Source organism: Candidatus Phytoplasma melaleucae, assembly GCF_030588185.1.
Classification (GTDB): domain Bacteria; phylum Bacillota_I; class Bacilli_A; order Acholeplasmatales; family Acholeplasmataceae; genus Phytoplasma; species Phytoplasma melaleucae.
The window spans coordinates 1-57,671 of record NZ_JAOSID010000003.1; the positions used below are offsets into that span (position 1 = coordinate 1).

The window sequence follows — 57,671 nt, forward strand, 5'->3', positions numbered from 1 at the left end:
GGCTTTGGTGAAAACAAGTCGAAAAAAAGAGACCTGAGTTAAATGAGCCAGAATAGCCGTTAACGAGTATAAACGTTTAACTTTCATCAACAATCTCCTTCAAGATACAATAAATAAAAACTTTTAACTGTGGTAAAACTAAAAACAGCCCTAAGGCTATTTTAACTTTAAAACCCCATTTCTTTTAAAAAAGTGAGCGGTTTTAAACGAGCAGGCTGGGTCAAACTAGGACGACGACGGACACTTGTCAAAAAAAGCTGGTCTTGGGCCCGGGTGACCGCTACATACGCTAAGCGACGTTCTTCCGCGAGATTGACGACCGCTAAAAGGGGATTGAGCCAGGTGGTTTGTTCACACCCCAGGAGAAAGACCACTTTAAATTCTAAGCCTTTCACTTGGTGAATAGAAGCTAAGACTAACAACTTAGCAGGCGCCACTTGCTGAGCTAAATAAAGTAAGCGCTCAATCAGGGTCTTAGTTTTACCAGTGCCAGCCCCCGCTCGCAAATAAAGGGCTTGGTGAGCCGGAGCATGGGCGGCTTGTAATTGGGCTGAATTTAAACGACACATCGCAATAATTAACTACTCTTAGCAGCAGTAGTCGGAGCTTTAATCCAAGGGACTTTCGTTTCGGAAGGAACAATTATTTCCAATTTATATAAAATAAAAATCAAAATGAAACAAACGCCTAAGTAAGTCAAAATTTTTAACAAGCTCATGAATGAAGACCTTCTCTTTCTGGTAAATGATAATTAAAAAAGTTATTGAGGTAAATAAATATAACCTTTATGAGCTAATAGGACTAAGATAAGACCTAAAATCCCAATAATCGGCAAAATCAATCTTGATAAAGATAAGCGACGTCTACCAACGGTTCTCACCACTACCGAACGAAAGCGTCTAAATTTACTGAATCTAGCCATGAACATAAACTCCTTTACTTAATTTAAACATAAAAAAAAAGGTGATACTTATCACCTATTCTATTCAAGTTAAATACTGTGTCATGAGTATAATATTTAGAACACAATCGACTATAAACAACCCAACAAAAAGAGAAAAGAAGTATTCTTTCAAGATATTACCTCCATTTAAACTTCAAATGAAATATCAACAAACAAAAAAGACTGATGCTAACAAAATACTTTAGAGTAGCAAACACTTCGTTCGAATAAATTAAGACCTAATTTAATACGGCAATATTTAACTACTAATATTATCTTCTTTCTTAAATTTAAAATATAAAAAAAAGTAGGATCCCTACTTATCATCTTTTTATTCTTTTGAATCTTTGCAAAATAGTCTATTTTTTTATTTATTACTATTATTTAAACGGTTTAATATTAATTTAGCTTCGTTAAAAAGTTTATAAAACGAATAACATTCCAAACACATTTTTTCAATAAACAAAGAATCTTTTTTAATTTCTTTCACTTTAACGTTTTGATATGTTTGATATACTAAAAAAAAAGCTTTTTCCGAATCAGAACAATAAAGTTGAGCTTGAACTTGAGCATAATAAAAAACTGGAACTTTATCATTAATAAAAAAATTACTCCAAGAATTAGTATTACAAGAAATAGGACATTTTATTTCTAAGACACTTTTTGATTCACGGTGCCAACCATCTAAAGACGCTGACATAAAATACTTTGTAAAAACTATAGGAATAAAATTTACTTTATAAACTTCATTAAAAAAATTTCTTGCTTCTGGTTCTAATTTTCTCCCATGACGCATAGCAATATTATCTTCTATTTTTTCTTGAAACAGTTTTCGTTTAAATAACAACTTTCTACTTTCGAAAGGGTTTAACCCCATAATAGCAGCTACTTCAGAAGCGTTAATATAATTACTTCTATGCTTATGCCAAGCCTCAGAATTTTGTTTTAAATTTAAAAACTTGTTAGATTCTAATTTCGCGAAATGCATATAAAATTAATTTTCTTTCTACATCTAATATCTTTGTTTTTAGAATATTTAATTTACTATTACTAAAATTATAATAAATCAGTTAAAAAAATCTTTTTAACATTATGTGAGGTTTGTAAGGCTACTTTTTCCAAACTAATATTTTTGATCATAGCTACCTTTTCAGCTATTATATGCAAAAAAGAAGGTTCATTTCTCTTATTTCTTGGTAATGGAGAAGGGGTTAAAAAAGGAGAATCTGTTTCCAAAAGAATCTTATCCAGAGGAATTTTAGATAATACCTTATGTGATTCTTCGAATTTCTGATAAGTAATAATACCTCCGACTCCTATATAAAAACCTAATTCTAAAGCTTTTTCAACCTCTTCTAAACTAGTGGTTAAACAATGAAAAACACCCCTAATTTTATTTTTATAAGGTAGTAACATTTTATATATTTCTTGAAAAGATTCTCTAGCGTGTAAAATAACAGGAAGGTTATATTTTATTGATAATTCTAATTGAATGTACAAATTTTGTTTCTGTATATGCAAAAATTTCTTATCATGATATAAATCTAACCCAATTTCTCCTATAGCTACTACTTGGGAATATTTTAATTTTAAATATTTTTCAATACTAGAAGGATCTTCGTTCTTCCAATAACAAGGATGAATTCCAATAGCAGCTTTAATACAAGGATATTTAAGCGATAAAGCAATAGCTTTTGAATTGGTCTTATCATCTAATCCTGGAACGATAAAGTAAGAAATACCATTATTTAAAGCTCTCTCTATAACAATTGGTAAATCTCTCGAGTAATCATCTAAATTAAGATGAGTATGAGTGTCAATTAACATATTTTTCTTCCTATTCCAATTAATTATCTTCTAAATTAAATTACATATGAATAGGTTTATCAATAACACCTAAAAAAGTTTCCAGATTTAATTCTGCTAAGGTAGGGTGTGGATGAATTACGTTAACTACATCGTGCGCTGTTCCTTCAAATTCCATGGCTACTCCTGTTTCGGTAATTAATTCAGTAGCATTATATGCATATATATGCATTCCTAAAATTTTCATATTTTTACGATCAACAATTATTTTTGCAAAACCATCACTTTCTCCATCAGCTAAAGCTTTTCCTATCGCTTTAACAGGAAATTTAGATACTTTACAATCGAAACCTTTGCTTTTAGCTTGATCTTCGGTAAATCCTATAGTAGCTATTTCAGGAAAACCATAAACACAGGATGGGACACGATCATAATTCATAGGTTTATGACAAGCCTGTTTGCCTAAAGCATGATAAACAGCTGTAACGCCTTCATGACTAGCAACGTGTGCCAACATAAATTTACCGTTTACATCGCCAACTGCATAAACACCTTCTATCGAAGTATTTAAAAAATTATCTGTTACTATACCCGTTCTATCTATTTCTAAATTAAGTTTTTCTAATCCTTTTAGATTTGGTTTAGTGCCAACAGCCATTAAAACAATGTCAGCTTGTTCAATTTTCTCTTTATTATCATGTATATAATGAACAATATTGTCTTGAATTTGGATAACTGAAGCTTCAGTAACAATTTGGATATTGGATTTTTCTAAATGTTTACTATAAGCAGCAATAATATCTTGGTCCAAAGTGTTTAAAATAGAAGTTTGTTTTTCCAAAATCATTACTTCAGATCCAAATTTATTGAAAATAGTAGCAAATTCAACTCCAATTATACCTCCCCCAATAATAATAATTTTATTCGGGAATTTATCTAATTGTACTAATTCTTTACTTGTAAATAAATAATTATCATTATAAGCTTCTTTAGCACCAGGAATAGAAGGAATAAAAGCACTTGACCCTGTAGCTATAATAAGCTTTCGAGTTTCTAAAAACTTATCTCCAACTTGGACTTGCTTAGAAGTTAAAACCTTAGCAAACCCATAATAAACATCAACATTATTTTTTTTTAACAAAAAACCAACACCATTTGTTAATTGTTGTACTATCTTATTTTTACGTTGTAACACAGAAAGCCAATTAAATCGAATATCTCCACTGCAACTTATTCCAAAATTATTAGCCTCTTTTAAAAAACCAAAAATTTTTGCGCTTTTTAAATAAGCTTTAGTAGGGATGCAACCATAATTTAGACAGATCCCACCTAATTTATGATCTTCGACCAAAGCCACTTGTGCTCCTAATTGAGAGGCTTTGATAGCGGCAACATATCCTCCTGGCCCTCCGCCTATAATTAAAATATCATATTTTTTCATATTTGATCTCTTTATTATTCATTAAAAATAAATGAATATGGTTCGCTAAAATTAAAAACCCGAATAATTTACTCCTAATAGTTAAGAAGAATAGCTAAAATTCTTATTATTTTGACGTCATTAATAAATATGGTTCTCCAGTATTGATATATCACTTAATAATAACTTAATAGTTTGTAAAAACCTTCCCGCATCGGCTCCATCTATAAAGCGGTGGTCAAATGTTAAGGATAAAGGTAACATATTACCAATCGAGATAACATCATCTTTAACAAATGGTTTTTTTATCATAGTTCCAATTCCAAGAATGGCTACCTCTGGGAAATTAATAATAGGATTAGCATAAGAAATATCAAAAACACCATAATTACTTATAGTAAAAGTACCATCTCGAAGATTATCTAATGTAATTTTTCTATTTATAGCATTTTCCGCTAATGTTTTTATTTCCTTGGCTAACGTTAAAACACCTAAATTTTGTGCATTTTTAATATTAACCACTATCAAACCATTTTTAGTATCAACTGCGATACCTAAATTAATAAACTTTTTAATAATCAATACATTATTTTTATCATCAAAACTAGAATTAAAACGGGGGAATTGTTCCAAGGCAATTGTAACTGCTTTAGCAATAAAAGGCATATAAGTTAATTTAATGTTTCCGTTCTTAAATTGTTCTTGCGATTTGATTTTTTCTCTTAAAGTAACTAAATTATCAACATTGAATTCTTGCATTATGGTTGTATCTGGGATTAGAGTTTTAGCCGTTGTTACTTTCTCAGCAATAGCTTTTCGTAAACTTGAAATTGATTCTATTTGCACATCTTTATCCGTTATATCTTTTATTTTTGTATCTAAATGTTTATCATTTTTTTTCATTATTTAATTAAATCTCTTTTCTATGTCGATAACAATTACTTCAAAATATTTTATTTGCTGTCTTTTAAATCACATGTTTCTTCGATATGCACTAAAACATCTCCAACAACAATATCATCTCCTAAAGATGGAAACATTTCTGTAACAACACCATTTACTGGGGAAGATATTTCGGCAACCATCTTATCAGTTTCAACTTCAAGCAAAACATCACCTTCTTTTACTTGGTCTCCCACTTTGCAATGCCATGCATGAATACGCCCATTATTAATGCCTTCTCCCAGATCATGAAATTTTAATTTAAACATTTTCAATAATTCCTTCCTTTTTCTTCATATAAACTAGTTAATCAAATCAAACTTTTTTTAATATTAAAATAAAAACAACCTTATAAATATCATTTCTGAGAAGCAAAAACATTGCGAATCCCATGAACAATTTTATGTACATTTAAACACTGATGATATTCACCTCTTGCTAAAGGCATAATAATGTCGAAACCTGTAATGCGGGCTGGCGCAGTCTTTAAATAATGAAAAGCGTATTCATTTACTAAAGTAATTATTTCACCTGCTGGTCCATAAGTTTTAGTAGCTTCGTGAGCCACCGCTAATCTTCCAGTTTTTTTAACAGAATTAATAATAGTATCTCTATCAATGGGGTTAATACTTCTTAAATCTATTAATTCAACAGAAATTCCCTCTTTAGCTAAAATATCAATAGCTAACTTAGATATAGGCACAGCAGATGCCCAAGCTACTAAAGTTAAATCTTTGCCTTCTTGAACTATTTTAGCTTTACCAATTTCTACTTCATATTCGTCTAACGGAACTTCTTGTTTCTCACCTCGATATAAAACTTTAGGCTCTAAAAAAATTACAGGATTAAGACTCTTAATAGAAGATATTAATAATCCTTTGGCATCATAAGGATTGGAAGGAACCACTATATGTAACCCTGGGAAAGAACCTAGCATTCCTTCAATAGATTCTGAATGATGTTCTAACGCTTTAATGGAGCCGTGCATTGGAAGTCTCAAAACCATCGGGCAATAAAAAGCCCCCCTAGAACGGTTTCGTATTCTAGCTGCATGGGAAAATAAATCTTGTAATCCAGTAAAAACAAACCCTTCAAATTGAATTTCTGCTATAGGTTTTAAACCACCTAAAGCCATTCCAATAGCGCTGCCAATAATAGCAGATTCTGCTATAGGAGTATTAAAAACACGTTTTTCCCCATACTTTAAATGTAAATCTTTAAGAACTCTAAAAACTCCACCTAATTTGCCAACATCTTGACCAAACAAAACTAACTCAGGAATCTTCCCTAACTGAAGATCTAAGGTATGATTAATAGATTCCAATAAATTCATTTGAGGCATGTTTTATTTCCTTTCTTCCGTAGATTTTAAAAATAATTCATATTGTTCATATTGTTCTTTTAATTGTGGCGTCATTTCATCATAGATATGTTCAAAAATTTCAATAGGTTTTACTATATGACCATAAGTGGTAATGCGTTGATGTACTTCTGAGACATATTTGACAGTAGTTTGTTCAATTTCGCCAATTAATTCTTGTGTTAAAATTTTTCTATTTAATAAATATTTCTGAAAACGTTTAATAGGATCTTTTAATTTCCATTCCTCTTCTTCTTCTGAAGAACGATATAATTTAACATTATCATTTGTTGTGTGTCCTAACATACGGTATGTAATTAGTTCTAACAAACCAGCACCATTCCCTTGTCGTGATGACTCAACAAATTCTTTCACTGCTACATGTACAGCTAAAACATCATTACCATCTACTCTCATACCAGGAATGCCAAAGGCAATAGCCTTTTGTGATAAAGTTTCAGAATTAGAGGCTGTTTTTCTTGGAGTAGAAATAGCATATTGATTATTTTGAATCGCAACCACTAAAGGCGCTTTGTAAACAGATGCATAGTTTAATCCTGCGTAAAATTCTTCATGAGCACTGCCACCATCGCCAATAGTTGCTAAAACAACTTCTTTTTTATTTAATAATTTGCTAGACAAAGCTAAACCAGCACCTATATTAATAGATGATCCAATAATGATGTTTATTGGTAAAATATGTTTCAAAGGATCCATGTAAGATCCTCTTTCGTTGCCATACCAATAGAGCAAAAAACTTTCTAAAGGTATTTTACGATATAAAAAAATACCTATATCGCGAAAATAAGGAGAAACCCAGTCATGATCTTGCAGAGCAGATGCTGCTCCTACTTGACAAGCTTCATGTCCTGTATTCAAAACATATGAAAGCATGCGACCTTGTCTTTGGTATTGAAAAGCCTTCGTATCCGTTATGCGAGACAAAATCATAACTTTATATATTTCTAATAACTCTGCTTGAGACATTTTCGGTTCAAATTCAGGGTTAATTACATTTCCTTCAGGATCTAAAATTTGAAAAATAGGTTTTTGATCAACTTTATATAAGTAATTACTTAATTTCATTTTAAAAATAAACTCCTTTACTTGTTTACTTCTTTTATTAATTCTCATTACCCCTACAAGGTAGCACTTACATAACTTTATGTTAAATAAAGTAAATTACAAGGAGTTAGAAATGAATCTGTAATCCAATTTTATATTATGCAGTATTTTAGAATTAACAAAAACGGGTGATGTTATAAACTAAAACTATCTGAATATGATTTGATTAGATTTAATCAAGAGTAATTGATTTTTCTCAACTTGCAAAATATTTAATTTTTTATCTAACTCTTTTTGATTGAGCAAAGACACTACACCAAAACACAAAGATAACAAAGCAGCTTCTTTTTTGTTTTTTATTAAAGCCAATATAACAACAGGCGGATGAAATTTAGAAATATTATAAGCATCTGCAAAATTATCCACTATAATAGCCTTAATAGGTAAATTGAAAGCAGATTCCACAGCGCTTAATAAAATCTTTTCTCGAAAAGTTTGTGGTTCATAAACACGTGAAAAAAAATAATAATCTAATATTTTTTCTGCTTGCCCATTAATTCTATGCATATACCTGACAGATTCTACAGGGTAATTACCTGAAGCTGACTCGCCTGATAGCATAGTAGCAGTTGTGCCTTCTCGCACCGCATTAAACACATCAGAAATTTCAGCTTTAGTAGGACGCGGATTTTTTTGCATTGATTCCAACATTTGAGTAGCTACAATAACAATTTTCCCTTTTGTTAAACATTTATCGATTATTTGACTTTGATATAAAGGAACTAATTCGCCCGCTACTTCAATTCCTAAATCGCCCCTTGCCACCATAATACCATCTGATAAATCTATAATAGAATCTATATTATCGACAGCTTCTTGATTTTCAATTTTGGAAATAATTTGAATTTGATCATTTTTATACTTTTGCAAAATATCCTTTATATCTTGGACATCTTGAGCATTTCTAACGAAAGAAGCAGCAATATAATCATAATTTTCTTTTATCGCAAAAATAATATCTTGACGATCTTTTTCGGAAATAAAAGGTATTTTTAAACTAATGCCAGGAACATTTACACCACGACGAGATTTAACTATATGACTATTTTGAGCCTTGGTAACGAGTTCTCTATTTGTAGCATCTTTGTCAATAACTTCTAAAGATAAATAACCATCGTCAATATTAACTAAATCACCTATACTTAATTCATCATAAAATTTATCATAAGTAACAGAAAAAACAGAATTATTGCCCAAAATTTCTTTAGAAGATATTCGGACTAAAGAATCTTTTTCAATCATTGTTGCGTCATCAAATTCATGCGTTCTGATTTCCGGACCTTTAGTATCTAACATAATAGATACATTAGTATTTAATTCTTCGTTTAATTTTTCAATAACTTGGATTAACTTCTTACTTGTATCATGATTCGCATGAGAAAAATTAAATCTAGCTACATTCATACCAGCAATAATTAATTGTTTTAAAATTTCTGGATTATAAGACGCTGGACCTAAAGTGCAAATAATCTTTGTTTTATTCATAAAAACACACTTTTCACCTTTTTATTATATTAATACAAACTTTTTATTTCTGACCCAAATTATTATTTCATTTACGTATACGCAAAAAATTCAATACAATAAATAAAATAAATTATAATCACTTCTATATTATAAAATTTTTTTTAATTTTATAACGAATAAATAAAGTCTAAACATAAAATTCCCTTATGTTAAATAAAAAGTTAGTATCGAAAAAATAAAAATAAAAAACGGGGGCCTTGGCAAAAAGGATTCATACTAAGAACATTCGTTTATTTAACTAGCTCTAATTAAACTAAGATAATCTCAACTTTTAAAAAAAAAGTTTTTTATCGCAAAATGATATTATACATACGATAGTTAAATAAACAAGTATTGTAACTTTCTTTCATAGAATTAATCTTTGCTTTATCTCTTGCCAAATAAATATAATTCTAGTAGGTTCGTTAATTTCAAAGCCAAATTCTAAAAACCTAGGAAATTTAAAACAAAAACGTATGAATCTGATAGGTATCGGTTAGAAAATATTTTATAATCTTGATAATTAACAAAACTAAAAGTTTTATAATTTAAGTAAACTAAATTATGAGAAAACAAAAAAAAGATAAACTTATCCACAACCAAAGTACTAATGTGAAAAAACACGAAAAAATAAGTTTAAATAATTAACAATAAATAAGCAGATATTAAACGTTTCCAGAAAAAATAGTATTTAGTTTAACTATAATAACTAATTAGCCAAAAATAGCCAGCCTCACTAAATTTAACTATATGATTTATTTTGAAAAGGTAATATGTATAATCCGAATAGCATTTAGCTTGAATTTCTTTTAAAAACAAAAATTTTTTATTTTTCTAAAAATAAAAACGATAAAAGAAGATTAATAAAAATTTAACCACTACTACCTAAAATTATTACTTAGGGGGAGTTGACTTGATTATAGCAATTCCTCCTTACTTTAAATAAATAATAAAGTAAAATACGTATCTGATAAAAAATTACTGATTTCTTAAAGTAAATTTTTTAAATCACTAAAAACATTTTATTTTATAATGTAAAAATATAATGTTCATATAAGGTATCAACACATATGAGAAAATTCAGAGGTTAAAATAACTTATATTATTACAAACGATCCTAATCTTATAACAATTTAGCAATTAAATTAATGGCAATCAAAAAAGTAATAATAGAAAAAAAATATTTATTTATAATATTCATTTTTTTATCAATTTTACGGAAGAAATCAATGAAAAAAGAAATCAAAATCATTAATCCATCAGTTAAGATTAAAATTCTTTTTAAATCGATGTTCAATCGTTGTTCTAAATATAAAAAAATAACATCAGTACCTCCTGTAGAAGAACTACTAGAAAAAATTAAACCACACCCTATACCAACACAAAGCCCGATTATTAAAGAAGAAAAAAACAATCTTAAAAAGCTATTTTTTTTAATAAAATCCGGCAATATATTAAGAAAAAAATTTCTGTCAATATGAAAATAATCTAAATTTTTAATTATGAAAGCAAAAACAAAATTTAATAAAAGAGTAGAAATAAAGAAAAAAAGTGTGTCTTTTAAGAAAAAACCAAATAATAAAATTATCAAAATTCGAGCAATAATAATGTTATGATTTGTACTAAAAAAATAATTCTGTTGTTTAGTTTTTTTGTCATAAAAAAAGATTTTGTCTAAAAACAACAAACTACTTTCTAATCCGCCTATAATAAATTCTTCAGGCAAAATAAAAAAATAAATACTAAAAATTAATAAAAGAGACCCTAAAAAAATTTTTATTAATTTAAAATGCAACTTAACATCGTTTGTATAAAAATACAATAGCGGCGAAAGCAAAGGATAGAAACAAATCATTAATGAAAATATAAAAATTAAAAATATAGAAACTATTATAGATATTTTGAAAAAATTTTTCACTTCATACCCCCTTTTAACACATAAATTAAACAAAAAATAAAACTAAAAATGACAGAAAAAATTTCCCCAGGTTAAAATAAAAAAGTAATTTACAACAGTGATTAAAAACAAAAGAAATAAATAAAAAGAAATAAAAAAACTGACAAAAATTTGAAAATAATTTTTGTTAAATCAAAAGCAATTCTATCTCCAAAACAAGAAATAATTCAATTGTGTAAAAATAAAAAAAACAAAAAAGGTTTAATAACTTTTTTTTGATACATTTTCTTGTGTAAAATTTTCTACCATAACATGATAATCATCTTTGACAATAATTAAATTAGTTGTTACATGAGGAGTAATATCAGCAATTCTCTGAGGCGGAATAGCAATCAAAAATTGAATTTTTAAATCATTAAAAAAATTCATCATTGATTCTATTCTATTCTCGTCCATATTATTAAAAGCTTCATCAAATAAAACTAGACATCCTTTATCATGATATTCTTCTGATAACAATTGTTCAAAACAAATTGCCATTATAACATAAAAAGGTACTTGAGTTTCGCCGCCTGATTTTTCTCGAAAAATTTTAGAAAACAAAGAAATATCACCATTTAAATCATTTATCTGAATATCATAAGTCATATAATTACGATAGTCTAAAAATGAGTTAACTATTAGTTCATATCCTTCATCAAAAGAAATTATTTTCTGAAACAACTCATCTAATAAAATACTATTATAAGACAAACTTTTTTCCTTTGATTTTTCATTTGGAGAATGATCGTTTGCATCAATAATCATAGAATAGTATCTTTTATATTCAGGATTTTCCGAAGGCTTTATCAGAAGTTGGTAACGATCATTGCCAAATGGTCTATTATAAAGAATAGTGTTTAGCCTTCTAATTTGTTGTTGAGCATTCGCTATACTATCTCTCAACTTATTAATAAATTCTTCTTTAAAAATAATTTCAGTTTTTCGTGTTAATTCTTTAGATTCTTGTTCATAAATTATTAAATTTTGAGTAACAATAGAATTATATTCTTGCAAAAAATAATCAAGATATTCTAATTTAGCTTCTACATCGGAAATATGATGAGTTGTGATGTACACATGCATTAATTGAATCAAATCCATTTTTTGAGTATTTTTTTGTTGTTCTATCATTTGAATATTAGCTTTTATTTGCTTAATGATAATGTCATAAGCATAGTTATATTTTTGTAAATAATTTTGTAACTGAGTAAGAGATTTTTCCGCCAAACTAACCTCTTTTTGTTCGATATCATATAGTTTTTGTTTCATTTCTGATAATTCTTTTTGTAGTAAAATAATTTTTTTTTCATAAATATTAAAATTATTTTTACTTTCGGCAATATTTAATAAAATTGTATCTAACTCGTGACTTTTTTCGTTTTTTTCGCGTTGGATTTGGCTTAATTTATTTTCTACTTCCGAAAAAAATAGTTGAGATTGATCTAATTTAGCGATGTTTTCCTTAATTGATTTAATTTCTTTATTTTTATTGCTTAGCTTCGTGCATAAAGACAAATAATCTATTGTAATAACATGTGATATTTGACTACTTTGAATAAGTTTAAGAATACTTTCATTTTTAGAAAAATTTTTTTGTTTTTCTGATAAGTCATGTTGTAATTTATCAATTTCTAACAAAGTCATTTTTTGACGTATATGGCCAGAATTAACACCAATGTAAGGAATTTGATAAGTTTTAGGATTCAATTTCTTTACAGTATAATTGCTATAAATCATACCTTGAGGAGTAATAGATTTTTTATGTTTTTGCAAATTTGCCACATATATTTCGCATATTACATTAGATAACAAAAGCTTAGCATATTTTAAAGCATTTTTATGAGGAGTAGTTATCTTAGTTGCTAAACTATTATGATTATCAGATATATAAGGAATTTTATCGACATTTACTAGTCCTATATCAAAAAATTGTTCGTTTAATTGAATTTTTTCATATATTTTTAGAGCCTGATGGAAATAATCAGAATCTATAATCAAATTAAATTTTCTATTCCCTAAAAAACCTTCTATAGCGTTACGCCATAATTCGTCATTAATATCTATTAATTCACACAAAGGACTAACAATAACTTTTTTATTATAAAAATTACTTAATTCCATCTTTAAAAGAGAAATTATCTTTTGAAGATAGAAAGGATATGATTTTGTCTTATCTAAAATACAATTCAAACAGTTATTTTTATCAAGTATCTTTTTTGTCAAATCATTAATACTTTTTTGTAGTTCATTCTGTTTAATACTAAGTAAAAGCATTTCACGAGATAAGTAATCTGATAATTTCATCAAATCCTGCTGCAAAGATAAATAATCTACTACTTTTTCTTTGTTATCGATAAATTCATTTGCATTCTGCAAAATCAAATTTAAATCTTTTGTTATATCAGGAATTAAATGAAATAAATTTTGTAAAATCTGAATTTCTTTTTTTAATTTTTGAACAAAAACGTCTATTTGTTCTTTTAAATCTTGGTAAATAAACTGATGATAAGCTAAATCTTTTTGTAAAGAATTAAATAAAAAGAAAGAATCACTATTTTTTTTAGTTTCCAATTGGAAAAAATCATTATTTAAATTTTCTATATACAAATAAAACTTCTTTTTTTGCTCTAAATATATCTTTATATTAGATTCTTCTTGAATTTTCCGGCTCAATAACTCTTTCAAACTATTATTATATATCTCAATAGAAATTTTTCGTTCTAATAAATTATTAATTTTAATTTGATTATCTAGCAATTCTAATGTTTTATGAATATCCATAATTTTTGTTAAATGCTTTAATTTGTTTTGTTCTAATTCAATTTGTGATTCGATTTGTTTTAATTGTTTCACACTATTTTTAAGACTAGAAACATTAACAGGATTCGCTTCTAATAAAAAATCAAATACAAAATTCTGTAAATTAAGAGGTTTAAAAGCTAGAGCTTTGGGTAATATTTGAATATACTTAGTAATATTTATTTGTAGATATTTTCCTATTGCGTTTTGATATTGTTTTTTCGTATCAAAAAAATAGAAAAATGGATCATTTTGACGTACTGAAAATAAAAATTGTTCTTGATTTTTCGGTGTTTGATTTAAAATAAAAATATCATCTCTAAAAGTTATATTTTCTAAAAAATAAAACTTTTCCTTTAAAATCCCTCCTAAAGATAATTCCAAGACGCAACCAAAAATAGCATATTTTTCTTTTTGAGTGTCATAAAATTCCAAAGCAATATGGGTAATAACATCTCTTTCTCTTAAAAATTCTTTTTTTTCAGTACCTATTTTGCCTCTAATATAGCTTTCTAAAGAACGTTTTGCATTAACATTAGCTGCTATATTAAATTTAACATTATTGCGTTCCCCTATTAAAACGTATTGCAAAGCATCTAATAAAGTTGATTTACCTGAACCATTTTCCCCTGAAATTAAAACATTATCTTTAATTTCTATTGTTTGAAATGAAAATAAATGCCAATTAACCAATTGTATTTTAGTTAGTTTTTTCATTTGATATCCTATATTAAAGTGGTATAAATAGACGATAAAAAGCGAGCTACATTTCTAAAAAACTGTTTAATTATTAATTTGTTTGTAAAACAACAAATTAAATTAAAAAAATTTAAAAACCTAACTACTTTTAATATCGTTAACGTAAATGAATTAATCCATTACTTAGAACATGAAATTCGTAGTTCTTAAAATGAATTTTTTAGATTAAATAAATTTAATAATTATTCATAACCGATGTAAAATGATAATTTATTTTAAGACGATGTACTAAAAGTTCTTGTTGAGAGACTATATTTAATTTAAGATTACAAAATAAAATTCGTTATAAAATAATTTGAAAAACCCTCCTCTCCTAAAGAGATCTAAATAAATGATACCAAAAAAAGTCACATTTAAAACCAAACTGTTAGCTAAATAACAATTAAAGTTCAGATGTGACTTATTAATAGAGCACTTTTTTTGAAGTACTATATTTTTGTGGTTTATATAATAATGACTATGAATAAAAGAAAATAAATTCAAATGAAAACGTATAAGAGTTGCTTTGTTAGTGATAATGAAAATAATTTTCAGATGTTTGATCGCTTTATCTTTGAACATTTATTTTTATACTCATATCTTAAACAACTCAATAAATCAAACAAATTTTGGCTATTATTTAATTTTTAGTTAATTTTTTAAAAAACTTTTAAATTACCAAAAAGATAAATTACAAAACATTAATTTATGCTTCTAAACCTTAATAAACTATCATTTATAAAAAAACAATCCGATGATAAATAATATTTTTAGCAGAAAAAAATTAGTTAATGTGTAAACCAGAAAATGTGCCGCTTATCTCTATTTTCTTTTAAGACATTAAAAAATATTACTAAAGTTTATTAAAATGAAATCATTTATTAATATTTATAAATCGCATTTAAAAATTACAATAATTTAATTCATTAAAAGATATTTTCTACTTTTTACTACTTCCTCATAAAATTAAATTCACATAATTAAAACAAATTAAAAATTCTTTTGAGCAGTTGTTTTAATGATTTCGCATTCATTATTAATCTTTTTGTAATGTGTTTATTGTTTTACATCTTCATTTTACTATGTTTTTGATTTTAAATATGATTTACGAAAGAATAATATTAATCATGTCTATTAAATGTATTGATCCAAATAATTCCAAACTATTAAGAGCATTTAAAAAACTTTTCAAATTAATTATATTTCAAAAATATATTTCTATTGAAAATTCCAAATGTAAATAAATCTTAAAAAATAATACATCTTTTTAGATAATAAAAAAAATTATAACAGACACACAATATGATAAAATAAAATATTTTCTATTTTTACATTTAGTTGATACTAAATAACCAACTGCTTTATATATCTAATGCAATTATTTTTGCAAAATAATATCAATTGGTTTTTTAAAGGATATTTTGAAAATTTCCATAAAGCTAACTACAAAAGAAAAAACAAAAACAAAAATAGTAATAATTGAAATTGAATAAAAACCAAATTCTATTAATGTTATCCAAACTAAATTAGAAATCCATTGATTTCCAAGAAAAATTAAAAATTTAGTCACACAAAGAGATAATAACAGATTAATAATAGAAATTAGAATAACTTCTTGAATAAAAATTTTAGCAATATCAAAACTATTGGCTCCAATAGCTTTTAAAATACCAATATCTTTAATTTTATCTTTGATACTCGAAGAAATAAAATTAAACATTAAAACAGCAGAAAATATAATATAATTAACACTTAAAAATAAGAATACACCGCTTAAAATTTGAAAAATGGGGTTAACAGCATCAATAAATTTTATAGCTGGTATATTAGATAATGAAATCTTAAAAGGGATTTTATTGTCATAAGAATTTTCATAATGTGCTTCTACAATTTCTTTTATCTCTTCTTCGCTTAAATTTTTTGAAGTACCTATCAAACTACTTACTGGAAAAGATGATTCAATTATTTTTTTTAATTCTTTATTTTCGATAAAAAATATTTTTTTAACTCCCTCTTCTACGTCTAATCTATATAAAACATAGGAAACACTTTTGATCAAATCCGCAAAAAAATCTTTTAACAATTGCTTAGCTTCATCAGGTTTTAAATTGGCTACATTTTCAAAACGTTTTTCCGGAAACATTTCTTCCAATAAACCTAAATCTTCTATTTCTTCCAATAAACCTAAATCTTCTTGAACTAATTGATGTGAAATTATTTTCGAAAAAAATTTTTGGTATTCTTTTAATTTATCAAAATAATATTGAGTAATAAAGACTTTTTTTTGATTTGAGTCTCTGTCTATTGGTTTTTTTGTTTTCAATCCTATATTATTAATTACCTTGTTCAAATCTTTTATATCTTCGACAAAAACAATGTTAACCTGATCTTCATAAAAAGTCCATGCTATTTTACTAAAAAACTGATGATTGGGGGCATCTTCTTTATTTATTTTATAAACAGTTTGAAAATATGCATGAGGATATGCTTTTTGTAGTTTTTTAAATTGGTCATTTGTTGTTCTATGTTCTTTTACTTTTGTTATAATCAATGGAATATGACGATTTTCCGTTAAAGAACTTTTAGCAGCTGTTTTAGCATTATAAAAAGAAAAAGATAAAGCTAAACCTAAAAAAATTAAAGAAAAACTAGTCAAAAAAATATTAAAGAAAAAATTTGCTTTTTTGTTTTTTAAAGTATTAAAAACTATTTTATAACATGTTAATAAAGGTAGTCGTGATTTGATAGATCTATAAATACTAACATTATCACTGTCTTCATTAGAAAAAACAGTATCTTGGAATTGTTTCGAATAAAAATCGTTACTATTTTGAATATGAGCAAAATGAGATAGTTTTAATTCGCTACCATTATTTTGTTGTCTCGTTTTATCAGCAATTATGTTTCCATCTGAAAGTTCAATAATACGATCAGCATAAGAACATGCTGCATTTAAATTATGTGAATTTATAATAACTAATTTAGTTTTAGACAATTCTTTCAAAATGTCTAAAACATCTTTTTCTGTTTTAATATCTAAAGCACCTGTAGGTTCATCACACATAATAATTTCAGGGTTTTTAACAATAGCTCTAGCGATAGCTACTCTTTGCTGTTGACCTCCTGATAATTGTTTGGGAAAACGATGGCCCAAATTATCTAAATTTAACCTTTTCAAAACAGAATTAATTTTTGAACTATTAATTTTTTTACTTTGTAATTCCAAAGCAATACCTATATTTTGAAGTACTGTAAAATCATCTATTAAATTATAATCTTGAAACACAAAACCTACCGCTGAATTACGATATGAATCAAAATTAGAAGGTTTAAAATCTTTGGTAGAAATGTTTTTGAAAATCATATCACCGCTACTATATTTGTCTAACCCCCCTAAAATATGCATCAAAGTGGTTTTTCCGCTACCTGATTTGCCAATAATAAAAATAAGTCCTTTTTGGGGAAATTCTAAATTTATATTTTTTAAAACAACAATATCATTTTGATCATTTTGTCCGTATTTTTTAAATACATTTTTAAGTTTTAACATATTTCTTACATACTTTCTTAATAACATTTCTATCACTTAAAAATTTAATGACAAAGTCTAGTAAAGTTAGAGCATAGAGATTATTTAATTATAATATATTTTCTTTTTTTTAACTATTCAAAAAATCTTATTTACTTTAAAAGGGAGAGCAATAACTTTAAAAAATGGCACCAATGAGAAGCCTTAATTTAAACTGAACTATTATTAAATTAACAGTTTGATTTTTATTTTCACTTTGATGTACAAAAAGTTAACAAGTGGTTTACAAAATGAAACAATAATAATTTTATTTTATATTATCTCATGAAAATATTTTATCAGTTTGAAAAGATATTAAATTCTCTACTTAAAATCAAACCTTAAAGCCTTTTTTGAAAAAAAGTTGTCTTAAAAAAGGAAACAATGCAACATATAAAGATAAGAAAGTACATAAATATTTAGTTAAAACTGGCTAATAGTAAATAAATTCATTTTTAAAAAGTTGGATGATTAAAATATTCTGCTTAGAGAATTAATTCTTGGGGGGAGTTTTTTTGGTATTAGATGCCCCAAAAATAAGCTATTTTCACAATCTTTGCAGCCGAAATCCGAATGTTTACACCCGGAGGAATTATAATCACAAAACTACCTGGATCGCCAAAGAAACTTACAGGTTAAAGATAGTAGATATAGTAATTTTAATGGTGTCATACCAATGGTTTTTACTGTTTAAACAGGTTAAATATTATCAATAAATGTTAGACTAAGAAAAAGCCAAACCAACCGCGGAGGAACTTGCCCGACACAACAAGAAACTACTAAACTTACTCTTTTAGAGATCGATTAACAAATCAAAGATCTTAATAAAATAGCGCCTTTACTAAAACAAAATAATACAACATGAATTTTCCGATCTGATGCATTTTAATTTTTGCTCCTTTGATCTTTGGAATAATGACGGCCTCACCCGTGATCATAATGGCCAACAAGATTTTCATGCGTTAAGTTTTAATAAAAAGATACTATCACTTTTTTATTATAAATTGTTGAATACATAGGAAAAAATAAAAAAACAATAGAAACATATTTATATTATCAAGGACCTTTAAATAAATATGTATGTATCCGGTGAAAGTTTATTATAACCTAACCCAGTTAGGAATATTTTAAGTTTATATACGGGGAAGTTTTATGCGAAACGAGAGAGCAAAAAAACTAAACTAAGAATCTAAAGAACTTCTAAAAAATATTTAACATAAAAAAATAAGTATTTCTTGATTAATCATTTTAAATTATGAATCGAAGTTCTTCAGTCTTTTATGTTTTAACTCCTTTTAAGTTACAAATAATCACTACTGCTTATTCTAAAATAGAAAATAAAAAAACCTCCCCAAATGAGAGGTTATTTGTTATTAGAATGGATGAAAAAACCTGCAATTTTCTTCATAAGTTCAAATCATACAAAAAAATTTAATTATGTTAAATCACTATCTCTTCAATGAACACAAACTAAGTTCTTATTTCAACAAAAATCCTTGTGTATCTGAGGCAGTACATTGAATCTTTTTATATTTATCCCTCACAATTAGATACGACGAGTCCTATTTTCCATTTCTGTTAGGTATAATGCGCGTTGCTCTACTAAATTACCTATTAATTGGTTAGTATTTCTAATCAAAGCACGTAAGGCACCATGTGATTTTGTCGGCTCTGATGATCTAGCAAGTTCTAATTGTTCAATAAATTTTTGTAGTTGTTCTCTGTAAAAAACAAGTTTATTATCAATTTCAATTATTTTTTGCTGAAAATCCGCCTCATCATTGACTTGGGAAACGTTTACTTCACGGTTATTATCACTCATTGCTAGAATATTATTATAATAATGACTAAATAAGCCTCTTACTACTAATAAATAAAGTAAAAGTAAGCTAACATTTACAATTTTCATTTTTGTCATTTTAGAGGACATCATAATAAAATTTCTCCTTTTCCTTTTTAAAGATTATATCTTATTTCATAAATAATTTCAATTACTTATACTCCAACTTCTATTTAGGCATTGTTTCAGAATAGTAAAATAGCGGTTCATTCCTATTTCAAAGAATACATATAAGTGTATCTTGAGCTATTTCTAAAACTCTATTCTCAATATAAAAAGCTTCTTTTAACTACCTTATTTATTGAAAAAAGACACAAAATTACTTTTAAACAACTATGCCTTGAAAAGTTTGAATCATTTGAACTCTAGTTTGTATTTGAGTAATAGAAATTATTTATTGCAATGATAAGATGAGAGTGCAGATGCTTATCATTAGCATGTCTATTTTTAAATATTAGATTGCTATTCATCACCGATGAATAAAATTACTACAGCGACTAAAAAAACCTTAGTATTAATAATTATTTACGCTGTACTTTTTAGTTCAACATGGAATTATACTTCCTCTTATTTTTTTAATACAGCAAAGAACCAGACGCTAATTACCATAGTCTAAGCACAATAAATGTCACTATGTTAAATAATCATAATTACATAAATAAATGCTTTCTATTTTGATAACCCGTTGTTTTTTAAAACAACTAACTATCTTCTAACATATTCTCTCTCGCAATGGATATAAATTTTTTTAGTAAAAAATCTAGTTGTTTTATATTCTAACTCTTTTTTTCTGAGGAGGAAAATTTACTAACTGCTTAATGGCAAAACAAGGATTTCAGAAATAAAAATAAATTCAGTTTGTGTTTAAAACTAATGAAAAGAAAAGATTCCCAACTAAAAAAAACTAATATTCTTGCCATTATGTCAGAATATTAGCGAGAGAATAGTATTTATGATAACAATTTTATAGAATATTCAACTTTTATCTTTTTATGATACCTTAAATGTAACTTTTACGCAGTTATTAATTTTAATTTTCTGAACATAATAATCATAAATAAAAAAAACATTTTCTTAATGAGTATTGGCGAATTGTTTTGATTATACAAAAATTTCTAAAAAATAGATAAACAAAAATTAAAATAAAAAACTTTGAAATAAACTTAAATAGCTTGTTTAGAACTTAATAATTCTTGATAATATTCAATCATTTCTAAGTTAACTAGATAAAGAATAGAAGGATAAATTATAATAATTAAATGATCAGATAAGTAGTTACTATTATCTGAATAATCAATAATATTGTATTGACGCAATAAAATTAAAACTCTTTTGAAAGTTTCTTTATTCAATTTCCGGATTTCTGAGTACCCAATGTTTTTTAATTCTGTGTAAATGTCTTGTAAATAAACTTCTACTTTCTTGTTATGAGAAAAAGATTCTTTCTTTTTTTGGAATAAAATGCGAAAAATCAATAAAACTAAACTTTCTTCTTTTTTAAGTTTTAATTTGTTAAAATGATGAAAATTTCTTATAAAAATTACTTCATCATGTTTTTTTATTTCTAATTGAAAATCAACTAATTGAAAAAAAGAATCAAAGAGTTCCTTATAAAACAAAATAAAGCGATAATCATTGGCATCAGCTAACTTTTGAATAGTTAAATAATTCACTTGAAACAATTTATTGACAATTCTAGAAAAAACATCTTTTTCATTTTCTCTTAAAATTCCGAATTTTTGAACAAATGTATTTAATGCTAGTGTTTTTTTATCCATAAAACCTTTTTTTCTTTAAAATATTTTTTTCATAAATCATTTGTTAAAGATGTAAAATTGATGTAAAAATCAATTTCTCACTAAGTATGAAATATGCCTGTCTCTTAATCCCATACTGAAAAAAATAAAAATATACGAATAAAATAAATTTTCTAATACATATAGATAACATACTTTTGTCTAGAATTATACAACTGTTTTGAACTAATTTAAAACGCGAAACTATATAAATATAAGGGGTATGTATTTTGCATATATAAAATATTTTCTGTTTTATAAATAAATAATCTTACTTAAATTAAACGAATTAAAATTATTTCTATAATTTGCTTCTATGATGGCAATTACAAAATGTTTTCTTTAAAAAAATCGTACAATTTATCTGTATCAATATGAGGAGCAACAAAATTAGATGCTTTTTTAACCTCTGGATACAAACTATTCCCCATAGCAATGCCAATATCTGCTGCTTTTAACATTTCTATGTCATTACTACCATCACCCACACAAATTAATTTATAATCAGGATATTTATCTTTAATCTTTTTAATGCTATAATATTTGTTCACGTTCTTCACAGTTAAATCGATATGCGTCTCCCAACAACATATGTTAAAAAGATTGGAATCCTTTAATAAGAATTTAATTTTGTCAATATCCTTCCCTAAAAGTATCATCAAGTAAACTTTATTATTTAAGTAGAAATTATGATCAATTAAATAATCAAATTCTTCTTTTTGATGTTGTTCTAAAGATGATCTTGATAAATTATTATCATTTAAAATAACTTCTTTTTGCATCCCCATTCCAGCTATGGTAATGTTATATGCTTTAGTTTTTTCAAGAATATCAGTGATATGATCTTGTAAAAAAGGTACTTCATCAATGATATTGTTGTTTGAAACAGTTAAAGAACCATTCATAAGCACAAAATATTGAAAACAATAAGAAATCTCATTTATAACATTTAAATTACGATAATTTCTTCCTGTTGCAATTCCTAAAATTGTGTCAGGCAATTTGGATAATTCAATAATTAATTTTTTTGTTTGGGGCAAAACTGTCTTCTTACTATTATGATACACAGTTTGATCGATATCAAAAAAAAATATTCTTCTCATTTATTATTTGTCTAAAACCTCGCATTTAGTTGAACTAACATACAATGAAAAAAGGAAAAATAGATATAAATACTTAGATAATTTTTCTCAATCACACTTAAAAAAACTGAAAGTACTGCAATAGATTTATTATATCAAAAAAAATAAAAATACAAATGACATTTAAAATTATTCATTTGATCACAAAAACCAATACATTTTTGGGTAAATAAATATTAAAAAACAAAGTAATTATTGTTCATAGATAAATTGTTAAAAATTTTCAATTAATATAATTTATTACGAACACTTTAAAATAAATATAAACACAAAAGAAGGTAATATATCCCCTGGTTCAACTTATATAAGTAAAGTTAATATTGTAAAATGTTATTGTGTATAGCTAAAAATTACACTTACAGAATAATTTTTGTAGAATGACACTTTAAAGCATTAACTATAACACATTAGTAATGTTTGAATAAGATTAATTAAAAAAAATCTTGATAATTCTTGCTTATTATACATAAAAATAAAGATTCTGTAATAAATAATAGACAAAAAAAGATATGTTTCATGATATAAAAAAGAAAAAAGTCAAAAACTATATAGAGCGAATATAGTATAAATCTTTACAAGTAATTTCTTTGAAAAACAAATTTATATGGTAAAATATTAAGAAATATTTTGCGTATTGAAATATTTTTTAATGTAAAACCAAAATAATTTTATTCTTAATCAGTGTATTTAATGATACTAGTGTAAATTTTTAAAAGGGAATTTATGAAAAATGCCTCATTTAGCTTTATATCGCAAATATAGACCAAGAAATTTTTCTAACATAATTGGTCAAAAAATAATTATTCAAACCTTAAAAAATGCTATCGAATATCAAAAAATTCATCATTGTTACCTATTAAGCGGCGATAAGGGGGTTGGAAAAACAACACTAGCTAAAAATTTGGCTAAAGTTATTAATTGTGCAAATTTGCAATATCAAGATTGTTGCAATTCATGTCATTCCTGTCTTAGTATAGAACAAAAAGTTAATTTAGATGTAATAGAAATTGATGGAGCTTCTTACAATGGTGTTGGTGAAATTAGAGAATTACAAAATACTGCTAAATATAAACCAAATTTTTTAAAATATAAAATTTACATAATTGACGAAGTTCACGTATTATCTTATAACGCCTTTAATGCTTTGCTAAAATTACTAGAAGAACCGCCTTTAAACCTAATTTTTATTTTAATAACAAGTGAATTATATAAAATTCCTAAAACAATAATTTCTAGGACACAACATTTTCACTTATTAAATATACCAGAAAAAGAAATTGAAAAAAAATTAAGAAATATTACAAAAGAAGAAAAAATTTCAATCGATAATAAAGCTTTAAATAAAATAGCTTTTTATTCCAATGGCAGCATGAGAGATGCTCTAAACTTATTAGATAAAGTAAGTTCTTATCAAAATAATATCATAAAACAAGAAGATATTGAAACCATTTTAGGTATTGTTCCGGAAGCTCAAATAGAAAAATTAGCGAAATGTTTATTCAACAAAGATACTAAAACAATAATTTCTCTTTTAGAATCTATTTTAGCACCTAGTATCGAAATTAACCTCTTTATAGATGATTTAATCGATTTTTTTCAAACTTGTTTTATTAATTGTTTCCAAAGCGAAAACGACTTTAAAAATGTATTATATGAAATACCTCATAAAATTAGTACAAAAATTTTATACACATTATTACAGCTAAAACAAGACATTAGGTGGTGTAAGCAAAAAAAAAACTTATTAATTATAAATTTTATACAACTAAATCAATACTTAATAAACCAAAATTTCAATTTACAAAACAAACAAACTAAAACGAATACTAAAACAAATCTTACTTATGGGCAAGACAAAAGTTTTTCAGAAATAACAATAACAAATGAACAAAACAAAAATGATAATCTACAATTAGATTTTAATCATCTTGCCAAAAAACAAAATAATCTAGCAAATAATTACGATAAATTTCATATAAATAAAAAAGAAAACAATTTTACAAAACGTTTAAAACAAATTTTAATTAACCCTGATTTAACAGTTACAGAAACTTTAAAAAAAGGATGGCCTAAGTTAGAAAATTTTCCTCAAAAAGATTTAGAAATTGCCGCAAGATGTTTATACAAAAGTAATGTACTATTAATAAATCAAAGCAAAGAATTACTTTTATCTTGCGAAACCTTAAGCCATTATAAACAATTAATCAAAATAAATATAAAAAATAAAATTAAAACTATTCTAAATTCTAAAACCAAATTAATCGAAGAATATTTTGTTATTTTGAATAAAGACTGGGAACAAGTATTAAAACCTGTTTACTTAAAATTTCAAAGTACCAGAAATAAAAAGGATGTAGATTTATCCGACCTAGATGTACATTTCTATGAACGAAATTCAACTTTAAATTTAGAAACAAAACAGTCAATTATTATTGAATTAGCAAAAGAATATTTTGGTTTAGAAAAAGTAAAAATTTCAGAATCAAAAAAATGAAAGAAAAATGAAAGTCTATTGATTGTATTAAGGAACACTAAGAAATGAGAACTAACGTAAATATGTTCGAAAAATTAAAAAAAATTCAAGAAGCTATTCAAAAAGAACAAAAAAAATTAGAATCTAAAGAATTTATTTCTAGAATAGGTAATGTAATTATAGTCATGCAAGGGACTAAACAAGTTGTAGATGTTCAAATTAAAAATATAGATGTCATGAAAAATATAGATTTAATACAAGAAAGTCTTTTGATATGTTTTAACAATGTTTTAAAACAAGTAGAAAAAGCATCTAAAGATGTTATTGACAAAGCTTCTGAAAATTTAGACTTATAATGCATTTATAAATCTAAATACAAAATCAGTCATTCTTCTAATCAAAGTAGTAAAATAAATTATCTAAAAATATAAATTTAATCCATGTTCATATTAGCATAACACAAATTAATTTAGCAAAAGGAGATACTTCTCGTGTTTAACAATAATAACGACAAAATAACACCAATTAAATCTATGATAGAAATTTCTTTTCAAATTTTAAAAAAAAATAATAAACCCATGCCTATCTATCAATTAATGAAAAAAGTATGCCAAATCAAAGAAATCAATTTCAAAAACGAAGAAAAATTATCCCAGTTATATCTAGATATTGTTTCAAGCGGTCTTTTTGTTTTCCACGGGGAAGATCTTTGGGGGATTAAAGAAAATAATCTGAATTTATGGGATAAAGAATATTATATAAACACGAATAAGGATAATAATAAAATCAAATTAGACTTAGAAAAAGAAATTTTAAATCTAGAAGATTTAACTTTACAAAATATAAATGAAAGTATCGCAGAAGAAGAAATAGATAACGATAATACAGAAGAAGAAAACTTAGATTTAGATTTAGACATAGAAAATGAACCATTAGAAAACAATAGCATAGAACTAGAATCAGAAGAAGGAGATGATATCGAAAGCGACGAAGACAAAAGCGAAGAAATTATGGATGATTATGATTATTTATATGAAAATAAATAATGGATAATAATATTATCAAAAAATTCTAAACTTATTTTTTGTAATAATTTTAATCAAAATATAATTTATTTCTAAAAAAGAAATTAAATTTAACACACATAAAAGATAAAAAATGGAGCATTAGAATGTTACTAGGAATGTATAATTACACTGTATATATGACTTATTTAAATTTATTAAGTGGATTCTATGGTATAATCTTCACCTTAGAAAAAGATAAAATCGTTTTTTCTTGTATTTGTCTATCAATATCGGGAATTTTAGATATTTTAGACGGGATTATTAGTCGTAGTAAAAAAAAACGTTCTGTACAAGAAAAGAGATACGGAGTCCAAATAGATTCTCTAGCAGACTTAGTTAGTTTTGGAATGTTACCTGTTTTTATCGGATTATCTTTATTTAAAAACACTTTTAAATTAGAATTTAGTAATATTTACAATATATGTTTTCTTATTTGTGGTTCTTTATATATTCTAGCTTCTTTAATAAGGCTCGCATATTTTAATATTAGAAGCGAAGTAATTAATCCATCCGCTTCTAACACTTTTATTGGAATTCCAGTCACTATTTCATCTGTTATTTATCCATTACTAGTTTTGTTTTATTTTATTTTAGAAAAAATACAACCATTGAATTTTTATAACCAAAAAATTTTTTTATTCGCATATATATTTAGTTTTATTTTATTATCATTTTTATTTGTATGTGATAAAATCAAATTTAAAAAACCAACAAATATTTTTCATTTTATTTTATTTTTACTTTTAATAGCAGTAGCACTTATTGCCCTACACTTATAATTAAATTTTTTTAGGTATATAATATGAAAAAAACAACCAAGATAAACAAAAATAATACTGATCCCAAAATAACCAGTTTAAAACAAAAGATACTATATCACAAGATAAGGAAAAATTGGTTCAAAAGATTTTTATTAAAAATTATTGTTTCCAAATTTTTTACTAAAATAATTAGTGTATATCTAAAGTCTCCTGTGTCTAGAATACATATTAATAAAATGATCAAAAAAACTAATATTGACATAAACTTATTTTGTAAATCTGAATTTTATTCTTATAATGATTTTTTCACTCGTCAATACAAAAAAATAAATTTTTCTAAATGTAGTGATGATTTTATAAGTCCAGGAGAAGGCGAAATATGTATCTATCCAATCAACAAAAAAAGCATTTACAATATTAAAAATACTAAATATCATTTAAACGACCTTCTGAAAAATAGCCGTTTAGCTGATGAATATGTAAATGGTTTTTTAGTACTTTTAAGATTAAAAGACACCGACTACCATCGTTACATATTTATTGATAATGGTTATCAAAATAAAAATACCTATAAAATAAAAGGAAAACTACACACTGTTAATCCTATCGCTTTTCAATATTTTAATGTGTTTAAAGAAAATAGTCGTGAATATAATATTTTGCATACCCAAAATTTTGGCCAAATTATCCAAATCGAAATAGGAGCTTTATTAGTAGGAAAGATTAATAATCATAACATTATACATTTTAAAAAAGGGCAAGAAAAAGGTTTTTTTTCTTTTGGTGGTTCTACAATTGTTTTATTAGTAAAACAAGATAAAGTTTCCTTTGATCAAAAAATTATAAAAAATACCCAAAACAATAAAGAAACCAAAATTAACATAGGAGAAAAAATAGGATTAAAAATTTAAACAATACGGAAATAAATAATCCATTTTAATTTCATTTTTTGGAGAAAGATAGATAGATAAATATGAATAATCAAAATACCAAAACTAAATTTATTTTTATTACAGGCGGAGTAGTATCAGGATTAGGTAAGGGAATAATTGCATCATCTATAGGCCATATTTTAAAAAAACGCGGATTAAAAGTTTTTATCCAAAAATTTGATCCTTATATTAATGTTGATTCCGGAACAATGAGTCCTTACCAACATGGAGAAGTGTTTGTGACAAACGACGGAACTGAAACTGATTTAGATTTAGGTAATTATGAAAGATATCTAGATATAAACCTTTCAAAAGATTCTAGTATCACAACTGGTCAAATTTACCAATCTGTTATTAACAAGGAAAGAGAAGGAAAATATTTAGGAAAAACTATCCAAATCATTCCTCATATCACTGACGAAATTAAAAACAGAATACTCAAGTTTAATAAAATATCAGATTACGATATAGTTATTGTTGAAATAGGAGGAACTATAGGTGACATGGAATCACTACCTTTTGTAGAATCTATTAGACAAATTAGACATAAGCTAGGATGGCATAATGTTATTTATGTACATAATACTTTTATACCTTATCTTCAGACTTCACAAGAATCTAAAACAAAACCAACTCAACATAGTATTAAAGAATTAAGATCATTAGGCATACAACCACAAATTTTAATTTTAAGAAGCGAAAAAAATATTCCCTTAGAAATGAAAAAAAAAATATCTATTTTGTGTGACGTACAAACAAAAGCTATTTTCGAAAACACTAATGTGGATATTTTATACCAAATAACAATCAATCTACATAAACAAAAAATAGATAATTTTATTTTAGACTACTTCCGTATAAATAATTTGCCGAAATCAAATTTATCAGAATACAAATATTTAATTCATAAAATAAGTCACTTAAAAAACCAAATAACTGTTGCTTTAGTTGGTAAATACGTTAACTGCCATGATGCTTATTTATCTATTTTAGAAGCTCTAAAACATGCTTCCTATTATCATAATGTTAAAATATATATTAAATGGGTGGATTCTGAAATTTTGATGGAAGATAATATAAACGATAATCTTAAAGAATGTGATGGTATTTTAATTCCTGGTGGTTTTGGAGCTAGAGCTATTGAAGGCAAAATCAAAGCTGTTACGTATGCTCGCGAGAATAATATTCCTTTTTTTGGTATTTGTTTGGGAATGCAAACAGCTATCATTGAATATGCTCGTAAAATTTTAAAATTGAAAAAAGCTAACTCAATAGAAATAGACCCAGATACTCCTTTTCCTGTGATTACAAAAAAAATCAAACAAGACAATTTAGGTGGTTCTTTACGATTAGGATTATATGCTTGCCAAATAAATTGTAATGAAGGAGCAAGTTATAAAATTTATCAAAAAGAAACTATCTACGAAAGATACCGTCATCGCTATGAAATGAATTTAGAATATTTACAATTATTTGCCAAAGACGATAATTTTATAATCACAGGCTTTAATCCTGACAATAAAATACCTGAAATTATAGAATTAAAAAATCATATTTGGTTTATAGGAGTACAATTCCATCCTGAATTTTTATCAAGACCTTTAACCCCTCACCCTCTCTTTAAAAGTTTTATTCAAAAAACCTTAGAGTACAATAAACAGAAAATATAGATATAATATATTATATAAAAAGATAAAAAAGATAAAAAAGATAAAAAAGATAAAAAAGATAAAAAAGATAAAAAAGATAAAAAAGATAAAAAAGATAAAAAAGATAAAAAAGATAAAAAAGATAAAAAAAGTGTTCAAATAATAATTATTTGAACACTTTTTTGCTCTATTTTGATATATAACTATTTTTATTCATAAAAAATATAAAATAACCCAACTGTATTATAAAAAATTATTTAATTTTCTAGTTTTATATTTTTTGCTTGTTGGTTTATTTTGTTTTTGTATCATCAGTAGCAGTAATAGATGCATCTGTTTGAATTGCATTTATTAGTACTTGAATATCATTTTGTTTAATAGCTCTATATGCAGTTAAAAAAGCAGATGCACTAAAATCACTAATTTTGTCAGATTCTTTTTTTGCTGCATCAATTTTTGTTTTTAAATCGTTCAATTTACTAAACGTTGTTTCTTGAATTTTTTTGTCATCGCTTGCTGATCTATTATGTTTATCCAGAGCTTCTTTTATTTTTGCACACGCGTCACTAAGAGTATTTATTGCTTTTTTTGCTGCTTCTTGTTCTACAGTGTTAGTGCTAGTAGACGATAAAGTATCATTAAGTTTTAAGTTTTGTGCTAATTTATCTAAACTAGATTGAGTTAAAATACTATTACCGAAAGGAAAGAAATTAAGAAACCATGCAGCAACAAAATATATCAACACTAATCCGACACCAGAGACAGCACCAGCAATGATTTTACCGTTTTTAGTTTGCAAAAAATTTTCTTTTTGAATCATAAACACTTTTCTCCTATCTATATTATTATTAAATCTTTGAAAAAAGATCCAATACCGATTTCAATTATAACATATTTTCAAAGTACAATACAAAATACTTATAATTTCAAAACTTATTTTTGAATTTGTTGAAAAAATTTATAAAGCATTTTGTTATCCTCATCGTCATAATGTGTATTTAAATTGTAATTAGCGAAATTTAAAAGACTGTCTATATAATGAATGGAATTTTTGTTATTTGCAACAGCTTGTTTAATAGCTTGTGTGATATCTTGATGATTACGATGAGGGTCTAAATACCAACTCTTCACAATTTCTAATTCATTACTGGTCAAAATTCTACCTTTTAAATCTTCTAAATAGTCTATAGCGGATGCTATGCTGTTATCTTGTTTTTCCAATTGAGCTTGTTTTTGTTTTTTGATATAAACTTTTTCCAATTGAACGAAAGTACCGTCTAAATTAAATATTTCTATCATTTTATCATTCTTCTGAGATTGCAATAAGGAAAAAAAATTCTTTTTAATTAATCTTTCTAAAATAGATTCTACTTCATTTTTGGAAAGATTCATGTATTGAGCTAAAACAGTAGAAGAAAAAATTTTTTGTTCATAGCAACTAAATAAAAAAAGCAAAACAGTTAACTCTGATAAATCTAAATTAATATTTTTATATTCACTAATTAAAATCTTCTCTATATTGAGAACCCCTTTTTCGTAAAGCAATTTAATCATAGATGAGGCCCCCTTTCTCCAGATACTTTTATTAAAGCTATTTTAGCTGCTTGTTGCTCAGCTGATTTTTTAGTTTTTCCAGTTCCTTTGCCTAAAAGTGTAGTTTCCAAATAAACTTCTGCGATAAATTCTTTTTCATGAGCTAATCCTTTTTCGGCAACTATCTTATAATTGATATTTTGATCACGAGTTTGAATTAATTCTTGTAATTGTGTTTTAAAATCAATAATATTAATAACTTTACTTAAGCAAGGCACAATAATATGATGAAATGTTGTCTTAACTTGAAAATAACCTAAATCTAAATAAATAGCCCCGAATAAAGCTTCAAAAGCATCAGCTATAATAGAATAATTATAAACACATCTTTTACGTTCTCCTTTACCCAAAAAAATATACTTGTTTAAGTCTATTTCCTCAGCATAAATTAATAAAGATTCTACGCAAACAGCTTGAGCTCTTTTTTTTGTCATTATTCCTTCATCATCTTTATTTTTTCCGTACAAATAATTAGCCATTAAAAAATTAATTACAGAATCACCTAAAAATTCCAATCTTTCGTTATTAAAATGTTTAAAATTATTTTCATTAGCATAAGAACTATGTGTTAAAGCTCTGATATATAAAGAAATATTTTTAGGTTTAATATTTAACCTTTGAAATAAATTTTTGAGAGACATAATAATCCTTATATTATTGAAATTTTTTCAAAATTTTGGCTAAAAAACCTTGTTCAACTAAAAGTTTAGCCTGCATAATCGCTTTATAAAAAGCATAAGACTTAGAGTTGCCATGCGCTTTTATAACAATTTTATTCAATCCCAATAAAATAGCTCCTCCAATTTCTTTACTGTCTAGTTTTTTGAAAATTGTTTGAATTTTTTTTTGAAAGAACACTCTACTTACTATCTTTTTTGCAAGATTTTCAGTTAAAACTTCTTTAAAAACTGTCCCAAACATATCTGTAAGCCCCTTATGCGTTTTTAAAAGTATATTAGAAGTATAACCATCACTTAACAAAATATCTGCCTCCGTATGAAAAATATTCTGTGGTTCTTCATTTCCTTTAAAAAAAATATTCGGATTAGCTTTTAATAATTTAAAAGTTTCGATCTCTAAATGTCTTCCTTTATCCCCCTCTATACCAATATTTAAGAGTTTTACTATAGGGGTACTAATATTTAAAAAGTCTTGAGCAAGTACAGAAGCACAAATGGCAAAGGATAATAAATCTTCTGGTTTGGTTTCAATATTAGCACCTGCATCTAATAAAATTCTTGTTTTATTGTCTAAAGATGTAAAAATAGGTGCTAAAGATATTCTTTTCATATTACCAACAGTACCAATCATTAAGTAACTTGATAGTACCAAAGCTTGAGTAGGACCGGCCGAAATAACCCCATCTACTTGGTTCTTTCTAGCAGCTTCTAAAGCTAAAAACATTGAGTGTTTAGGATTATCTCTTATTTCTTCTCTAACATACTTAATACCCATGTCTAAATAAAAAGGGGTATGTATGATTTTTATTCTTTGGCTTAATAATTGATAGTGATTAGACCCAGAAATATTTTTTAAAATGTCATTTATTTTATTTGCGTCGCCATATAGATAAATAAATAAATCATTGACTTTAAGTAAAGCTTGAAATACACCTGCGATAATTGATTCAGGAGCAAAATCTCCTCCCATAGCATCTACTGATAATCTAATCATTTTCAACCCTCTTTGTTTTAACTGAATTCACACAGGTATTTATGAACCTGTTTAATAATCTTGTAATCTTCTTTAACATTTAAAAACTTATACATAAAATAACCACTTTGTTTTTTGCCCAAAAAATCTCCCGGACCTCTATGTTTTAAATCAAATTTACTTAAATAAAAACCGTTATCTTCTCTTTTAAGAATATCCAATCTAGAATTATGCTTATGATAAACTAAAAAACAATAATTTTGTTTATTATTTCTACCAATTCTTCCTCTTAATTGATGCAACTGGCTTAATCCGAAATATTCTGCGCCCAAAATAATCATAGTGGTTGCGTTGTAAACATCAATGCCTACTTCTATAATAGAGGTAGATAATAGGATACCTTTCTGGTTATTAATGAAATCGTACATAACAGATTCTTTTTCTTTGAGAGTTTTTTTACCGTGTAAAACATAAAAATGATCAATTTTTTTTGATTTTAACAAAAAAGTTATATTTTGAATATTGAAGAACTTAGACTTATCATCAATAGCAGGAACAACTATATAAGTTTGTTCGTTTTTTACTTGATTTTTAATTAATAAAGGCACAATAAAATCAAAAGAACATTTTATAGTAACAATGTTTCTTTTTTTATAAGGAAGGTTTTTTAATAAAGAAGTTGGCAAAAAACCAAAATACATAGTAGACAAGGTTTTAGGTATCGGAGTAGCTGTTACATGTAAAATGTCAGAACTAGAGTTTTGAGATATAGCTTTTTCTTTAATATCTACACCAAATTTATGAGTTTCATCAAAAATTATTAGACCCAGTTGATCAAAATCAATACTAGATAATACATGAGTGCCTATAACCATTTTAAAAAAACCATTTTTAATATTTTCTTGTAAAAGTTTTTTTGAGATACTTTTAGAAGTTAAAAAAACAGTTTTAATAGAAGGGGAAAATTTTTTAAAATTCAAGTAATGTTGTTTAGCTAAAATTTCAGTAGGAGCCATCAATAAAACCTGTTTACCAGCACTAATAACCCCTAAAGCTGCCAAAAAAACTATTATAGTTTTTCCAGAACTAACGTCTCCTTGAATAATTCTTTCGGTAGAATAATTTTTTTTGAAATCAGAGTAAATACAATTAACTATTTTTTTTTGATCCAAAGTTAATTCAAAAGGAATTGTTTTGATAATTTGACGTACATAATCAATATCATATTCAAGAGGAGTTTTTACAGGTAATTTTTCTTTTAGTTGAAACATTTTTTTAAGTATAAAAAAAGCTTCTTCAAATTTAAATCTTAAAAAAGCTCTCTTTAACATTTGTTGGTTTTGAGGCAAATGAAGATTTTTAAAAGCTTCTGTTTTACTAAGTAAATTATATCTTTGCAAAATTGTCTGATTTAAATTTTCTTTAATATGAAACTTAGGATGACTAAAAAGTTTTTGAATAAAAATTTTAACTTTCTCATCGGAAAAAGATTTAAACTCATAAATAGGTTTAATAGTATTGCAAATATTTAATTCTGAAGAAATAAAAGAAGCAACTACACACCTACGATGTAAATAATATTTGCCTTTAACAAAAACATTCTTTTTAATAGTCAATAATTTTTTCAAAAAAAAATTGTTAAAAACGATAATTTCCAAAACATTCTCATTAGATAATAGTATCTTAAAACGGATTATTTTTTTTTGAGATTTACACATTAATAAAACTGGTTGATTCGTTATAGTTCCGCATAAGTTAACATCTTCCCTATCTCTGATTTGGTTAATGTCAGATAAAATAAAATTTTCGTATTTTTTCGGTCTAGTTAATATTAGTTTTTTAAAATTGTTAATATTATTAGCAGCTAATTTACCTAACGGGTCAAATTGCAAAAACATTTGATTAAAAATAGAATCCATTCTTTATTGGCTCCAAGTAACTATTGAGAACTGATTTAGTAACTGTAACTAGTTTCATAATTTATAAATTATATTTGGAATTGCCTCTTCTCAAAATGTTAATAACAATCTATTTACATACATCGTTTTTTTAAAAAACTGCAAAAACAGAATAAAAAATTTTCTAGACACTTTATAGATCGAAATATTTAGAATATGATTTTTCACGAAGAAAATAATGACCAATCGAATTAGTTTATTTTATCCAACTTTAACATTATTTATTATAACACATTAATCAAACTTCATATGTTAAATGATGATTTTGTCAATTACCTTTACCATTTATACATAAAACAAAACAGCTAGCAAATGAGTAGAGCAAATAAAAACAACATAATTGTTTGACTGAGAACTATCTTTTTATAAGAATAGCAATAACAATGAGAAAGAATTTTAGCGAAATTCAGTCGAATTAAACTGAATTCTTATTTCATAACATCGATAAATATAATGTGTTTTTATACAAAAAAGGTAAACAGATAAATTTTTTTATTTACTACAAAACGTAGTTATAAAAATTAATGGCTAATTTTTATCATGTCTAGTTCAAATTTTTCAAATATTATTTGTTATTTATGCTATATTTCTCTTGACAATAGTGTTAAAAATTCAATATAATCTTAATTGAATAAAGTTATCTTATTTAGATTTTTAACTCTACGTAATTGAAGATTTCATAGTTTTATAGAGACAGAGATTATGAGATAAAAGAATAGGATTTTTCATAACCATGTTTCGTCAACCTCACAAACTATTAATTATTTCAGCTGCTATGTTAGTAAGAAGAATTATAGATTTTTGAGCTATAGAATCTAGTCTAGTATCTACATTAATATCTAAATTAGTCTAAATTTATTCTAAATTAAGGTTAATTTTAATAAAAAGATTCGTAGAACAAATTGAGTATATTTTAATTTTTAATTGGTGGCGATTTTAGTTTTTTTTGCTATCGCTATCTTAATTGGATAAGAAATTAAGAAACGTGATAAAAGTGTCATGTTATTAATAAATTCATGAATTAAAAAATAATTATTCAAAGACTTAGAAAAAAATCTATACTGCCTATTTATAAGATAATTTGCATGTGCACAAATTAGATCAATTCAGTTAAATAGCTATCAGTTTAGTCTGCTAATTGTTAATGACTTAAAACGAAAACAGAAGATGGAGACCAATGTAAAAGTATGCTCTTTATTAAAGATATTAAAACTATTCACACCTGTTACCAACTATACTTACAAAAGAGAATTTCAATTAATGGTTGGATAAAAAATTGTCGATTCCAAAAAAATTTTTTTTTTATTGATTTAAATGATGGAACTTTTGTAGAAAATTTACAAGTCATTTGCAAGGAAAATGTAAATACCAATTTTAGTCAAATAAAAGCAGATTTAAAAATTGGTGCATCTTTAAAGATAGAAGGGGATTTTGTTAAAACCTTAAATAAAAAAACACCTTTCGAATTAGTGGTATCTAAAATTACAGTATTAGGTAAAAGTTCTCTACAGTACCCAATTCAACCTAAAAAACATTCTAAATCTTTTTTGCGTAAAGTTGCTCACTTAAGGTTAAGAACAAACCTTTTCGGAGTTATTTTTCGAATTAGAAATACAGTCACATGCGCCATTCATGATTTTTTTCAAAAAGAAGGGTTTATTAACATTCACACTCCTATCTTAACAGCAAATGATGGGGAAGGAACAGGAGCGTTATTTCAAGTAACCACTTTAAACTTAGATCAAATAGCTAAAAATAAAAATGAAAAAATAAACTATAAACAAGATTTTTTCGGTAAACCCACTTTTTTAACCGTAACAGGCCAATTAGAAGCGGAAGCTTTTGCTACTGCTTTTAATAAAGTTTATACTTTTTCCCCTACTTTTAGAGCAGAAAAATCAAATACACAACGTCATATATCGGAATTTTGGATGATAGAACCTGAGATGGCTTTTTGCGATCTAAAACAAAATATAAAGCTAGCTCAAAAAATGATTAAATATATCATTCATTTTTGTTTAAAATCTAATTTTAAAGATTTTGAATTTCTAGATAACAATATAACAACAGGATTAATCAAGAGATTAGAATCTGTTGTTGACTTGAAAGAATTTCCCCAAATAAAATATAGAGAAGCTATTGACATTTTAACTAAAAATCAAAATTCTTTCAAACAAAAACCATTTTATGGAGATGATTTGTCTACAGAACATGAAAAATATTTAACAGATGTAATCTTTAAAAAACCTGTTTTTGTCATAGATTGGCCAAAGAAAATAAAAGCTTTTTATATGAAAAACAATCCAGACAACGAGACTGTAGCTGCTATGGATCTATTAGTGCCTGGAATAGGTGAATTAATTGGGGGGTCTCAAAGAGAAGATCAATTAGAAGTGTTAAAAAACAAAATCCAAGAATTCAAAATTCCACTCAATAACTTAGAATGGTACTTAGATTTAAGGCGTTTTGGTAGCTGTGTACATTCTGGCTTCGGATTAGGATTAGAAAGATTATTATTATACTTGACAGGGTTGGAAAATATTAGAGATGTAATTGCTTTTCCCAGAAATTATCGTGACATTTCTTTTTAAAAAAAATCATAAAATAAAAAAAGGATAAAAAATTATGGGAATCAGAATGAATAATGTTTCTAAAATATTCATCAACAAAAAAAACAAAAAAAAAACTTATGCAGTTCAAAATATCAACTTGGATATAAAAAAAGGGAATTTAGTAAGTCTTTTGGGCCCTTCAGGTTGTGGGAAATCAACTATTCTTTACATGATTGCAGGCCTTTTAGAAGCAACTGAAGGAGAAATTTTCTTTGAAAATCAAAATGTAACTAATCTTCCACCGGAAAAAAGAGGAGTAGGACTAGTTTTTCAAAATTATTCTCTGTACCCTCATATGACAGTTCAACAAAACATTATGTTTCCTTTACAAAATCTCAAAATACCCCCAGAACAAATACAAAAAGAAGTTAAGAAAATAGCTAACTTAACTTCTATTCAAGAATATTTAGATAAAACACCTTCAGAACTTTCAGGCGGGCAACAACAAAGAGTTGCTATCGCTAGAGCCTTAATTAAAAAACCTAAAGTATTACTCTTAGATGAACCTTTGTCCAATTTAGACGTGCAATTACGTATCAAAATGAGAGATGAAATAAGAAAAATACAAATAAAAACTAATGTTACTGCCATTCTAGTTACACATGACCAAGAGGAAGCAATGTATATGAGCGACAAGATTTATGTAATGAATAAAGGCATGATACAACAAACAAATACTTCGCAAGAAATATATAATAACCCTGCAAATTTATTTGTTGCATCCTTTTTAGGTGTTCCCCATATTTCTGTGTTTAACGGGGTAATTAATCAAGGTAAAATAAAAATAGGAGAAACGTTAATTTTTAAACATGAAAAATTCAAGAAGGAAATTAATAAAAAAGTACACATAGCTATCAGACCAGAAGGATATGATTTGGATGATAATGGAATTTTAGAGATAGAAGGGATAGCGCTCGAGAGTTTAGGGAGAGAGATGGTTTTATTAGCTAAAAAAGACGAATCTATACACAAAAATTTTCAAATTATTATTCCGACTTATAAACGGAAAGATTTAAACTTGTCTCATATAAATAAACAAAAATTCCGTTTTAATATTCAAGAAAAAAAATTTTTTGTTTTTGATAAAATTAACGGTAATAGGATTTTTTAAATGTTAACAATAAAAGGCGACAGAAACCAAAAACATTGGTATTATTTACTTCCATCTTTAGTGATTTTAACTGTCTTTACTTTTTATCCTTTATTTAAAACTATAATCATTTCTTTCAATGCTAATTATGACAAATTTAATGATTATTTTAGTATAAGCATATACGACATATTTAGTTTTAAAAACTATGTAAGAGTGTTAAATGATTTTGATTTTCTTTTTGCTTTGAAAACCACTTTATTGCTAGTTTTAAATTGCGTCCCTATATCGCTTACTTTATCTTTAATAATAGCTTTGGCTTTAAACAGTGTTTACAATCATTTTCTAAAAGACATTTTTAAAACATTTTTTTTGTTACCTTTATTATCAAATACTATAATTATGAGCATGATTTTTGGATCTTTTTTTTATTATAATGCCGGAATATCTTCTCATAAACCAGAAGGTTTGTTTAACAGTTTTTTGAGCATATTTGGTATCAAACCACAAGCATGGATTAATATTTCCGCCCCATATTCTCATAAAATATTTGTTTTAGTTTTCTATAATGTTTGGGCTAGATTACCTTTCAAAATTTTTGTATTTCTTCTAGCTTTACAAGATATCGACAAATCATACTATGATGCAGCCAAAATAGATGGCGCTTCTAAATGGCGTATTTTTACAAAAATTGTTCTGCCTTTATTATCACCTGTTATTTTTTACCAATTAATTATCGAAATGTTAATGGTCATAAAAGAATACGAATCTGTTATTGGAGTATTTGGTAAAGATGCTAATTTCAGAATACAAACAGTAGTTAGTTATATTTATAATCAATTATCCAGTTCAAATTACAATTCCTATTCTAAAGGAGCAGCAGCAGCGATGATATTATTGTTTATTTCTATTTTATTTACTGTTATCAGTTTTTATATTTCCAAAAAAGAAAATAAATTAATGAAAGTAATTTTTTAAGTAATAAAGATGAATAAGAAAGTAATTTATTTGAAAAAATTAATCAAAAAATACAAAACAATTACAAAAGCCATGATACAAAGAATTAATTTCTTTTGTATCATTAAATATTTATTCTTATTCTTAGTCTTAATATTTTTAACTTCTCCTTTTTATGTAATGATAGTAACATCTTTAAAAAATGAAAATGATATAATCCAAAATAATGCGTTAAGTTTACCAAAATCAGGTTGGAAATTCGAAAACTATAAAAGTGTATTCATTATTGAAAATTTCGAATTTATAACGTATTTTTTGAATACTTTTACGATGGTTTTTTTTTCCACTTTATTAGGCAGTTTATGCTGTATTTTAACTGCTTTTGCTTTAAGTTTTTTTAAATTCCCGTTAAAAAAAACAATATTAATGATTTTATTTATAGGCATGTCCATTACTAGCGAGACTTTAATATTAACAAATTTTCGGACTGTCTCCAATTTAGGACTAGTAGATAACGGAAATGGTTCTCAAATTCCTTTTGGAGTTAACTTAGCTATGACATTACCTTATTTAATAAATATAGTTCATGTTTTCTTATTAATTCAAGCTTTTCAACGTGTACCTAAAGAATTATATTACACCGCAAAAGTTGATGGTACTACCGATTGGAAATATCTTTGGAAAATATTATTTCCAATCACTAAAGCTTCTATTATTGTTGTATCTATTTTTAGAACAATAGCTGCTTGGAATGCTTATACTTGGCCTGAGCTAGTAGGCGCAAAAGTACTTACCAATATGATCAGAAAAACATTCGATATTGAAACAAGTATTGACATATTAAATATACAAATGGCAATTTCTGTTTTAATAAACTTACCGTTATTAATAATGTTTATTATGTTTAGAAAATACATCATATCTGGAGAGAATAGACATGGCATTAAAGGTTAATTTTATCAAAAAATTAAAAAATTCTAATATTTTCAAAGTTTCTTTATTCTTTCTAACTATATTTGCATTTATTATTGTTTCTAACATATTAAATACACCCCAGGATAACACTTTTTTTCAAAAAGAATATGATAGTTTACGTAATTTTGTTAAAAACCAATTTAACAATAAGGTTAAACAATTAGAATATTTTACAAGAAAAAAAGATGTAACCCAAATTATTCTTTGGCACAACTTATACCCGCAAGAACAGATAATTGTCAAAAATATTATTGAAGATTTTGAAAAAACATATCCTGGTATCCAAATTAAAGATGTTCATAAATCACATTGGGGACAAATTTGTAAAAGCGTCGCTAATTCTTTACCTATGAATAAACAACCCCATTTAACATTTTCTTATAATGACCATGTAGAATTTTATTCTAAATCTCATAAAGTTATTCCTTTAGATATTTTTATCGATGAAGATCAAGAATTCCAACAACTAGATCAACAACAATTTTTCCCAGGTTATTATGAAAAAATAAAATTAGAAAATGAATATGATCAAAAAGAACATCATTACAGCTTACCTTTTGCTAAATCAACAGAAGTTATGTTCTATGATAGTGATTTTCTAAAAGAACATAGAAAAATATTAAATCAAAATTTCTTAGATAAACATAGCAGTGATTTCAAAGATAATAGTAAAAATATTATTGATGTAAATGGGATTATAGACTTAGTATCTCTAAAAGAATACCTAACTTGGAATCACATGGAAACATTATGCGAAACTATTAAAACAATTAAAAAACAAAAAGATTTTGTCCCTATAACAATAGAAAGTACAGCTAATTTATTTATCATAGCTAACGAACAAAAAACAATGTCATATCCCGATAATGTTGAAAAAGCAAGAGATTTTTTTCATAATGAAGAAGCTAAAAAAACAATGAAATATTTTAAGGAAAAATTCTACGAAAAAGGTTTTTTAACTACTAGTAAATTAATAGGAGAACCTAGCATAAAAGAAATATTTTTACAAAGAAAAAGTTGTATGTTTATTACATCCACAAGAAGATTAGATTTGATGCACAAGAAAAAATCAAATTTTAATATAGAGATGACACCAATACCTACTATGAATTCAAAAAATTACAAAAACATTATACAAGGCCCAAATATTAATTTATTCTACTCTCCTCATAGAGATGAAATATTAGCTTCTTGGCTCTTCTTAAAAAAACTCGTTTCCAAAGATACATACATTGAACTTTTAGAAAAAAAAGGTAGTTTTACTATAACAAGAAAAGATGTTAAAGAACACTTCGACCAAACAAATGATATACAAAAAACAATCAACAAAATTAAAGACAAAATCAAAGAAATAGATAATCTTAAAAACGAAGAAAGTGACACAATAAGAAAAACGCTAGAAAGAGAATTGAATAAATACAAATCAATAGAATTTGCTCGCACTCATACTTATGATAATAACAAAGAGGGAGTTTATTTCACTTCTCCAGTATTTCTCGATTCCAATTTTTTCAGAATAGTATTAGAAGGACTATTTAACGAGGTATTAGCTTTTAATACAGACGGAGTAAATATAGACTCGAAGATAGAATTATTATTTAATGAAGCTTACAAAAGGATTATTACACATTAACTACATAAAATAAACTAAATTTATTGGAATCAACATAATTATTTCAATTCAAAAAAGGAGAAAAAAATGATAGCAAAGACCCATTTTATTAAACAACAAATTAATAGTTTTAAAACTATCATTATACACGGTCACAAAAGACCTGACGGCGATTGTTATGGTTCGCAATTAGGATTAAAAGATATTATTGAAAAAAATTTTAAAGATAAAAAAGTTTATGTTATAGGTGAAACTAACGATAAACTATCTTTTTTAGGCAAAATGGATGAAGTAAAAGATGAAATCTATCATAATGCCTTAGCCATTGTCGTAGATTGTGGAAATGTTAATGTTATTAGTGATCCTAGATATAAACTAGCTAAAATGATCATTAGAATAGATCATCATTTATTTTATGAAAATTATGGTCATTACGAATGGGTAGATGATTCTTTTTCTTCTTGTTCGGAAATGATTTATTATTTTAAAGAACAAAACAATTTAGAAATAAGTGCCAAAGGTGCTTTGCCTATTTACGTCGGAATGGTCACAGATACAGGTAATTTTCGTTTTGATAGAGTCAATCAAAATACTTTAAAAATTGCATCTCATTTACTAAATTATGGGATTAATCCTTTTGAAATTGATAAAAAAATTAGCTCTCAAAACCTAAATATTTTAAGATTTAAAAGCTATATATTAAGTAATTTTAAAGCCGAGAAGGGATTAATTTATATTCAAATTAACCAAGAAATAATGATAAATTTTAATTTAACATTCGAAGATGTTAGCAGTTTAGTTAACATTTTTCATAACATAGAAAATTATCCCGTTTGGTTATTTATTATAGAACATTCTATGAAAAACCATTGGAAAATAAGCATACGTTCTATAGGACCGCAAATTAATCATATAGCCGCTAAATTCCAAGGAGGAGGTCATTTTAGAGCTTGCGGCGTTTACGTAACATCACAAAAAGAAATCGACGAAATAATAAAATTATTACAACTTTCAGTTAATAATTATATGATAAATAGGTCGTAATCATAATGGATAAAAAATATTTAAAAAAAATGTTAGAACAAAATACTATTGCTGCTATTTCAACTCCTTTAGGGACAGGAGGAATAAGTGTTATCAGAATTAGTGGTAGTAAAGCTATTTCTAGCATAGATAAAATTTTTAAAAGCAGAAGCAAAAAAAATATTCGTTTAATAGAAGTATCCTCCCATACTATTCACCATGGTTTTATTTTAGATCATCAGCAAAGTATTTTGGATGAAGTCTTAATTTCTGTTTTTAAAAAACCAGAATCCTTCACAGGAGAAGATACTATAGAAATTCATGGTCATGGTGGCCTTTTAATAACTCAAATGGTATTAGAAAGAGTTTTATCTTTAGAGGATATTAGACTAGCAGAACCGGGAGAATTTACAAAAAAAGCTTTCTTAAACAAAAAAATAGATTTAGCGCAAGCTGAATCTATTATGGATTTAATTAAAGCTCAAAATGAAAGTGCTATTAAATTAGCTCATTCAGGATTACAAAAAAGAAACTCTCGATTGATAAACAACTTAAATCAAAAAATTTTAAACTTAATAGGAGCTATCGAAGTTAACATCGATTACCCTGAATATGAAGATATTAAAGTTGTAACTAATCAAATTCTTATTCCACAATTAAGTACTTTAACTGATCAAATCAAGGAAATTTTAAATTATTCTATTCAAGCACGTTTTATAAAAGAAGGAATTAAAACTTTAATTATCGGAAAACCTAATGTTGGTAAATCTAGTTTATTAAATGCGATGTTAGATGAAAAAAGAGCTATTGTTTCAGACATAGCTGGGACAACTCGCGATTTTTTAGATGCATACACAAATATTAATGGAATTAATTTACACTTAATTGACACTGCAGGCATTAGAGAAACTAAAGATCCTTTAGAGGAAATAAGTATTTCAGTTTCTCGGAATTTTTTAAAAAAAGCAGAATTAATTCTGCTGTTATTAGATCAAAGTATGCCTCTGGATAAAGAAGATCAAAAATTATTGATATTAACTAAAAATTATCCTAGAATTCTAGTTGGAAGCAAATCAGATTTACCTACTAAAATAAATATTAAAGATTTGAAAGAAGAAATCATTTTAGTTTCTAATATTACAAAAAAAGGAATAGGATTATTGAAAAGCAAAATTTTGAAAATTTTTCAACTAAATGAAATTCAAAATAAAGATTTTAATTATTTTTCTAATGCTAGACATATACAACAAATAAAAAAAGCTTTAAAAGCCTTAGAAAATGTGAAAAAAGATATAAACCAAAAATTTCCCATAGATATTCATGTGATTAACTTAAAAGAAGCTTATGAAGCTTTAGGAGAAATTATAGGTAATAACGTAAAAGAAGATTTAGTAAATGAATTATTTTCTAAATTTTGTCTAGGAAAATAAGAATATGGTCAAACATAAGAATACTATCACTTAACAATAACTCATATAGTAAAAAAATCAAATGTCTCTAAATTTTACTATTTTATTTTAATTTTATGATAAAATCTTAAAAATCATGTTATATATTAATGCAAAAAACAAAGTTAATATATAATTATTTAAGGATAATAGTGAAATATGGTTTCGTAGCAGAGAAAACAAGAATAGGAATAAAAATAATAAATATATTATGATTGAAATTCAATTTGGTACAAATCTAAATAAACAAGTTTTTCCAACAAATATTACCCCTCAAGAAATTATTCAACAAAAAAATTTTAAATTGAAAAACATTCCGATAGCTGCTTACTTTAATAAAAAACTAATCGAATTAAACAGACATTTAACTAAAAATGGTATTTTAAAAATTATTACTATAGACCATCCAAAAAGTATTGAAATTTTAAATCATAGTATAATGCATTTAATGACACAAGCAATTATACAAATGTATCCCAGTGCCCTTTTAGTAATCGGAAAAACCCTTAGAGAGGGATTTTACTATGATATTGACTTTCAAGATAAAGTTTTTTCAGTAAATGATTTGCCTAAAATAGAACAACAAATGCATCAAATGGCTGAAATAAATTTAGAAACATTTTGCGTAGAGACTGATGCTAAAAATGCTTATCAACTATTTAATAACAACCCTTACAAAAAAATCATATTAAAAAACATACACAGTTCTATAATAAATATCTACAAAAGAGGAGATTTTTGTGATCTTTGTTCAGAAATACACCTCATAAATACAAAAATTATGAAATATTTTAAACTTCTTAAAATATCTGGTTCATATTTTCAAGGTAATGCAAACCAAAAAGTTTTGACACGTATATACGGGATTGCCTTTTTCAACCAAATAGATTTAGATTCTTACTTAAACTTATTACAGGAAAGAAAAATAAGTGATCATAAGTATATCAACAAAGAACAAAATTTTTTCATGTTATCATCACAAATAGGTTCAGGCTTGCCTTTTTGGTTACCTAAAGGAGCTACTATTCGACGTATTATTGAAAGATATATTGTTGATAAAGAAATAGCACATAATTATCAACATGTTTATACTCCTATTTTAGCTAATAAAAAATTGTATGAAAATTCAGGTCATTTAGAACTTTATAAAGATAATATGTTTCCTATAATGAAATTATCTGCAGAAGAAGAACTCGTTTTACGTCCTATGAATTGTCCTCATCACATGATGATATTTCAAAATAAAATACATAGTTATAAAGAATTACCAATTAAAATTGCTGAACTCGGCATGATGCATCGTTATGAACATTCTGGAACTGTGTCAGGTCTACAAAGAGTAAGAGAAATGACTTTAAATGATGCTCACATCTTTATCGCCGAACAACAAATAAAAGAAGAATTCACCAAAATAATAAATTTAATCAAAGAGGTTTATGAGGATTTTAACATTAAAGATTATTCATTTAATTTAAGCACTAGAGATCCCAATAATAAAGAAAAATATTTTAATGACAATGATATGTGGCAAAGATCTGAAACCATCTTGAGAAAAATATTAGATAATCTAAATATTAAATACCAAGAAAAAATTGGAGATGCAGCTTTTTATGGTCCTAAATTAGATGTTCAAATATTAACCGCTTTGGGGCACGAAGAAACCTTATCTACCGTTCAATTAGACTTTTTATTACCTAAAAAATTTAACTTAACTTATATTGACCAAAATAATCAGAGAAAAAACCCAGTCATTATTCACAGAGCTATCATTTCAACCATAGAAAGATTTATAGCTCATTTAATAGAAAAAAATAAAGGTATTTTCCCGTTATGGTTAGCACCAATACAAGTTATTCTAATACCAATTAACAATAATTTACATCTGGAACACACTAAAAAAATCAGAGATCTACTGCTAAAAGCAAATTTGAGAACAGAAATAAACGATAAAGAACATACTTTAAATTATAAAATAAGAGAAACACAAAAAGCTAAAATTCCTTTTCAAATAGTTATTGGAGAAAAAGAAATTCAAACAGAAATATTAATTTGTAGACAATATGGTAATAATCAAAAACAAAAACTTTCTGTTCATCAACTGATCCAAATGTTAAATGAAATTATTCAAAATAAAAAATAAAAAACGGCTCTACTTTTTTTAACAAAAACTAAAAATCAATTATCACCGTATTAATCAACAAAATATATTGATAAAATTATTTAAATTAAGTATAATTAGCCGTGTATTTGCATTTGGCAATTAAAAATTTTCAAAAAATACACGGTGTTCAAAAAAAAGCCAAATTAAATAATATAAATAAACGTTAAAAAGAGAATTTATATTTCTTTATAAAAACCAAAGGGAGGAAAATTATTTATGAAAATCAAACCATTAAATGATTACGTTGTTTTAATTCCAAAAGAAAAAGATAATAAAATAGAAGATAGTCCTATTTACACGAGCACTGAAAAACAAAAACAAGAATCTGTAGGTGTTATATTAGATTGTGGTCCTAGCATAAAAAGCCTAAAAAAAAACGACACAGTAGTTTATAAAAACTATTCTGGTAATAAGATTAATTTAGATGAACAAGAATATCTTATTATTAAAGAAGAAGATATCATAGCTTTATTAGAAAATAATTAAAAATTATTACAATATATCAAACAATTAGAAAAAGGAGAGCAACAAAATATGGCTAAAAAAATTCTGTTTAGTGAAAATGCTAGAACAAAAATTTTACAAGGAGTTAACGCTTTAGCTGACACAGTTAAAATTACATTAGGACCCAAGGGGCACAATGTCATTCTAGAAAAAAAATACGATACTCCTTTAATTATTAATGATGGAGTTTCTATTGCAAAAGAAATTGAATTAAGTGACCCTTTTCAAAATATGGGAGCAAAATTAGTATGTGAAGTAGCAACTAAAACCAACGATAATGCCGGAGATGGAACTACAACAGCTATTGTTTTAGCACAAAATATGATCAAAAATAGTTTTGAATCTATGAATTCCGGTTCTAAAGGTGTTTTTTTAAAAATAGGTATTCTAAAAGCTGCTGAGGAAGTTGCCAAAAAACTCTTAGAAAAAACCAAATCAGTAACGACACAAGAAGAAATTGAACATGTAGCTACTATTTCTTCAGGAAGTTCAGAAATAGGAGCCATCGTAGCATCAGCAATAGAAAAAGTTGGTAAAACAGGTATTGTCAATGTAGATGAATCTAAAAGTTTTGAAACTACATTAGAAGTGGTAGAAGGAATGCAATTTGATAAAGGTTATATTTCTCATTATTTTGCCACTAACAATACTAATATGTCAGCAGAACTAGAGCAAGCTGTTGTTTTAATAACAGATCATAAAATTACTAATCTGCAAGAAATACGTCATTTATTAGAACTCATAGTTAAAGAAGGAATGCCTTTGCTTATAATTGCTGAGTCTTTAGATAACGAAGTAGTAAGCGCTTTAATCCTTAATAAAATAAACGGGATTTTTAAAGTAGTTGCAGTTGAAGCACCAGGATTCGGTGATAATCAAAAAGAATTGCTCCAAGATATAGCTATTTTAACTCAAGCTACTTTCATTTCCAAAGACTTAGGTATGAAGCTTAAAAACATTGATAAACAACATTTAGGTAAAGTAAATAAAGCTATAATTAGGAAAGATAGTACAATTTTAGTAAATAACAACAAAACAAAACAATTAGAAGAAAGAATTAAAGAAATTCAAAATCAAATTGCTACAACTACTAATAAATATGATTTAAAAAATTTAAACACAAGATTAGCTAAATTATCTGCTGGAGTAGGTGTCATTAAGGTAGGTGCTGCAACAGAAACTGAATTAAAAGAAAAAAAACTAAGAATTGAAGATGCTTTAAATGCTACTAAATCAGCTATTGATAAAGGAATTGTGCCTGGCGGTGGAAAAGCTTTTGTAGAAATTTATCAAGAATTACAAAAAACTCTAGTAGATCTTAACAACAATGATATACAAAAAGGGTTTAATATTGTTTTAGAAAGTTTATTAGCTCCGACAGGACAAATCGCAAAAAATTCAGGATTTGATAGCGCTACCATTATAAAAAAACAACTACAACAAGCTAAAAATTTCGGTTTTGATGCTAAAAAAGGTATATTTGTTGATTTATTAAAAGATGGTATTATAGATCCTACTGCAGTTTCAGTACAAGCTATTTTAAATGCAGCTTCAATTGCAGCTATTATAGCAACAACAGGAGCAGCAGTTGTTTCAATTCCTGAAAAAAATAATACTCCTCATATAGAAACAGATAATAACGCGTTATAATACCAAAATAAACATTAATAAGTTTAGTTAATTAACTAAAACAAAAAACTTTACTAAATATTTTAGTAAAGTTTTTTTTATTAACAAACTAATAAATGATAAAATTTTAGTGATAAATAAAAATAAATCATTTACTTTTTAAACAATTTACTATGCCAAATACAAAATAAAAAATATATTATTTTTAGATATCTTTTTTTCTATTTTAAAGAAAGTTTATAAAATTTGCATGAAACTAGTTTTTCAATATATTTTTCAATACAAAAAAATGATTTTATTAAATATTTTATCAGTATTACTAATAGCTTGTGGCGAAATTGGTATCCCTTCTTTAATAGGAAAATATATTATTGATAATCCACCCACAAGTCAAAATTTTATAATCATTGTTATGAGCTTGATTATTTTAGTTATATGTGCTATTTGTGGTAATTTAATTATTAATTTTTGTTCAGCAAAAACATCTTCTTTGATTTTTGAAGATTTAAGTAATGATTTATTTCATAAGATACAAACTTTTTCAATTATAGAAATGAAAAAAATAGGAGTTCCTGCTCTTATTAATCGTAGTATTTTTGATATTAATCAGATTGTTAATTTTGTTTCTGCCTTATATAGAGCAGCTATTGTAGCTCCTATCATGTTAACTATCAGTTTAATTTTCATATGCAAAACTTATATTTCTTTTACTTATAGTATCTGTGCTGTAATACCTTGTCTAGTTATTGTATTAATTTTCATTATTAAAAAAAATTATGTATTATCTCAACAAAAACAAAAAATTTTAGAAGAGATAAATTCCAAAATTAGAGAAAATTTAACAGGTATTAAAATTATTAAAACTTTAAACACTTCTTCATACGAAGAAACTAAATTTGCTACAATTAATTCTAATTATACAACTCTCATTATTAAATTGTTTAATTCAATGCTTTCTATTGAACCTTTTTTTTATCTTTTATTGAATATATCTATAATAATTACAACTGGTTTAGGAGCATATGTTTTGAAAAAAGGCAACGGATATGATTTACAATTAGGAGGGCTGTATAATTGTATTAATTTACAATACCATATATTATTTTCTATTTTAAATTTTTTGTTATTGTTTATGGTATTCCCAAAAACTTTAGTTGCTTCTAGAAAAATAGAATCCTTGCTGAAAATCGAACCTATAATTAAAAATAACCCACAAAATATAGTTTTATCTAATCAAATTGTTAGTTTAGAATTTAAAAATGTAACTTTCCAATATCCTCAAACTTCTACCCCAATTTTAAAAAACATTAATTTGCGAGCTAATGTTTCAGAATTAATTGCTTTTGTAGGATCAACTGGTTCTGGTAAAAGTACTTTAGTTAATTTAATACCTCGTTTAATAGACCCCACGAAGGGGTGTGTCCTCATAAATAATATTGACATTAAAAATTATGAACTAAAATCACTAAGAAAGAAAATTGGTTTAGTTTCGCAAAAAAATATCTTATTTCAAGGAACTATTTTTAGCAATTTATTGTTTGGACATGAACATGCAGACGAAAAACAAATGTTGCAAAAGGCTCAAATGGCTCAATCCTATGACTTTATAACTAAAAGTAAAAACCAATTACAAGAATCAGTAAGTGAATTTGGCGCAAACTTTTCTGGTGGGCAAAAACAAAGACTTTCCATAACGAAAACTTTTTTAAAACAACCAGATATTTATATCTTCGATGATTCTTTTTCTGCTTTAGATTATCAAACAGACTTAGCTATTAGACAAAATTTTGATAGTTTTAAACAAAATGCTATTATTATTGTAGTAGCTCAAAGATTAAACTCTATTTTAGATGCTGACAAAATTATTGTATTAGAACATGGTCAAATTGTTGATATGGGTAAACACGAACAATTAATGAAGAGATGCCAAACTTATCAAAATATTGCATTTTCGCAAAAAGTAAAAGAGGTTTTAGCATGAAAGAAATATTTCACTATTTAAAACCTTTTAAAACAAAAATAATTATAAGTATTATTTTAATTTTTTTCGTTTCAGCCATAAACTCTTTTCTTATTATTTTTGAAGGTAAATTCATTATTGATTTTATCAAACAAAATTACATTAATACTGAGAAAAGCATGGAAATATATATGAAATATATTGCTTATTTACTTAGCATTAACTTTTTACTATACTTCTTATGCACTATCGCAAAATGCATTTACAACAAATTATTAATCATTACCATTCATGAATCAATTAAAAACATCCGAACTCAACTACATCGTAAAATTCATAAGTTAACTATTGCATATTTTGATAAAAATAACATAGGAAATATAATGAGTATAATCACTAATGATTTAGACATGGTGGCCAATGGATTACAACAATCCTGTGTTTCTTTAATTTCTTCTTGTTTTAAAATTTTAATGATAATTATCGTCATGTTTTGGGTTAATTTACGTTTAGGAATAGTAGTTTGTTTAATGATACCTTCTACTCTCGGTGTCATCTGGATTATTAACAAAAAATCACGTAATATTTTTATCCAAAGATTCGAAGTTACAGGAGAATATGTCGGTTTTTTACAAGAAAAATATACAGGACATAAAGAAATTATTTTATATAATCAACAAGAAAAAACCATTGACAATTTTAAGCAGATAAATAAAAAACTCTCTGAAATCATCTTTAAGTCTAATTTAATATCAGGGTTAGTAATGCCTATCATAAATAGTTTTACTTATATTATAATAACAATTATCATTGTAATTGGCTATTTTTTAATGAGGGATCCTCTAAAAAACCCATTGCCTTATATATTAATCAAACTGGGATTCACCACTATCCAACTAGGAGTTTTTCAATCATTTATTCAATATACTTGGCGTTTAGGAAATCCTATAAACGATTTAAGTCAAATTTTTATTGTTTTGCAATCATCTGCTGGTGCTGCTCGTAGAATTTTTAATTTTCTATCCGAAAAAGAAGAAAAAGATATAGAAAACCCTATAGCTTTAACGAAAACAGAAGGGCATATAGAATTTTATAATGTTTGTTTCCAATACTCAAATAACAAACCTGTTATTCAAAATATGAATTTTACTGTTAGAAAAAACCAAACAGTAGCTATTGTAGGTCCAACAGGGTCTGGAAAAACTACTTTAATTAATTTGCTAGTAAGATTTTATGATGTAGACTCAGGAGCTATAAACGTTGATGGAATAAATATACAAACAATTAAAAAAGAAAATTTAAGAAACATTATAGGAATAGTTTTACAAGATTCATGGCTTTTTAAAGGGACTATTTTAGAAAATATTCAATATGGCAACTTACAAGCAAATAAAGAACAAATTATTAAAGCTGCTAAACAAGCTCATGTTCATGATTTTATCATGAACAAAAAAAATGGCTATGATACTATTATTAATGAAGAAACAGACAATATTTCACAAGGGGAAAAACAACTTATTGCTATAGCTCGTACCTTCCTGAGAAATCCAACTATTTTAATTTTAGATGAAGCAACTTCTACTATAGACACTAGAATTGAAATTATTTTTCAAAAATCCATGCAAAAACTGTTAAGTCAAAAGACATCTTTTATTATTGCTCATCGCTTGTCTACTATTATTAATGCTGATATAATCTTAGTTTTAAAAAACGGTTTTATCCTTGAAAAAGGCAATCACATAGAACTTTTAAAACAAAAAGGTTTTTATTATCAACTCTATCAAAGTCAATTCAAAAAATAAAAATAATAAACAACCATAATTAGAATAATAAAAAAAATCCAAATCTAGTTATATTATTGCAATAAAAATTTTTTATTTAAGGAGATTCACATTAATTATATAAAGACAAAAACTATTAAAAATATAAACTCCTTTATTTTAATTTTTATAAATAAATTTTAACATGGGCAAAAGAAGCAAAAGAATTAGCAAAATAAATAAACATTCTTTTTATAAAAAATACTATTATTGATAACAAGCGACAAAAGAAAAAAAATAATAAATTAATAGAAAAATCTTGAAGGATGAAATAGATATTTATTCAATCACATTAGAAAAATTATCCATAATTATTCAATCAATTTTAAAATAGATACAAAATATTTGTTTTTTTCATGTACATGAGCTATAATATTAATTGGATAGTTATATTGATTTTTGTCATACCATACAATAATTATTTTAAGTGTGATAAGAGTTTATAATTATTTCTAATTCAATAAAAATTTATAAAATAAAAATAAAAATGAAAATTAAAAGTTAAAATTTAAGTAATTTTTTACACTAATAAAAAATATAAATTAACATAATTAAAAATGCATAACGAAAAAGAGGAATTTAAATAACTGCATTTGATAAACAAATCACATTTTAATAAAAAGATTATCGGATTGGTTATTTTTGTCGTTACTATTTTGGCAGTTGTGTTTTTAGTTATTTGTGGTGATACAACAGAGTTGTTAGAAGAAACCAATTCATCAGATGAACCAGTAATTGAACAAATTGATGAAAATTTATCAGAAAATCCTCTATTAACCATAACAGAAGAAACTAATGATATTCAAGATGCTTCTAAAACAACAACACAAGATAAAGTGCGCAAGTTCGGGCATTTAATTTAGGGGAAGAATGGTACCCCTGACATTGTAGGATAGTATGTCAAGTCATTGGATTAACCTGAGAATGAAAATTCAATAAGGGAAAATAGCATATCCAAAAAGCATAAGTGCAAGACGAAGTTAAAAAAAGCATGAAATTAGCTTATAATTAAAGATAATAAGTGTTAATAATATACTTTATATACAGACCAGAAGCGTTAATTATATTCCCTTTATCGTATAATTAAACTATCTTAAAACTTCCTGTCTTTATGAAATTAGCAAAAATGAAATATATACATAATGAAAAAAAGAATAATTATTATTAATCGATATCCATGCAACATTTAACATTTACCAAAAATTAAATAGCTACCTTGGATAAGCTTTCTATAAAAAGTTTTTAATTCAATTTAACTAAATTTATTAATATGATATTCCATCATCTCAATATTTAAAAAACTATAGATTACAAAATCTTGAATATTTATAATGCTTACAGAGCTTTTATAGTACTCGTAGAAGTCATGACCTACCAAGGAGAAGGTAATACCTTTAATCACAAGGGGAAGAAAAGCAGAGAGAAAAAATAAATATTTAAATTTGATTTTTTCTAACTAAATAAAAAAGTGATGAATTTTATTGAAGTGAACTCGGAAAGCCGTATGCATAGGAATATGCCTGTGCGGTTTGGGCGAGGGGTTTATCATACATTTTTTAATCTTTATAAAAATTATAAAAAGTTAAAAATATGATATTTCTATTCGCATGATCAAAGTAAAAAAAGTGTTGAAAACCCAAATATAGAAAACAGAAATATAGGTGATGAAATAATTAAGGAAATGTATTCTTCAGAATTATTTCAAAAAGCTAAAGATAAAATTTCCCATATAGGAGAGAATTTATTAGATAAAGTGTTGGATCCTAAAATGATTTCACGTACAAAAACATCAAATACACCAAATCTAAACAAAGAACAACAATATTCTTCTTCAACACCAAGAACAGTAACCAACCCAAATAGCCGAATAACAACTAGTCCTAATCAAAAAAAACAATTCAGAAATTAAAAAAAGTAGCCAAATAATCAAAAATAATTAACAATATCTTTCTTGACTTAATATTTTTAATTTTATTCTTTTATACAAAATAAGCAAATTATTTTTAGTTTGTTTATTTTTTTTATTATTAATTATCTTTTGATTTTTAATTGCTTTATATGCACAAATCTGTTCAAATTTTAAATGATTCTGATTCGAAAAGAAGACCAAAATGTATTTGTTATTTCTTATTTGGATTCATCAAACAAAATTTTGTACTAACAAATTTTAAATATTTTTTTAATAATTATTTTATAATGTTATTTTAAGAAATTAAAAAAACAATTAGTAAATTAATTTAAATAAAAAAAACATTAAAAATATAATTAAAAAAATGGAAGGCAAAAGCTATTAAAATGTCAGGAACATTAATAAATAAATGGTTCCTTGCTTTGTTTCTTTTTTTTCCTTTAATTCTAACAATTATAGGATTTTTTTATTATTTTCTTTTTCATTATCAACGCAAAATTAAAGAAAAACTACACACAACAGATCAAGATATTAAAAATAAAATATTGCAATCTCAAATAATAGCTCAAAAAATAATATCAGAATCTAAAAAAGAAATTTATTTATTAAAAAAAGAAGTAGAAAATGATTTAAACCAAAGAAGAAAAATAATTGTAAATTTAGAGGAAAAAATAATTCATAAAGAAGAATTATTAAATTCCCGCACAAAATATTTAAATGATAAAGAGGAATTATTATATTTTAAAGAACAAAAAATTAATAATCACAAAGAAAATATAGAACAACTTCAAAGCAAGATTCAAACCATAATTAATCAACAACAAAAAAAATTAGAAGAAATTGCATCTTTAACTAAACAACAAGCTAAAAACATTATTATGGAAGAAACTAAAAAAGATACTACACAAGAGATTATGTACTACATCAAAACAAAAGAAGAAGAATGTAAATTCAAAGTAAAAAAACAAGCTAATACATTGTTAGTATCAACTATGCAACAACTATCACGTAAAATATCTTCTGAACATAATATGGATATAATTTATTTAGAAAACAATGATCTTAAAGGTAGAATAATAGGTAAAGAAGGAAGAAATATTAAAACTTTCGAAGTAATAACAGGAGTAGATTTAATTGTAGACGATGTACCTAATACAGTAATATTAAGTTCTTTTGACCCTATAAGAAGAGAAATTGCTAAGAGAACTTTAGACCATCTAATATCAGATGGGCGTATAACACCAACAAGCATTGAAAACACTTTCGCAAAAATGAATAGTGAAATAGATAATTTTATTCAAGAAATTGGCGAAGAGGCAATTTTAGAAACTAAAATTGGTTTTATAAATGAAGAATTAATCAAATTATTAGGGAAACTTAATTTTCGTACTAGTTATGGTCAAAATATTCTAAAACATTCTTTAGAAGTAGCATTTTTAGCGGGCAAATTAGCTGCTGAAATAGGTGAAAATGAAATACTCGCAAGAAGAGCCGGACTCTTACATGATATTGGTAAAGCTTTAGATTATCAAATAGAAGGCAGCCATGTCAAAATAGGCTTTGATCTTGCTATTAAATACAAAGAACCAAAAGAAGTGATAGACGCAATTGCTTCGCATCATGAAGATCAAGAACCAAGCACTATCATTGCAGTTTTAGTAGCTATTGCTGATTCAATCAGTTCTTCCAGACCCGGAGCTCGCAATGAATCGATAGAAAATTACATACAAAGAATAAACCAATTAGAAGAAATAGCAAATAATATTGTAGGAGTTGATAAATCTTACGCCATCAGATCTGGCAGAGAAATTCGAGTAATCGTTAAACCAGAAAAAATTGATGATTTATCCATTTTTATAATAGCTCAACAAATTAAAGACAAAATTACCAACCATATTAAATATAATGGTAGTATTAAAATCACTGTTATAAGAGAAGTTAGAGCCACAGAAATATTTGAAGTTAATAGCTAAATTATCACAATCTTATAACGATACTTAAAATCTCCAACAAAAGGAGAAAAAGAAATACTATGAACATTCTTTTTATCGGCGATATTTGCGGACAATTAGGTATTAATTATTTAATAGAAAAGATAAAATTTCTAAAGCAATTATATAACATAAATATAGTTATTGCCAACGCTGAAAACGCAGCTCATGGCCAAGGAATGGATTTTAACAGTTTTTATAATTTAAAAATTTCAGGCGTTAACGTAATGACAATGGGAAATCATACTTGGAAAAACAATGCGTTAGAATATTTTATTAATCAAACAGATATTATTAGACCATTAAATGATGATAGTAAATATATTGGCCACGGTTATAAAATTATCAAGTGTCAAAATAAAAAAATTTTAATTATGAATGCTTTAGGAAGAGTTTTTATGGATAATCATTTTTTATCTTGCCCCTTTAAAAAAGTAGAAAATATTTTAAATCTTTGCAGAAATCAATATAATTATTCTTTATTAGATTTTCACGCTCAAGCTACTAGTGAAAAAATAGCTTTAGCTCATTATTTTGATGGTAAAATAGATGCAATTGTAGGAACTCATACTCATGTTCAAACAAATGATGATAGAATTCTACCAAACAAAACTCTCTATATTTCAGATGTAGGTATGACAGGAGCATTAAACGAAGTAATTGGACAAGATAAAAATATTATTATTCATAATTTTTTACATGATAAAAAAAAAGTAAAACCAGTAATTACCAAGGGCAAAAGACAATTAAATGGCGTAATTTTAACTTTAGGTGAAACAAAAAAAATTGTCAAAATAAATTATAATGAATAAGATTTAGTAATAAATTTTATTCAAATTATGTTAAGATAAAGAATACATTTTAGTTTAATCGTTTATTAGAAAAATTAAAAATTGTGAAAAAAATTATAGTTATTACAGGACCAACTGCATCAGGCAAAACTGATCTTGCACTCAAATTAGCCAATATT

At 25.7% G+C, this 57,671-nt stretch carries 45 protein-coding genes (1 of these 45 running past the window's edge); 23 read left to right on the top strand and 22 right to left on the bottom strand.

Annotation, left to right across the window (positions count from 1 at the left end):
* Positions 1-167: 167 nt before the first annotated feature.
* From OC680_RS00835 to OC680_RS00915, 17 genes are all read right to left on the bottom strand, one after another.
* The gene (locus tag OC680_RS00835) at positions 168-569 is read right to left on the bottom strand and encodes a 3'-5' exonuclease (protein ID WP_304515232.1); all 402 of its coding nucleotides are present in this window, start codon (positions 567-569) and stop codon (positions 168-170) included.
* 8 nt (positions 570-577) lie between these two features.
* Positions 578-718, bottom strand: a complete 141-nt coding sequence (locus tag OC680_RS00840) for a hypothetical protein (RefSeq protein ID WP_304515233.1) — start codon at positions 716-718, stop codon at positions 578-580.
* Positions 719-760: 42 nt separating this feature from the next.
* Positions 761-922, bottom strand: coding sequence for a hypothetical protein (locus tag OC680_RS00845; protein ID WP_304515234.1), 162 nt, complete (start codon positions 920-922; stop codon positions 761-763).
* Between the two features lie 388 nt (positions 923-1,310).
* Positions 1,311-1,931 (bottom strand): lambda-exonuclease family protein, encoded by a 621-nt coding sequence (locus OC680_RS00850; protein WP_304515235.1) that lies wholly within the window; start codon positions 1,929-1,931, stop codon positions 1,311-1,313.
* Positions 1,932-1,999: 68 nt separating this feature from the next.
* Positions 2,000-2,770, bottom strand: coding sequence for a TatD family hydrolase (locus OC680_RS00855; RefSeq protein WP_304515236.1), 771 nt, complete (start codon positions 2,768-2,770; stop codon positions 2,000-2,002).
* A gap of 40 nt (positions 2,771-2,810) precedes the next feature.
* On the bottom strand, positions 2,811-4,190 hold the full coding sequence (gene lpdA, locus OC680_RS00860) for a dihydrolipoyl dehydrogenase (RefSeq protein WP_304515237.1): 1,380 nt from the start codon (positions 4,188-4,190) through the stop codon (positions 2,811-2,813).
* 120 nt (positions 4,191-4,310) lie between these two features.
* On the bottom strand, positions 4,311-5,072 hold the full coding sequence (locus tag OC680_RS00865; protein WP_304515238.1) for a dihydrolipoamide acetyltransferase family protein: 762 nt from the start codon (positions 5,070-5,072) through the stop codon (positions 4,311-4,313).
* 50 nt (positions 5,073-5,122) lie between these two features.
* Positions 5,123-5,380 (bottom strand): biotin/lipoyl-containing protein, encoded by a 258-nt coding sequence (locus tag OC680_RS00870; RefSeq protein ID WP_304515292.1) that lies wholly within the window; start codon positions 5,378-5,380, stop codon positions 5,123-5,125.
* A gap of 89 nt (positions 5,381-5,469) precedes the next feature.
* Positions 5,470-6,453, bottom strand: coding sequence for an alpha-ketoacid dehydrogenase subunit beta (locus OC680_RS00875; protein WP_304515239.1), 984 nt, complete (start codon positions 6,451-6,453; stop codon positions 5,470-5,472).
* Positions 6,454-6,456: 3 nt separating this feature from the next.
* Positions 6,457-7,557, bottom strand: a complete 1,101-nt coding sequence (locus tag OC680_RS00880) for a thiamine pyrophosphate-dependent enzyme (RefSeq protein WP_304515240.1) — start codon at positions 7,555-7,557, stop codon at positions 6,457-6,459.
* Positions 7,558-7,743: 186 nt separating this feature from the next.
* The gene (gene pyk / locus OC680_RS00885) at positions 7,744-9,081 is read right to left on the bottom strand and encodes a pyruvate kinase (RefSeq protein ID WP_304515241.1); all 1,338 of its coding nucleotides are present in this window, start codon (positions 9,079-9,081) and stop codon (positions 7,744-7,746) included.
* Between the two features lie 1,144 nt (positions 9,082-10,225).
* A complete protein-coding gene (locus OC680_RS00890; RefSeq protein ID WP_304515242.1) occupies positions 10,226-11,020 on the bottom strand; it encodes a YitT family protein in 795 nt (264 codons plus the stop codon).
* 240 nt (positions 11,021-11,260) lie between these two features.
* A complete protein-coding gene (locus OC680_RS00895) occupies positions 11,261-14,557 on the bottom strand; it encodes an ATP-binding protein (RefSeq protein WP_304515243.1) in 3,297 nt (1,098 codons plus the stop codon).
* Between the two features lie 1,399 nt (positions 14,558-15,956).
* Positions 15,957-18,128: an ABC transporter ATP-binding protein/permease gene (locus tag OC680_RS00900; protein ID WP_304515244.1), complete on the bottom strand. Its 2,172-nt coding sequence runs from the start codon at positions 18,126-18,128 to the stop codon at positions 15,957-15,959.
* A 1,564-nt stretch (positions 18,129-19,692) separates the two neighbouring features.
* Positions 19,693-20,076, bottom strand: coding sequence for a hypothetical protein (locus OC680_RS00905; RefSeq protein WP_304515245.1), 384 nt, complete (start codon positions 20,074-20,076; stop codon positions 19,693-19,695).
* 1,073 nt (positions 20,077-21,149) lie between these two features.
* Complete coding sequence (locus OC680_RS00910; protein ID WP_304515246.1) at positions 21,150-21,764, bottom strand: DUF4194 domain-containing protein; 615 nt, start codon at positions 21,762-21,764, stop codon at positions 21,150-21,152.
* A 344-nt stretch (positions 21,765-22,108) separates the two neighbouring features.
* Positions 22,109-22,885 (bottom strand): HAD-IIB family hydrolase, encoded by a 777-nt coding sequence (locus tag OC680_RS00915; protein ID WP_304515247.1) that lies wholly within the window; start codon positions 22,883-22,885, stop codon positions 22,109-22,111.
* A 769-nt stretch (positions 22,886-23,654) separates the two neighbouring features.
* Here OC680_RS00915 and dnaX point away from each other — a divergent pair.
* The 6 genes from dnaX to OC680_RS00945 all read left to right on the top strand — a co-directional run bounded on the left by dnaX (position 23,655) and on the right by OC680_RS00945 (position 29,827).
* Complete coding sequence (gene dnaX / locus OC680_RS00920; protein WP_304515248.1) at positions 23,655-25,418, top strand: DNA polymerase III subunit gamma/tau; 1,764 nt, start codon at positions 23,655-23,657, stop codon at positions 25,416-25,418.
* 62 nt (positions 25,419-25,480) lie between these two features.
* On the top strand, positions 25,481-25,753 hold the full coding sequence (locus OC680_RS00925) for a YbaB/EbfC family nucleoid-associated protein (protein WP_304515249.1): 273 nt from the start codon (positions 25,481-25,483) through the stop codon (positions 25,751-25,753).
* Positions 25,754-25,888: 135 nt separating this feature from the next.
* Entirely contained in the window at positions 25,889-26,443 is a 555-nt protein-coding gene (gene rpoE / locus OC680_RS00930; protein ID WP_304515250.1) for a DNA-directed RNA polymerase subunit delta, read from the top strand.
* Between the two features lie 137 nt (positions 26,444-26,580).
* The gene (locus OC680_RS00935) at positions 26,581-27,243 is read left to right on the top strand and encodes a CDP-alcohol phosphatidyltransferase family protein (protein WP_304515251.1); all 663 of its coding nucleotides are present in this window, start codon (positions 26,581-26,583) and stop codon (positions 27,241-27,243) included.
* Positions 27,244-27,266: 23 nt separating this feature from the next.
* Complete coding sequence (locus tag OC680_RS00940) at positions 27,267-28,136, top strand: phosphatidylserine decarboxylase (protein ID WP_304515253.1); 870 nt, start codon at positions 27,267-27,269, stop codon at positions 28,134-28,136.
* Positions 28,137-28,198: 62 nt separating this feature from the next.
* A complete protein-coding gene (locus OC680_RS00945) occupies positions 28,199-29,827 on the top strand; it encodes a CTP synthase (protein WP_304515254.1) in 1,629 nt (542 codons plus the stop codon).
* Between the two features lie 271 nt (positions 29,828-30,098).
* On the opposite strand, the gene OC680_RS00950 is transcribed toward OC680_RS00945, so the two are convergent.
* The 5 genes from OC680_RS00950 to OC680_RS00970 form a co-directional block, all read right to left on the bottom strand.
* Positions 30,099-30,626, bottom strand: a complete 528-nt coding sequence (locus tag OC680_RS00950; protein WP_304515255.1) for a hypothetical protein — start codon at positions 30,624-30,626, stop codon at positions 30,099-30,101.
* Between the two features lie 113 nt (positions 30,627-30,739).
* Positions 30,740-31,360 carry a DnaD domain protein gene (locus OC680_RS00955; protein WP_304515256.1) on the bottom strand — a complete coding sequence of 207 codons (621 nt, stop codon included), beginning with the start codon at positions 31,358-31,360 and terminating at the stop codon, positions 30,740-30,742.
* Positions 31,357-32,040: a ribonuclease III gene (gene rnc / locus OC680_RS00960; RefSeq protein WP_304515257.1), complete on the bottom strand. Its 684-nt coding sequence runs from the start codon at positions 32,038-32,040 to the stop codon at positions 31,357-31,359. The genes OC680_RS00955 and rnc overlap by 4 nt, the downstream gene beginning before the upstream one ends.
* A gap of 13 nt (positions 32,041-32,053) precedes the next feature.
* Positions 32,054-33,073 (bottom strand): phosphate acyltransferase PlsX, encoded by a 1,020-nt coding sequence (gene plsX / locus OC680_RS00965; RefSeq protein ID WP_304515258.1) that lies wholly within the window; start codon positions 33,071-33,073, stop codon positions 32,054-32,056.
* 17 nt (positions 33,074-33,090) lie between these two features.
* Positions 33,091-34,971 (bottom strand): DEAD/DEAH box helicase, encoded by a 1,881-nt coding sequence (locus OC680_RS00970; protein WP_304515259.1) that lies wholly within the window; start codon positions 34,969-34,971, stop codon positions 33,091-33,093.
* Positions 34,972-36,197: 1,226 nt separating this feature from the next.
* Here OC680_RS00970 and asnS point away from each other — a divergent pair.
* From asnS to miaA, 17 genes are all read left to right on the top strand, one after another.
* Entirely contained in the window at positions 36,198-37,601 is a 1,404-nt protein-coding gene (asnS, locus tag OC680_RS00975) for an asparagine--tRNA ligase (RefSeq protein WP_304515260.1), read from the top strand.
* A gap of 34 nt (positions 37,602-37,635) precedes the next feature.
* Positions 37,636-38,733, top strand: a complete 1,098-nt coding sequence (locus OC680_RS00980; RefSeq protein ID WP_304515261.1) for an ABC transporter ATP-binding protein — start codon at positions 37,636-37,638, stop codon at positions 38,731-38,733.
* Entirely contained in the window at positions 38,734-39,690 is a 957-nt protein-coding gene (locus OC680_RS00985; RefSeq protein ID WP_304515262.1) for a carbohydrate ABC transporter permease, read from the top strand.
* Between the two features lie 9 nt (positions 39,691-39,699).
* Positions 39,700-40,623, top strand: coding sequence for a carbohydrate ABC transporter permease (locus OC680_RS00990; protein WP_304515263.1), 924 nt, complete (start codon positions 39,700-39,702; stop codon positions 40,621-40,623).
* Positions 40,607-42,277 (top strand): ABC transporter substrate-binding protein, encoded by a 1,671-nt coding sequence (locus OC680_RS00995; RefSeq protein WP_304515264.1) that lies wholly within the window; start codon positions 40,607-40,609, stop codon positions 42,275-42,277. The genes OC680_RS00990 and OC680_RS00995 overlap by 17 nt, the downstream gene beginning before the upstream one ends.
* Before the next feature lie 66 nt (positions 42,278-42,343).
* Complete coding sequence (locus tag OC680_RS01000; RefSeq protein WP_304515265.1) at positions 42,344-43,300, top strand: DHH family phosphoesterase; 957 nt, start codon at positions 42,344-42,346, stop codon at positions 43,298-43,300.
* A 29-nt stretch (positions 43,301-43,329) separates the two neighbouring features.
* Positions 43,330-44,709, top strand: a complete 1,380-nt coding sequence (mnmE, locus tag OC680_RS01005) for a tRNA uridine-5-carboxymethylaminomethyl(34) synthesis GTPase MnmE (protein ID WP_304515293.1) — start codon at positions 43,330-43,332, stop codon at positions 44,707-44,709.
* A gap of 229 nt (positions 44,710-44,938) precedes the next feature.
* Positions 44,939-46,867 (top strand): threonine--tRNA ligase, encoded by a 1,929-nt coding sequence (gene thrS, locus OC680_RS01010; protein WP_304515266.1) that lies wholly within the window; start codon positions 44,939-44,941, stop codon positions 46,865-46,867.
* A gap of 237 nt (positions 46,868-47,104) precedes the next feature.
* The gene (locus OC680_RS01015; RefSeq protein WP_304515267.1) at positions 47,105-47,374 is read left to right on the top strand and encodes a co-chaperone GroES; all 270 of its coding nucleotides are present in this window, start codon (positions 47,105-47,107) and stop codon (positions 47,372-47,374) included.
* Positions 47,375-47,422: 48 nt separating this feature from the next.
* Complete coding sequence (gene groL, locus OC680_RS01020) at positions 47,423-49,042, top strand: chaperonin GroEL (protein ID WP_304515268.1); 1,620 nt, start codon at positions 47,423-47,425, stop codon at positions 49,040-49,042.
* Positions 49,043-49,271: 229 nt separating this feature from the next.
* The gene (locus OC680_RS01025; protein ID WP_304515269.1) at positions 49,272-51,002 is read left to right on the top strand and encodes an ABC transporter ATP-binding protein; all 1,731 of its coding nucleotides are present in this window, start codon (positions 49,272-49,274) and stop codon (positions 51,000-51,002) included.
* Positions 50,999-52,783: an ABC transporter ATP-binding protein gene (locus OC680_RS01030; protein WP_304515270.1), complete on the top strand. Its 1,785-nt coding sequence runs from the start codon at positions 50,999-51,001 to the stop codon at positions 52,781-52,783. Before OC680_RS01025 ends, OC680_RS01030 begins: the two co-directional genes overlap by 4 nt.
* Positions 52,784-53,433: 650 nt before the next feature.
* Positions 53,434-53,664 (top strand): hypothetical protein, encoded by a 231-nt coding sequence (locus tag OC680_RS01035; protein WP_304515271.1) that lies wholly within the window; start codon positions 53,434-53,436, stop codon positions 53,662-53,664.
* A gap of 818 nt (positions 53,665-54,482) precedes the next feature.
* Positions 54,483-54,710: a hypothetical protein gene (locus OC680_RS01040; protein WP_304515272.1), complete on the top strand. Its 228-nt coding sequence runs from the start codon at positions 54,483-54,485 to the stop codon at positions 54,708-54,710.
* Between the two features lie 386 nt (positions 54,711-55,096).
* A complete protein-coding gene (gene rny / locus OC680_RS01045) occupies positions 55,097-56,683 on the top strand; it encodes a ribonuclease Y (RefSeq protein ID WP_304515273.1) in 1,587 nt (528 codons plus the stop codon).
* Positions 56,684-56,742: 59 nt separating this feature from the next.
* Positions 56,743-57,513 (top strand): TIGR00282 family metallophosphoesterase, encoded by a 771-nt coding sequence (locus OC680_RS01050; protein ID WP_304515274.1) that lies wholly within the window; start codon positions 56,743-56,745, stop codon positions 57,511-57,513.
* A gap of 83 nt (positions 57,514-57,596) precedes the next feature.
* A protein-coding gene (miaA, locus tag OC680_RS01055) for a tRNA (adenosine(37)-N6)-dimethylallyltransferase MiaA (protein WP_304515275.1) crosses the window boundary here: on the top strand, positions 57,597-57,671 show its 5' end (the start). Its footprint extends 810 nt past the window's final position; the window shows 75 of its 885 coding nt (coding positions 1-75); it begins with the start codon at positions 57,597-57,599; its stop codon lies beyond the right edge, outside the window.

Bases quoted from the DNA above. Each gene is read 5' to 3' on its own strand.
- OC680_RS00835 (WP_304515232.1), bottom strand. From the start codon at position 569: ATGTGTCGTTTAAATTCAGCCCAATTACAAGCCGCCCATGCTCCGGCT.
- OC680_RS00840 (WP_304515233.1), bottom strand. From the start codon at position 718: ATGAGCTTGTTAAAAATTTTGACTTACTTAGGCGTTTGTTTCATTTTG.
- OC680_RS00845 (WP_304515234.1), bottom strand. From the start codon at position 922: ATGGCTAGATTCAGTAAATTTAGACGCTTTCGTTCGGTAGTGGTGAGA.
- OC680_RS00850 (WP_304515235.1), bottom strand. From the start codon at position 1,931: ATGCATTTCGCGAAATTAGAATCTAACAAGTTTTTAAATTTAAAACAA.
- OC680_RS00855 (WP_304515236.1), bottom strand. From the start codon at position 2,770: ATGTTAATTGACACTCATACTCATCTTAATTTAGATGATTACTCGAGA.
- lpdA (WP_304515237.1), bottom strand. From the start codon at position 4,190: ATGAAAAAATATGATATTTTAATTATAGGCGGAGGGCCAGGAGGATAT.
- OC680_RS00865 (WP_304515238.1), bottom strand. From the start codon at position 5,072: ATGAAAAAAAATGATAAACATTTAGATACAAAAATAAAAGATATAACG.
- OC680_RS00870 (WP_304515292.1), bottom strand. From the start codon at position 5,380: ATGTTTAAATTAAAATTTCATGATCTGGGAGAAGGCATTAATAATGGG.
- OC680_RS00875 (WP_304515239.1), bottom strand. From the start codon at position 6,453: ATGCCTCAAATGAATTTATTGGAATCTATTAATCATACCTTAGATCTT.
- OC680_RS00880 (WP_304515240.1), bottom strand. From the start codon at position 7,557: ATGAAATTAAGTAATTACTTATATAAAGTTGATCAAAAACCTATTTTT.
- pyk (WP_304515241.1), bottom strand. From the start codon at position 9,081: ATGAATAAAACAAAGATTATTTGCACTTTAGGTCCAGCGTCTTATAAT.
- OC680_RS00895 (WP_304515243.1), bottom strand. From the start codon at position 14,557: ATGAAAAAACTAACTAAAATACAATTGGTTAATTGGCATTTATTTTCA.
- OC680_RS00900 (WP_304515244.1), bottom strand. From the start codon at position 18,128: ATGTTAAAACTTAAAAATGTATTTAAAAAATACGGACAAAATGATCAA.
- OC680_RS00905 (WP_304515245.1), bottom strand. From the start codon at position 20,076: ATGTCCTCTAAAATGACAAAAATGAAAATTGTAAATGTTAGCTTACTT.
- OC680_RS00910 (WP_304515246.1), bottom strand. From the start codon at position 21,764: ATGGATAAAAAAACACTAGCATTAAATACATTTGTTCAAAAATTCGGA.
- OC680_RS00915 (WP_304515247.1), bottom strand. From the start codon at position 22,885: ATGAGAAGAATATTTTTTTTTGATATCGATCAAACTGTGTATCATAAT.
- dnaX (WP_304515248.1), top strand. From the start codon at position 23,655: ATGCCTCATTTAGCTTTATATCGCAAATATAGACCAAGAAATTTTTCT.
- OC680_RS00925 (WP_304515249.1), top strand. From the start codon at position 25,481: ATGTTCGAAAAATTAAAAAAAATTCAAGAAGCTATTCAAAAAGAACAA.
- OC680_RS00935 (WP_304515251.1), top strand. From the start codon at position 26,581: ATGTATAATTACACTGTATATATGACTTATTTAAATTTATTAAGTGGA.
- OC680_RS00940 (WP_304515253.1), top strand. From the start codon at position 27,267: ATGAAAAAAACAACCAAGATAAACAAAAATAATACTGATCCCAAAATA.
- OC680_RS00945 (WP_304515254.1), top strand. From the start codon at position 28,199: ATGAATAATCAAAATACCAAAACTAAATTTATTTTTATTACAGGCGGA.
- OC680_RS00950 (WP_304515255.1), bottom strand. From the start codon at position 30,626: ATGATTCAAAAAGAAAATTTTTTGCAAACTAAAAACGGTAAAATCATT.
- OC680_RS00955 (WP_304515256.1), bottom strand. From the start codon at position 31,360: ATGATTAAATTGCTTTACGAAAAAGGGGTTCTCAATATAGAGAAGATT.
- rnc (WP_304515257.1), bottom strand. From the start codon at position 32,040: ATGTCTCTCAAAAATTTATTTCAAAGGTTAAATATTAAACCTAAAAAT.
- plsX (WP_304515258.1), bottom strand. From the start codon at position 33,073: ATGATTAGATTATCAGTAGATGCTATGGGAGGAGATTTTGCTCCTGAA.
- OC680_RS00970 (WP_304515259.1), bottom strand. From the start codon at position 34,971: ATGGATTCTATTTTTAATCAAATGTTTTTGCAATTTGACCCGTTAGGT.
- asnS (WP_304515260.1), top strand. From the start codon at position 36,198: ATGCTCTTTATTAAAGATATTAAAACTATTCACACCTGTTACCAACTA.
- OC680_RS00980 (WP_304515261.1), top strand. From the start codon at position 37,636: ATGGGAATCAGAATGAATAATGTTTCTAAAATATTCATCAACAAAAAA.
- OC680_RS00985 (WP_304515262.1), top strand. From the start codon at position 38,734: ATGTTAACAATAAAAGGCGACAGAAACCAAAAACATTGGTATTATTTA.
- OC680_RS00990 (WP_304515263.1), top strand. From the start codon at position 39,700: ATGAATAAGAAAGTAATTTATTTGAAAAAATTAATCAAAAAATACAAA.
- OC680_RS00995 (WP_304515264.1), top strand. From the start codon at position 40,607: ATGGCATTAAAGGTTAATTTTATCAAAAAATTAAAAAATTCTAATATT.
- OC680_RS01000 (WP_304515265.1), top strand. From the start codon at position 42,344: ATGATAGCAAAGACCCATTTTATTAAACAACAAATTAATAGTTTTAAA.
- mnmE (WP_304515293.1), top strand. From the start codon at position 43,330: ATGTTAGAACAAAATACTATTGCTGCTATTTCAACTCCTTTAGGGACA.
- thrS (WP_304515266.1), top strand. From the start codon at position 44,939: ATGATTGAAATTCAATTTGGTACAAATCTAAATAAACAAGTTTTTCCA.
- OC680_RS01015 (WP_304515267.1), top strand. From the start codon at position 47,105: ATGAAAATCAAACCATTAAATGATTACGTTGTTTTAATTCCAAAAGAA.
- groL (WP_304515268.1), top strand. From the start codon at position 47,423: ATGGCTAAAAAAATTCTGTTTAGTGAAAATGCTAGAACAAAAATTTTA.
- OC680_RS01025 (WP_304515269.1), top strand. From the start codon at position 49,272: ATGAAACTAGTTTTTCAATATATTTTTCAATACAAAAAAATGATTTTA.
- OC680_RS01030 (WP_304515270.1), top strand. From the start codon at position 50,999: ATGAAAGAAATATTTCACTATTTAAAACCTTTTAAAACAAAAATAATT.
- OC680_RS01040 (WP_304515272.1), top strand. From the start codon at position 54,483: ATGTATTCTTCAGAATTATTTCAAAAAGCTAAAGATAAAATTTCCCAT.
- rny (WP_304515273.1), top strand. From the start codon at position 55,097: ATGTCAGGAACATTAATAAATAAATGGTTCCTTGCTTTGTTTCTTTTT.
- OC680_RS01050 (WP_304515274.1), top strand. From the start codon at position 56,743: ATGAACATTCTTTTTATCGGCGATATTTGCGGACAATTAGGTATTAAT.